General features: G+C 64.0%; 53 protein-coding genes (2 of these 53 running past the window's edge). 15 read left to right on the forward strand and 38 right to left on the reverse strand.

Features of this window, described 5'->3' with window-relative positions:
* On the forward strand, positions 1-687 hold the 3' portion of the coding sequence (locus F3J17_RS08495) for a Bax inhibitor-1/YccA family protein (protein ID WP_027814910.1). Its footprint begins 12 nt before the window's first position; 687 of the gene's 699 nt are visible here — the last part of the coding sequence; the start codon falls outside the window, past its left edge; the stop codon is at positions 685-687.
* Positions 688-786: 99 nt separating this feature from the next.
* Here the strand turns inward: F3J17_RS08495 and F3J17_RS08500 are convergent, their stop codons facing one another.
* From F3J17_RS08500 to F3J17_RS08545, 10 genes are all read right to left on the reverse strand, one after another.
* Positions 787-1563 carry an MBL fold metallo-hydrolase gene (locus tag F3J17_RS08500; protein WP_167056072.1) on the reverse strand — a complete coding sequence of 259 codons (777 nt, stop codon included), beginning with the start codon at positions 1561-1563 and terminating at the stop codon, positions 787-789.
* Positions 1564-1570: 7 nt separating this feature from the next.
* Entirely contained in the window at positions 1571-2713 is a 1143-nt protein-coding gene (gene bamC / locus F3J17_RS08505; RefSeq protein WP_167056075.1) for an outer membrane protein assembly factor BamC, read from the reverse strand.
* Positions 2714-2810: 97 nt separating this feature from the next.
* A complete protein-coding gene (dapA, locus tag F3J17_RS08510) occupies positions 2811-3716 on the reverse strand; it encodes a 4-hydroxy-tetrahydrodipicolinate synthase (RefSeq protein WP_167056078.1) in 906 nt (301 codons plus the stop codon).
* A gap of 44 nt (positions 3717-3760) precedes the next feature.
* Positions 3761-4426 (reverse strand): methyltransferase domain-containing protein, encoded by a 666-nt coding sequence (locus F3J17_RS08515; protein WP_240160866.1) that lies wholly within the window; start codon positions 4424-4426, stop codon positions 3761-3763.
* A 9-nt stretch (positions 4427-4435) separates the two neighbouring features.
* Positions 4436-5638, reverse strand: a complete 1203-nt coding sequence (locus F3J17_RS08520; protein WP_167056080.1) for a tryptophan--tRNA ligase — start codon at positions 5636-5638, stop codon at positions 4436-4438.
* Positions 5639-5642: 4 nt separating this feature from the next.
* Entirely contained in the window at positions 5643-6308 is a 666-nt protein-coding gene (locus F3J17_RS08525) for a site-2 protease family protein (RefSeq protein WP_167056083.1), read from the reverse strand.
* Between the two features lie 94 nt (positions 6309-6402).
* Positions 6403-7038 carry an L-threonylcarbamoyladenylate synthase gene (locus tag F3J17_RS08530; protein WP_167056092.1) on the reverse strand — a complete coding sequence of 212 codons (636 nt, stop codon included), beginning with the start codon at positions 7036-7038 and terminating at the stop codon, positions 6403-6405.
* 133 nt (positions 7039-7171) lie between these two features.
* The gene (locus F3J17_RS08535) at positions 7172-8002 is read right to left on the reverse strand and encodes a 3',5'-nucleoside bisphosphate phosphatase (RefSeq protein WP_167056095.1); all 831 of its coding nucleotides are present in this window, start codon (positions 8000-8002) and stop codon (positions 7172-7174) included.
* Between the two features lie 94 nt (positions 8003-8096).
* The gene (locus tag F3J17_RS08540) at positions 8097-9005 is read right to left on the reverse strand and encodes an alpha/beta fold hydrolase (RefSeq protein WP_167056097.1); all 909 of its coding nucleotides are present in this window, start codon (positions 9003-9005) and stop codon (positions 8097-8099) included.
* Positions 9006-9074: 69 nt separating this feature from the next.
* Positions 9075-9950 carry a ferritin-like domain-containing protein gene (locus tag F3J17_RS08545; RefSeq protein ID WP_167056099.1) on the reverse strand — a complete coding sequence of 292 codons (876 nt, stop codon included), beginning with the start codon at positions 9948-9950 and terminating at the stop codon, positions 9075-9077.
* Positions 9951-10135: 185 nt separating this feature from the next.
* Between F3J17_RS08545 and F3J17_RS08550 the strand changes: the two genes are divergently transcribed.
* The 3 genes from F3J17_RS08550 (at position 10136) to F3J17_RS08560 (ending at position 12150) form a co-directional block, all read left to right on the forward strand.
* Positions 10136-10660 carry a gamma carbonic anhydrase family protein gene (locus tag F3J17_RS08550; RefSeq protein WP_167056102.1) on the forward strand — a complete coding sequence of 175 codons (525 nt, stop codon included), beginning with the start codon at positions 10136-10138 and terminating at the stop codon, positions 10658-10660.
* A 65-nt stretch (positions 10661-10725) separates the two neighbouring features.
* A complete protein-coding gene (gene hslO, locus F3J17_RS08555; protein WP_167056104.1) occupies positions 10726-11688 on the forward strand; it encodes an Hsp33 family molecular chaperone HslO in 963 nt (320 codons plus the stop codon).
* Positions 11689-11838: 150 nt separating this feature from the next.
* Complete coding sequence (locus tag F3J17_RS08560) at positions 11839-12150, forward strand: hypothetical protein (protein ID WP_240160877.1); 312 nt, start codon at positions 11839-11841, stop codon at positions 12148-12150.
* Positions 12151-12254: 104 nt separating this feature from the next.
* Here F3J17_RS08560 and ftsB read toward each other — a convergent pair whose 3' ends face one another.
* From ftsB to F3J17_RS08605, 9 genes are all read right to left on the reverse strand, one after another.
* Entirely contained in the window at positions 12255-12674 is a 420-nt protein-coding gene (ftsB, locus tag F3J17_RS08565) for a cell division protein FtsB (RefSeq protein ID WP_167056106.1), read from the reverse strand.
* 100 nt (positions 12675-12774) lie between these two features.
* Complete coding sequence (gene eno / locus F3J17_RS08570; RefSeq protein ID WP_167056108.1) at positions 12775-14058, reverse strand: phosphopyruvate hydratase; 1284 nt, start codon at positions 14056-14058, stop codon at positions 12775-12777.
* A 391-nt stretch (positions 14059-14449) separates the two neighbouring features.
* Positions 14450-15304: a 3-deoxy-8-phosphooctulonate synthase gene (gene kdsA / locus F3J17_RS08575; RefSeq protein WP_167056110.1), complete on the reverse strand. Its 855-nt coding sequence runs from the start codon at positions 15302-15304 to the stop codon at positions 14450-14452.
* Positions 15301-16962, reverse strand: coding sequence for a CTP synthase (locus tag F3J17_RS08580; protein WP_167056112.1), 1662 nt, complete (start codon positions 16960-16962; stop codon positions 15301-15303). The genes kdsA and F3J17_RS08580 overlap by 4 nt, the downstream gene beginning before the upstream one ends.
* 196 nt (positions 16963-17158) lie before the next feature.
* Entirely contained in the window at positions 17159-17962 is an 804-nt protein-coding gene (locus F3J17_RS08585; RefSeq protein ID WP_167056114.1) for an alpha/beta hydrolase, read from the reverse strand.
* Positions 17963-18063: 101 nt separating this feature from the next.
* Positions 18064-20637 carry a ComEC/Rec2 family competence protein gene (locus F3J17_RS08590; RefSeq protein ID WP_167056116.1) on the reverse strand — a complete coding sequence of 858 codons (2574 nt, stop codon included), beginning with the start codon at positions 20635-20637 and terminating at the stop codon, positions 18064-18066.
* 102 nt (positions 20638-20739) lie between these two features.
* Positions 20740-21528, reverse strand: coding sequence for a TatD family hydrolase (locus tag F3J17_RS08595; protein ID WP_167056119.1), 789 nt, complete (start codon positions 21526-21528; stop codon positions 20740-20742).
* 30 nt (positions 21529-21558) lie between these two features.
* Positions 21559-22290 carry a lipoprotein-releasing ABC transporter ATP-binding protein LolD gene (gene lolD / locus F3J17_RS08600; RefSeq protein ID WP_167056122.1) on the reverse strand — a complete coding sequence of 244 codons (732 nt, stop codon included), beginning with the start codon at positions 22288-22290 and terminating at the stop codon, positions 21559-21561.
* Positions 22283-23536, reverse strand: coding sequence for a lipoprotein-releasing ABC transporter permease subunit (locus F3J17_RS08605; protein ID WP_167056125.1), 1254 nt, complete (start codon positions 23534-23536; stop codon positions 22283-22285). The genes lolD and F3J17_RS08605 overlap by 8 nt, the downstream gene beginning before the upstream one ends.
* A 343-nt stretch (positions 23537-23879) precedes the next feature.
* On the opposite strand from F3J17_RS08605, the gene F3J17_RS08610 reads away from it, so the two are divergent.
* The 5 genes from F3J17_RS08610 (at position 23880) to F3J17_RS08630 (ending at position 30733) form a co-directional block, all read left to right on the forward strand.
* On the forward strand, positions 23880-24995 hold the full coding sequence (locus F3J17_RS08610; protein WP_167056128.1) for a regulator: 1116 nt from the start codon (positions 23880-23882) through the stop codon (positions 24993-24995).
* Positions 24996-25013: 18 nt separating this feature from the next.
* Positions 25014-26720 carry a single-stranded-DNA-specific exonuclease RecJ gene (gene recJ, locus F3J17_RS08615; protein WP_167056131.1) on the forward strand — a complete coding sequence of 569 codons (1707 nt, stop codon included), beginning with the start codon at positions 25014-25016 and terminating at the stop codon, positions 26718-26720.
* 140 nt (positions 26721-26860) lie between these two features.
* Positions 26861-27965 (forward strand): peptide chain release factor 2 gene (gene prfB, locus F3J17_RS08620; protein ID WP_167056134.1). Its coding sequence is split into 2 segments (ribosomal slippage): positions 26861-26941 and positions 26943-27965, totalling 1104 coding nucleotides; the frame shifts between segments, so codons are not numbered across the junction.
* 132 nt (positions 27966-28097) lie between these two features.
* The gene (gene lysS, locus F3J17_RS08625; RefSeq protein WP_167056137.1) at positions 28098-29642 is read left to right on the forward strand and encodes a lysine--tRNA ligase; all 1545 of its coding nucleotides are present in this window, start codon (positions 28098-28100) and stop codon (positions 29640-29642) included.
* A gap of 356 nt (positions 29643-29998) precedes the next feature.
* Positions 29999-30733 carry a glycine zipper 2TM domain-containing protein gene (locus tag F3J17_RS08630; protein WP_167056140.1) on the forward strand — a complete coding sequence of 245 codons (735 nt, stop codon included), beginning with the start codon at positions 29999-30001 and terminating at the stop codon, positions 30731-30733.
* A gap of 95 nt (positions 30734-30828) precedes the next feature.
* Here F3J17_RS08630 and iscX read toward each other — a convergent pair whose 3' ends face one another.
* The 13 genes from iscX to F3J17_RS08695 form a co-directional block, all read right to left on the reverse strand.
* Positions 30829-31026, reverse strand: coding sequence for a Fe-S cluster assembly protein IscX (gene iscX / locus F3J17_RS08635; protein WP_167056143.1), 198 nt, complete (start codon positions 31024-31026; stop codon positions 30829-30831).
* A gap of 26 nt (positions 31027-31052) precedes the next feature.
* Entirely contained in the window at positions 31053-31394 is a 342-nt protein-coding gene (fdx, locus tag F3J17_RS08640; RefSeq protein ID WP_167056146.1) for an ISC system 2Fe-2S type ferredoxin, read from the reverse strand.
* A 156-nt stretch (positions 31395-31550) separates the two neighbouring features.
* The gene (gene hscA, locus F3J17_RS08645) at positions 31551-33422 is read right to left on the reverse strand and encodes a Fe-S protein assembly chaperone HscA (RefSeq protein ID WP_167056151.1); all 1872 of its coding nucleotides are present in this window, start codon (positions 33420-33422) and stop codon (positions 31551-31553) included.
* 81 nt (positions 33423-33503) lie between these two features.
* Positions 33504-34049, reverse strand: a complete 546-nt coding sequence (gene hscB, locus F3J17_RS08650) for a Fe-S protein assembly co-chaperone HscB (RefSeq protein WP_167056154.1) — start codon at positions 34047-34049, stop codon at positions 33504-33506.
* 77 nt (positions 34050-34126) lie between these two features.
* Positions 34127-34450: an iron-sulfur cluster assembly protein IscA gene (gene iscA / locus F3J17_RS08655; protein ID WP_167056156.1), complete on the reverse strand. Its 324-nt coding sequence runs from the start codon at positions 34448-34450 to the stop codon at positions 34127-34129.
* Positions 34431-34571, reverse strand: coding sequence for a hypothetical protein (locus tag F3J17_RS08660; protein ID WP_167056159.1), 141 nt, complete (start codon positions 34569-34571; stop codon positions 34431-34433). The genes iscA and F3J17_RS08660 overlap by 20 nt, the downstream gene beginning before the upstream one ends.
* Before the next feature lie 72 nt (positions 34572-34643).
* Positions 34644-35048, reverse strand: coding sequence for a Fe-S cluster assembly scaffold IscU (gene iscU / locus F3J17_RS08665; protein ID WP_167056162.1), 405 nt, complete (start codon positions 35046-35048; stop codon positions 34644-34646).
* Between the two features lie 89 nt (positions 35049-35137).
* On the reverse strand, positions 35138-36361 hold the full coding sequence (locus F3J17_RS08670) for an IscS subfamily cysteine desulfurase (RefSeq protein WP_167056165.1): 1224 nt from the start codon (positions 36359-36361) through the stop codon (positions 35138-35140).
* Between the two features lie 79 nt (positions 36362-36440).
* Complete coding sequence (gene iscR / locus F3J17_RS08675; RefSeq protein ID WP_167056168.1) at positions 36441-36974, reverse strand: Fe-S cluster assembly transcriptional regulator IscR; 534 nt, start codon at positions 36972-36974, stop codon at positions 36441-36443.
* 165 nt (positions 36975-37139) lie between these two features.
* Positions 37140-37622, reverse strand: coding sequence for a low molecular weight protein-tyrosine-phosphatase (locus F3J17_RS08680; protein WP_167056171.1), 483 nt, complete (start codon positions 37620-37622; stop codon positions 37140-37142).
* Positions 37623-37713: 91 nt separating this feature from the next.
* A complete protein-coding gene (locus F3J17_RS08685; protein WP_167056174.1) occupies positions 37714-37950 on the reverse strand; it encodes a hypothetical protein in 237 nt (78 codons plus the stop codon).
* 179 nt (positions 37951-38129) lie between these two features.
* Positions 38130-39572, reverse strand: a complete 1443-nt coding sequence (locus F3J17_RS08690) for a lactate utilization protein B (protein WP_167056177.1) — start codon at positions 39570-39572, stop codon at positions 38130-38132.
* Positions 39573-39617: 45 nt separating this feature from the next.
* On the reverse strand, positions 39618-40340 hold the full coding sequence (locus F3J17_RS08695) for a (Fe-S)-binding protein (protein WP_167056181.1): 723 nt from the start codon (positions 40338-40340) through the stop codon (positions 39618-39620).
* A 202-nt stretch (positions 40341-40542) separates the two neighbouring features.
* Between F3J17_RS08695 and F3J17_RS08700 the strand changes: the two genes are divergently transcribed.
* Entirely contained in the window at positions 40543-41343 is an 801-nt protein-coding gene (locus F3J17_RS08700) for an IclR family transcriptional regulator (protein ID WP_027814948.1), read from the forward strand.
* A gap of 60 nt (positions 41344-41403) precedes the next feature.
* On the opposite strand, the gene F3J17_RS08705 is transcribed toward F3J17_RS08700, so the two are convergent.
* From F3J17_RS08705 to pbpG, 3 genes are all read right to left on the reverse strand, one after another.
* The gene (locus tag F3J17_RS08705) at positions 41404-41928 is read right to left on the reverse strand and encodes a DNA-binding protein (protein ID WP_167056184.1); all 525 of its coding nucleotides are present in this window, start codon (positions 41926-41928) and stop codon (positions 41404-41406) included.
* Positions 41925-42218, reverse strand: coding sequence for a hypothetical protein (locus F3J17_RS36200; RefSeq protein WP_167056186.1), 294 nt, complete (start codon positions 42216-42218; stop codon positions 41925-41927). Before F3J17_RS36200 ends, F3J17_RS08705 begins: the two co-directional genes overlap by 4 nt.
* Positions 42219-42477: 259 nt before the next feature.
* Complete coding sequence (gene pbpG / locus F3J17_RS08715) at positions 42478-43653, reverse strand: D-alanyl-D-alanine endopeptidase (protein WP_167056189.1); 1176 nt, start codon at positions 43651-43653, stop codon at positions 42478-42480.
* Positions 43654-44419: 766 nt separating this feature from the next.
* Between pbpG and F3J17_RS08720 the strand changes: the two genes are divergently transcribed.
* Entirely contained in the window at positions 44420-45001 is a 582-nt protein-coding gene (locus F3J17_RS08720; protein WP_167056192.1) for a phasin family protein, read from the forward strand.
* 281 nt (positions 45002-45282) lie between these two features.
* Here the strand turns inward: F3J17_RS08720 and lpdA are convergent, their stop codons facing one another.
* The 3 genes from lpdA to aceE all read right to left on the reverse strand — a co-directional run bounded on the left by lpdA (position 45283) and on the right by aceE (position 51588).
* Positions 45283-47046, reverse strand: a complete 1764-nt coding sequence (gene lpdA / locus F3J17_RS08725; RefSeq protein WP_167056195.1) for a dihydrolipoyl dehydrogenase — start codon at positions 47044-47046, stop codon at positions 45283-45285.
* Between the two features lie 87 nt (positions 47047-47133).
* Complete coding sequence (gene aceF / locus F3J17_RS08730; RefSeq protein ID WP_167056198.1) at positions 47134-48813, reverse strand: dihydrolipoyllysine-residue acetyltransferase; 1680 nt, start codon at positions 48811-48813, stop codon at positions 47134-47136.
* A gap of 78 nt (positions 48814-48891) precedes the next feature.
* Positions 48892-51588: a pyruvate dehydrogenase (acetyl-transferring), homodimeric type gene (gene aceE, locus F3J17_RS08735; protein ID WP_167056201.1), complete on the reverse strand. Its 2697-nt coding sequence runs from the start codon at positions 51586-51588 to the stop codon at positions 48892-48894.
* A gap of 298 nt (positions 51589-51886) precedes the next feature.
* Here aceE and fixL point away from each other — a divergent pair, with 298 nt between their 5' ends.
* The 4 genes from fixL to F3J17_RS08755 all read left to right on the forward strand — a co-directional run.
* Entirely contained in the window at positions 51887-54403 is a 2517-nt protein-coding gene (fixL, locus tag F3J17_RS08740) for an oxygen sensor histidine kinase FixL (RefSeq protein ID WP_167056204.1), read from the forward strand.
* Positions 54400-55059, forward strand: a complete 660-nt coding sequence (fixJ, locus tag F3J17_RS08745; protein WP_167056207.1) for an oxygen response regulator transcription factor FixJ — start codon at positions 54400-54402, stop codon at positions 55057-55059. Before fixL ends, fixJ begins: the two co-directional genes overlap by 4 nt.
* Before the next feature lie 279 nt (positions 55060-55338).
* Positions 55339-56193: a bifunctional methylenetetrahydrofolate dehydrogenase/methenyltetrahydrofolate cyclohydrolase FolD gene (folD, locus tag F3J17_RS08750; protein ID WP_167056210.1), complete on the forward strand. Its 855-nt coding sequence runs from the start codon at positions 55339-55341 to the stop codon at positions 56191-56193.
* Positions 56194-56472: 279 nt separating this feature from the next.
* Positions 56473-57671: the 5' portion of a M3 family metallopeptidase gene (locus F3J17_RS08755; RefSeq protein WP_167056212.1), read on the forward strand. It continues 898 nt past the right edge of the window; 1199 of the gene's 2097 nt are visible here — the first part of the coding sequence; its start codon is at positions 56473-56475; its stop codon lies off the right edge, out of view.

The raw sequence follows: 57671 nt of genomic DNA on the forward strand, positions 1-57671 counted from the left end.
CCCTACAACTTCGGCCGCGGCGGCAGCGTCACCTCGGCGGAGACCCGCAACCGCGTACTGCGTAACACCTACTGGCTGCTCGCGCTGTCGATGGTGCCGACCGTGCTCGGCGCGTGGGTAGGCGTCACCACGGGCTTCTCGCTTTTCGCCGCCACCAGCCCCGCCATGAGCCTGCTCGCGTTTTTCGCGATCGCTTTCGGCTTCATGTTCGCCATCGAGCGCACCAAGAACAGCTCCGTCGGCGTGTTCGTGCTGCTGGGCTTCACGTTCTTCATGGGCCTGATGCTCTCGCGCCTGCTGTCGTTCATCCTCGGTTTCTCGAACGGCCCGTCGCTCATCATGCTCGCCTTCGGTGGCACCGGCGTGATTTTCGCCGCGATGGCCACCATCGCCACGGTCAGCAAGCGCGACTTCTCGGGTCTCGGCAAGTGGCTGTTCATGGGCGTGATCGTGATCCTGCTCGCCAGCGTCGCGAACATCTTCCTGCACCTGCCCGCGCTGATGCTCACAGTGTCCGTGATGGCCATCGTGATCTTCTCGGCTTACATGCTGTTCGACGTGCAGCGCGTCGTGAACGGCGGCGAGACCAACTACATCTCGGCCACGCTCGCGATCTATCTGGATCTGTACAACGTGTTCACGAATCTGCTGGCGATCCTCGGCATTTTCGGCGGCAACCGCAATTAAGCCCTGAAGGGTCGAATCGCTCCTTCCAGGCAAACAAAAAGCCCATGATTTTCGTCATGGGCTTTTTTTCGTCCTGTGAGTGGCAAGCCTTGCCGAAGGTTACAGCGCCAGCCAGTCGAATCCCTCAGCCTGCGTTGCCACCCCGATTTCCGTAGCCGCGTTGCCCAGCACCGCCGCCATCGCCGCATGCGCCAGTTCCGGCGTGTTGTTCTGCTGGCTCAGATGCGCGGCAATCAGATGACGCAGCTTCGAACGGTCGAGCGCCGCGAGAATCTCACCCGCTGCGTCGTTGTTCAGATGCCCATAGGCGCCACTGATCCGCGCTTTGAGCGACGCCGGGTAGCGGCTCGTCGACAGCATATCGAGATCGTGATTGCATTCGAGCACCAGCGCATCGCAACCGCTCAGCACGGCGTTGATATGCGGCGTCGATTCGCCCACGTCCGTCAATACGCCTAGCCGGCTCGCACCATCGCTGAACACGAACTGCAGCGGCTCGCGCGCATCGTGCGGCACCGTGTAAGGCAACACACCCAGTTCGCCGATTTCGACGCTTTCGTCGCCCCACAGCACATTGAGTTCGACGCCCGCAGCATCGTCGGCGCCGACCGCGCGGGCCGTGCCCCAGCTCATGTAGAGCGGAATCGACCAGCGGCGCGCCAGCGTCAGCGCGCTGCCAATATGGTCGCTGTGTTCGTGGGTAATGAGGATCGCGCTCAGGGTGTCGGCGGCGAGGCCCGCTCGCACGAGCCGCCGCTCCACTTCCTTCGCGGAAAAACCGCAGTCGAGCAGCACGCGCGTGGGCGTCGCGCCGCCGCCTGCTTCTACCACCAGTGCGTTGCCTTCGCTACCGCTACCAAGGCTCGCAAACCGCACGGCCGGATCAGTTCAGTTGCGCGTGCAGCGCGGTCACGATGCGCTGCGCGTCCGACGAGGTATCGACCTGGCCGTTCTGGTCGAGCACCGCGACCTGGGTTTGGGTATCGCCCTTCGCGCGCACGGCGACGAGGAATTCCGGACCCTGCTTCGTGCTGTCCTTCTTCGGGTTGTAGAACAGCTTGCCGAACAGGCCGTCACCCTTGAGTTCCTGCATCGAATCCGCGTAGCGCACGTAGTAGATGCCCTTCGAGCGGTCGCGGTTGTCCACCGTGAAGTTGGTGCGGTCGAGCGCGAGACCCACACGCAGCCAGGCGCTGTCGAACGATTCCGGCAGATCGAGCGTCGTACCGTCCGAACCGGCCGCCACCTTCGCCGCCACCGACGACGGACGTGCATCCGTCAGCAGTTGCTTCGACTGCGCGTCGGTCAGGCCGAACTTCTGCATGATTTTCGCCAGGAACGCGGCTTCGAGGGCCGGATCGCGCGGACGCTCGACCCACTTCGAACCGGTCTTGTCCTGGCCCGTCAGCACTTCTTCCATCGCGCTATGCGTGACGGAAATATCGGTCTGGCCGTCCGGACCGCGCGACACCAGCGTGCGGAAGCGGTCGCGCGTGCCCGACGAGTACGCGAAATCGATCACGCGGCCGATCGTGCGGCGGAACCAGTCGTCCGGAATGTTGGCGCGGTTTTCGGCCCAGTCCGTCGTCATGATGCCGGTGGCCGGCGAATTGGTCGTGAGCGTGAAACCGCTTTCCGACCAGAATTCCGTCAGCTGCGGCCAGACGTCGTCCGGCGTGCGGCCGTCGACCACCAGCCAGCGGTGATCGCCGTCACGCTCGACGTGCATGCCCAGCGGATCCTGCGCGCCCGGCACGCCCAGCGTGGCGTTGCCCGCGCTCGTGACGGTGCGCTGCGCGGCGCCGCCCAGCGTGAGCGTCGGGGCCGGCGCGACGTACTTCTGGCCGCCAGGCGCCGACGACAGATCCTGCGGCACGGCCAGCGGCGGTGCGCTCGGCGTGTCCTTGTAGTTGACGCGATCCGACGCGAACATGTCGTTCAGCGACTCGCAGCCAGCGAGCGAACCGATTGCGAGCGCCAGCACCGCCATGCGGGTTGCGTGGAGGGAAAGAGCGGAACGTTTCATGTGGACCTTCGTAATACGGGAACGCTAAGCCTTGAACTGCCGAAGTCTGTCAGCGGTTGGGCGATGGCGACGTCGATTGAAAATGCGGCGCGTCGGCTTAGCCGATCAGGCCGGCCTCGCGCAGCGCCGAGCGCACCACGTCGTGGTAACGCGCGTCGAGCGGCGTGAGCGGCAGACGGATACCGCCTTCGATGCGGCCGAGTTCCTGCAGCGCCCACTTCACCGGAATCGGGTTCGATTCGATGAACAGGTTCTTGTGCAGCGACAGGAGATTCAGGTGAATCTCGCGCGCCGTCTTCACGTCACCGGCGATGGCGGCCTTGCACAGGTCGCTCATCTGACGCGGCGCGACGTTGGCGGTCACCGAAATATTGCCGTGGCCGCCCAGCAGCATCAGCGCGATCGCGGTGGGATCGTCGCCGCTGAAAATCTTGAAGCCTTCCGGCGCGTGCTTGATGAGGTGCGCGGCGCGGTCGATATTGCCCGTCGCTTCCTTCACGCCGACGATGCCCGGTACCTGCGCCAGACGCAGGATCGTTTCGTTCGCCATATCGGCGACGGTGCGGCCTGGCACGTTGTACAGGATCACCGGCAGATCGACCGATTCGGCGATCTTCTTGAAGTGCAGGTACTGGCCCTCTTGCGTGGGCTTGTTGTAGTACGGCACCACCTGCAGCGAAGCCTGCGCGCCAACTTCCTTCGCGTGCTTCGTGAGTTCGATGGCTTCGGCGGTGGAGTTGCCACCCGCGCCCGCGATGATCGGCATGCGGCCGGCGGCGTGCTCGACCGCCGTTTTGACCATCAGGATGTGTTCTTCGACGTCCAGCGTAGCGGATTCACCGCTCGTGCCGACCACGACGAGGGCATCCGTCCCCTCTTCGACGTGCCAGTCGATCAGTTTGCGGAAGGCCGGCAGATCGAGACTGCCGTCTTCGTGCATGGGGGTGACGATCGCGGGAATGCTGCCGCCAAGCTTGATGCCGTCCTGAGTGCCGTTAGCCATGAAACGTCAAGAAAATGAGTACGTTAAACCGCGATTGTAGCGGATTAGGCGGTCAGAACGTAACGCGATACGGGTAGTACCTTAGACGTCTGTGTATGACCGGGTATTTCCGATTCGGCTTCCGACCCTGCGATCGCCGTTCGGGCAGGAGGATTTGCCGCTGCGGCGGGCGTTTCGCGCACGGCGCAGATGCGCTGCACGAAGGCTTCGCGCGGATGGGCGATAAAGCCGTCCTGATAGGCGATCACGCGCAGCGCGGGCGCGCAGACCGCCAGCAACTCACCCGGCGCCAGCAGGAACGCGGGGTTCGACGGCTTGCCCACCGTCTCGTTGCCTTGCGCGAAAGTTTCGTAAATAAGCACGCCGCCTGGCGCGAGTGCATCGAGCAGGCGCGGCATCAACGGACGATGCAGATAATTTGTGACAACGATAGCGGCGAAGCGCGCGTCGTCGGGCAACGGCCAGGGTGCGCCTTCGAGGTCGCACTCTAATACGCCGATTCCCGGTATGCCGTTCAGCGTGGCGAGCGCGGCGGCGTCGCGATCGAGCGCGGCCACCGGATGACCGCGCTGCGCCAGCCAGCGCGCGTGGCGGCCCGCGCCCGACGCGAGGTCGAGCACCGTGCCGCCCGGCGCGATCAGGTGCGCCCACTGGCGCACCCATTCCGACGGCTCACCCACTCCATGCATTGCGTGCGTGGCCTGGTCCATCGACATGCCTTAGTTGTACGAGAGGCCCATCGCCTCGCGCACGTCGCGCATCGTTTCCGTGGCGTACTTGCGGGCGCGGTCGCAACCATCGGCGACGATGGCGCGCAGCAGCGACGGATCGTCCATGTACTTCTGCGCACGCTCGAGCATCGGTTGCTGCTCGCGCAGGATGCCTTCGATCACCGGCTGCTTGCACTCCAGACAGCCGATACCCGCCGAGCGGCAGCCCTTCTCGACCCACGCGTGCGTGTCGGCATCCGTGTAGACCTGGTGCAGTTGCCACACCGGGCACTTGTCCGGATCGCCCGGATCGGTGCGACGCACGCGCGCAGGGTCGGTCGGCATGGTGCGGACCTTCTTTTCGATCGATTGCGCGTCTTCGCGCAGCGCGATCGTGTTGCCGTACGACTTCGACATCTTCTGGCCGTCGAGACCCGGCATGCGCGAGGCTTCGGTCAGCAGCACCTGCGGCTCCGGCAGGATGATCTTGCGCGAGCCTTCGAGGTAGCCGAACAAGCGCTCGCGGTCGCTCATCGACAGGCTTTGCGACTCCGACAACATCGCCCGCGCCTGTTCGAGCGCTTCGTCATTACCTTCCTGCTGATAGGCGTTGCGCAGCTCGTGATAGAGCTTCGAACGCTTGCCGCCCAGCTTCTTGGCGGCTTCGTTGGCCTTCTCCTCGAAGCCCGGCTCGCGGCCGTACATGTAGTTGAAGCGGCGCGCCATTTCGCGCGCCATTTCGACGTGCGGCACCTGATCTTCGCCAACCGGCACGAGCGAAGCGCGGTACAGCAGGATGTCCGCCGCCATCAGCACCGGATAGCCCAGGAAGCCGTAGGTGCCCAGATCCTTGTCGCGCAGCTTTTCGATCTGTTCCTTGTAGGTCGGCACGCGTTCGAGCCAGGACAGCGGCGTGCTCATGCCCAGCAGCAGCGCGAGTTCCGCATGCTCGGGCACGCGGCTCTGGATGAACAGCGTGGCCTGGTTCGGGTCGATGCCCGATGCGAGCCAGTCGATCAGCACGTCCCAGACGTTCTTCTCGATCACATCCGGCGTCTCGTAGTGCGTCGTGAGCGCGTGCCAGTCGACTACGCAGAAGAAACACGGGTATTCGGACTGAAGCCGGACCCAGTTTTTCAGCACGCCGTGATAGTGGCCGAGGTGCAGCGACCCGGTGGGCCTCATGCCGGAGAAAATACGGTCTGGGAACATGATCTTATGAGAATAGCGATACAAGGGGAGTAAGCACTGCCGTCACCACGTCGTAGCCGATCGACACGAGCGGGTGCAGCCAGAATCGCGTGAAGACGCCGGAGACCAGCAGCGCCATCACGATGATGAAACCATAGGGCTCGAGGCGCGAGAGCGCAATGCTCGCGCGCGTGGGCAGCAGCGCCGCGAGCACCCGGCCGCCGTCCATCGGCGGCAGCGGAAAGAGATTGAGCACGCCGAGCACCAGATTCACGCCCACACCGGCCGCGGCCATGCGCGTGAAGAATGCTTCGTCCACGCCCATCACCGCGAGCGCTACGCCGAACACGCCCCACACCAGCGCCTGCACGAAATTGCAGGCCGGGCCCGCCGCCGCGACCCACAGCGTGCCCCAGCGCGGATTGCGCAGATTACCGAATGCAATCGGCACCGGCTTGGCGTAGCCGAACACGAAAGCGCCGCTCGTAAGGAAATAGAGGATCAGCGGCATGGCGATGGTGCCGACCGGATCGATATGGCGCATCGGGTTGAGCGAGACGCGCCCGAGCACGTAGGCGGTGTTGTCGCCGAGCATGCGCGCGACATAGCCGTGCGCGGCTTCGTGCAACGTAATCGCGAAGATGACGGGCAAGGCGTAGACGACGAGCGTCTGAATGATCGTGGCTTCCATGGCGGCGTATTGTAACAACGCGCTGGCGCTGCGCTGCTTCGTGGACGTTTGTGGGTTGGCTTGGACGCTTGACGCTCGTAGCGTCAGGCGCGCGTCACGCCTGCTCTTCGAGCCCGAACGGCGCGAGCGAGCCGCGCCCGGCGCGTACCAGCACGGGCTCCGGACCGCTCAGATCGACGATCGTCGACGGCTCCCAGGGACAGGCGCCGCCGTCGATCACCAGATCGAGCTGTTTTTCCAGGCGTTCGCGGATCTCTTCGGGATCGTTGAGCGGATCGGTGTCGGGCGGCAGGATCAGCGTCGAGGCGAGCAGCGGCTCGCCCAGTTCTTCGAGGATCGCCAGCGGAATCGGATGCCCCGGCACGCGCAGGCCGATCGTTTTGCGCGACGGATGCGAAAGACGGCGCGGCACTTCCTTGGTGGCTTCGAGGACGAACACATACGGCCCCGGCGTGACCGATTTGATCAGCCGGTACTGGCGGTTATCCACCATCGCGAAATTCGCCAGCTCCGACAGATCGCGCACCATGAGCGAGAGCAGCGCTTTTTCGTCGAGATGGCGGATACGGCGCAGACGCTCGGCGGCCTGTTTATCGTCGATGCGCGCGGCCAGCGCGTAGCTCGAATCGGTGGGCAGCGCGATCACGCCGCCATCGCGGATGATCTGCACCGCCTGCTTGATGAGGCGCGGCTGCGGATTCTCTGGGTGAAGCCGAAAAAACTGTGACATATCAGTAATCAGGCAACCAAGGCGTAGCGGATGGGGAAGCGAGCCGGACTCTTTATACCGCGCAGCGGCGGCAGGCGCTCAATGAAACGCCGGTCCCGCGAGTGAGGCTCGAAAATGACGACGATGGCCCGGCCTACAGCCAGCGTTCCCAGACAGGCGTGAGATCTGACGGCAGCGGCGGCAGCGTGCCCGGCTCGATCGAGTCCGGACCTTTGGCATGGAAATCGGACCCGCGCGACGCCTCGAAGCCGAAGCGGCGCGCCACCGCAGCATACTCGCCGTATTGATCGGGCGTATGGCTGCCGGTGACGACTTCAATGGCCTTGCCGCCCAGATCGATGAACTCGCCGAAGAAGGCGTCGAGTTCGAGCTGCGTGTAGTTGTAGCGTCCGGGATGCGCGACTACGGCTTCGCCGCCGGCCGCCTTGATCCAGCCCAGCGCATCGGCGAGCTTGGCCCAGCGGTGCGAGACGTAGCCGGGTTTGCCGTCGCCGAGCCAGCGCGTGAAGGCGTCCTGGGTGTTCTGCGCGCGACCCGATTCCACCAGGAAACGGGCGAAATGCGTACGCGAGATCAGATCGGGATTCGAGACGTACTGGAGCGCGCCCTCGTAGGCGTTCGGGATACCGAGTTCGTCCAGGCGTTCGCCAATCGCTTCGGCGCGCGTCGCACGACCGTCGCGGGTGCGCGCGAGACCATCGACCAGCGCTGGACATTCGGGATCGACATTCAGGCCGACGATATGCACCGTGCGCGACGCCCACGTCACCGAGATTTCGACGCCGCTCAGGTAACGCATGCCGAGCGCTTCAGCCGCCTCGCGCGCTTCGCGCTCGCCGCCGAGTTCATCGTGATCGGTGAGCGCCCACAGCCCCACACCGCCCGCCTTCGCCAGCTGCGCGACGGCAGCCGGGGCCATCTGGCCGTCGGAAACAGTGGAGTGACAGTGGAGATCGGCGTTCATTGCGGGCGTCTTGAGAGTAAACATCCATTTTACTGCAACGCGGCGAAGCCGTCCCGGCGCGCCCTGCCGGCCTGGCCTCGCCTTGCGGTTCGCATCAGGCGGCGCAGAACGCCTCGATCAGGCGCGCCACGGCTTCGGGCTGATCGTGATGGACCATATGCCCGGCGTCCTCGATCAGGCGCTCGCGCCAGTCGGGAAAGGCCTCGAAACGCTTCTTGAATTCGTCGATGGGCACCTTGCCCGCGATGCGCGCCAGCGTCTCGGAATTCGTGGCTTCGACGTGCAGCACTTTCGCGCTCACGCAGGCCCACACGGCCATGATCTCTTCGAGCCGGTACAGCACCGGATTGACCATCTTGTGCGCCGGATCGCCGAGCAGCATGTAGCCGCCCTCTCCGCTTGCCTGGTTTGCTGCGGTCACCGGCTTCGACCAGTGCTGCGCCAGAAAACGCGCCCGCGCGGGCAGCAGGCGCGGATTGGTCTTCGTGAGGCGCGCGGCCACGTCGTCAAGCGTCGCGTAGGGGCGCAATTGCGGCGGCGAGCGCATTTCGTCGAGCCAGTCGCGCACGCGCTTCGGTGCTTGCGCCGGCACGGCGGCCGGCAGACCGAAGCCTTCCAGGTCGACCACGCGCCGCACGCGTTCGGGCCGCACCCCCGCGTAGAAGCACACCACGTTCGCGCCCAGGCTATGGCCGACGAGGTTGACCTCGCCCTCAGGCGCGTAATGATCGAGCAACGCGTCGAGATCGGCGACGTAATCGTGGAACCAGTAGCTGCCGCCGCCCTGCTGCGCCGCCGGCCAGTCCGACAGGCCGAAGCCGCGCATGTCCGGCGCGATCACCTGCCAGTCGCCGCCCAGCGCATCGACGACGAACTGGAACGAGGCCGCCACGTCCATCCAGCCATGCAGCATGAAGAGCACGGGCGCGTCTTCGGCACCCCAGCGGCGCACGTGCAGGCGGATGCCGTTCACGGCGACGAATTCGGATCGGGAAAGGTTCATTGCGCTCGCGAAAAAACGAATGGTCGTTCGATTATATCGACACAATCTGTCAGACGGGCCACCGCAACGTCATTTTTCGGCGGCGTCCTGGGCGATCAGCGCGTCGAGTTCGGCTTCGTCGAAACCCGCCGAGCGCCTGGCCTCGACGTTGAACGGGCCGCGCATCTTCGGCGCGTGGTAACGCGCGGCAAGGTCGAGCCACGCCGCGTGCGGGTCCAGCCCGCGCTGATCGCACAGGAAGCGGAACCAGTGATTGCCGATGCGCACATGCCCGACCTCGTCGCGCAGGATGATGTCGAGAATGGCCGCCGATTCGTGGTCTCCCGCCTGCGTCAGACGCGCGCGGATGGGCGGCGAGGCGTCCAGACCGCGCGCTTCGAGCACGCGCGGCACCAGCGCCATGCGCGCGAGCACGTCGTCGCAGGTGCGCTCGCACATCTCCCAGAGGCCGTTGTGGGCCGGGAAATCGCCGTAATCGTGGCCGTAGTCGGCCAGCCGCTGACGCACCAGCGAAAAGTGATACGCCTCCTCGGCGGCGACCCGGAGCCAGTCGGCGTAGAAGGCATCCGGCATGCCGGTAAAGCGCCAGACCGCGTCGAGCGCGAGGTTGATCGCGTTGAATTCGATATGCGCGAGCGCGTGCATGAGCACAACGCGCCCTTGCGGCGTGCTCATGCTGCGGCGCTGCAGGCTGCGCGGCTCGACCAGTTCGGGCCGCTCGGGACGACCGGGCAGATCGGCGGGAGCGTCCAGCGGGCGGGCGGCGTCCCAGTACGCCTCACTGCGGCTCGCCGCATCGAGCGTGCGGACACGCAGCGCGGCGACAGCTTCGGTTTTGGCGAGCGGATCGCGCTCGCGCAGCGCGGCGAGCGCGTCGGCGCGCCAGCTAGCGTGGGCTGGCAAGGGATCGGTGGAGTCGGCGGCGGCGGAAAACACGGAACTCATCGGCAAACGGGTGGAAAGCGGAAAAATGCGTCCCCGGAAGCATTGGGCGCAACCGTTTACAATACGCGATTCACCCGCACTGCGCCGCCCGCACCTTTTTGCCCGAATCAAGCCGGAAACGTGCCGGAATCGTGCCGAAAGCGCGCGGAGCGCAGCCAACGCAAGAAAACAGGAGACGCAACACCGTGGCCATCTACAAGCTTGGCGAAGCAGCGCCCACCATTCACGAAAGCGTGTTCGTGGCGGACAACGCCACCATCGTCGGCAAGGTCGAACTGGCCGAAGACGCAAGCGTCTGGTTCGGCGCGACGCTGCGTGGCGATAACGAGCTGATCTCGGTCGGCCCGCGCAGCAACGTCCAGGAAGGCGCGGTGTTGCATACCGACCCCGGCTATCCGCTCACGCTGGAAGCCAACGTGACGATCGGCCATCAGGCCATGTTGCATGGCTGCACCGTCAAGGAAGGCGCGCTGATCGGGATTCAGGCGGTGGTCTTGAATGGCGCGGTAATCGGCCGCAACTGTCTGGTTGGTGCGGGCGCGGTGGTCACCGAAGGCAAGGTATTCCCCGACAACTCGCTGATTCTCGGTGCGCCCGCCAAGGTGGTGCGCGAGCTGACCGAGGCGGACATCGCCGGCCTCAAGCGCAATGCGGATGTCTACACCGAGCGCCGGCGGTATTTCAAGGCGCAGCTCGTGCGCATCGGCTAAGCCCTGGGCTTGAGCCGCTGTGCGTCGCGGGCCGCGCCGCCAGGAACGAAACGAAGGAAAAGATTGTGAACGACCAGTTGCAAAAATTCATGTTCAGCGCCGCGCCGGTGCGGGGCGAGATCGTCTCGCTGCGCAACACGTGGCAAGAGGTGCTCACGCGCCGGCAGTACCCGGCGCCCGTGCGCACCGTGCTCGGCGAGATGATGGCGGCCTGCGCCCTGCTCTCGGCCAACCTGAAGTTCGACGGCACGCTGATCATGCAGATCCTGGGCGACGGCCCGGTGCGGATGCTGGTCGTGCAGTGCAGCTCGGATCTCTCGATGCGCGCTACCGCGCGTCTGTCGGACGGCATCGACGCTAACGATGCCTCGGTGTTCACCGACGATCTCACGCTCGACCAGCTCGTCAACGCCAGCGGCCAGGGCCGCTGCGTGATCACGCTCGATCCGGCCAACAAGCAGCCCGGCCAGCAGCCCTATCAGGGCATCGTGCCGATGAACGGCGAAGACGGCCCGCTCACCACGATCGCCGAAGTGCTCGAACACTACATGCATCACTCGGAGCAGCTCGATACGCGTCTGTGGCTGGGCGCGAACGAGGACCGCGCGGTCGGCATGCTGCTGCAGAAGCTGCCTGGCGACGGCGGCATCGTGCCGCATCCGCACGAACTCGATGCCGATACGTGGGAACGCGTGTGCATGCTCGGCGGCACGCTCAAGCGCGAGGAACTGCTCGAACAGGAGCCGGAAACGCTGTTCCGTCGCCTCTTCTGGCAAGAGAACGTGCAGCATTTCGAGCCCACCGGCACGCGTTTCTCGTGCAGCTGCACGCGCGAGAAAGTCGGCGCGATGCTCAAGATGCTGGGCCGCGAAGAAGCCGAAAGCGTGATCGAAGAACGCGGCCATATCGAGGTGCATTGCGACTACTGCAACCAGCGCTACGAGTTCGATCCCGTCGATGTGGCGCAACTTTTCTCCACGCCGGGGCTCTCAGAAGGTGTATCCCCCGCTGCGGACCAGCGTCACTGATGCTGGCTTCCCCGGAGCGGACGGGATGCAACGTCTGACTCGGGAAGAAAAAACATGAACAAGCGTTTCGGGCCTGATTTACCCAACTCGCCGACACCCTCGCGGCTCTCCACGCTGATCGCCGTCGTGGCGCTCGGCGCGGGCGTCGCCATGACGAGCGGCTGCACCATGGATCCGCCCGGTCCGTCGCCGATCTACAGCCGCCTGCCCGCCAATCAATCGGGTGTGGCCGCTGCGGCGCCGCGATTGTCGCCGGAAGAACTCAAGCGTTACGACGCCATCGACCAGCAGGCGCTCAACGAGCAATCGCAGGCGATGGCGGCCGAAGCCGCGGCGCAGGCCTGGTCGCGCGCTTACGCACCGCCCGTGAGCGTCTACGGCAGCTACTCGAGCGGCGGCTGGGGCCGTGGCTGGGGCGGCGGCGTTGGCTACGGTTATCCGGGCTGGGGTTGGGGCTGGTAAGCAGCGCCCCGGTTCTTCAGGTTTTCGCAGCAAAGAAAAAGCGCGTCATCCTTGCGGATGCCGCGCTTTTTTATCGTCCATCGCTTGTCCACCATCCAGGTGGATCAGCCCGCCTTCTTCGCTTCCTTGCTGTGCCCATGCCGCTTTTCCGGCACGCGCGAGACGGGATTCGGCACCACCTTGACCGGCGTCGACATCTCGCCGCGCGTCGAGGTGTTCGACGAACCCGCGGGTGTCGCCGGCAAAGGCTGGTTCGGCGAAACGAACTGCACGAACACCTCGCTGTCCTTCACCATGCCCATCTCATACCGCGCGCGTTCTTCGACCGCTGCGGTGCCGTTCTGCAGATCCTGCACTTCGCCCGCAATGCGTTCGTTGCGCAGTTTCTCGTCGTCGTTCTGCTTCTGCTGTTTCGCGAGCTCACCTTGCAGTTCGTGAACGCGCAGCCAGCCGCCATGGCCCCACCAGAGCGGATACTGGATCAGCGCAAGCAGGATGATCAGGACGACAGTGACAAGCCGCATGAGTAGTGCCGGATAAATACACGCCGCCCTGCGCTTAACGCAGGGCGGCGGAAAGGATAACGAAGTGGGACAGCAAGGCCGCTGCCGGGCTCAGTTCTGCTTAACGCAGGTTATAGAACGCCGACTTGCCCGGGTAGCTGGCGATATCACCGAGGTCTTCCTCGATGCGCAGCAGCTGGTTGTACTTCGAGATACGGTCGCTGCGCGAGAGCGAACCGGTCTTGATCTGACCAGCGTTCAGGCCGACAGCGATGTCCGCGATGGTCGAATCTTCGGTTTCGCCCGAACGGTGCGAAATGACGGCCGTGTAACCGGCGCGCTTGGCCATTTCGATTGCTGCGAAGGTTTCCGTCAGCGTGCCGATCTGGTTGATCTTGATCAGGATCGAGTTGGCGATGCCCTTGTCGATGCCTTCCTTCAGGATGCGCGTGTTGGTGACGAACAGGTCGTCGCCCACCAGCTGGACCTTCTTGCCGAGCTTGTCGGTCAGCAGCTTCCAGCCTGCCCAGTCGCTTTCGTGCATGCCGTCTTCGATCGAGACGATCGGGAACTTGTCTGCCAGCGTGGCCAGGTAGTCGGCGAATTCAGCCGACGACAGCTGCAGGCCTTCGCCCGCCAGCTGGTACTTGCCGTCGTGGTAGAACTCGCTGGCTGCGCAGTCGAGCGCGAGCAGCACGTCTTCACCGGCGCGGTAGCCCGCCTTTTCGATCGCTTGCAGGATGGTCGAGAGGCATTCGTCGTTGCTGCCGAAGTTCGGTGCGAAGCCGCCTTCGTCGCCCACGGCCGTGCTCATGCCGCGATCCGAGAGGATCTTCTTGAGCGCGTGGAAAATTTCCGCGCCGCAACGCAGTGCTTCGCGGAACGTCGGCTGGCTCACCGGCACGATCATGAATTCCTGGATGTCCAGGCTGTTGTTGGCGTGCGCGCCGCCGTTGACGATGTTCATCATCGGCACCGGCAGTTGCATCGCGCCCGAACCGCCGAAGTAGCGGTACAGCGGCAGGCCGGCTTCTTCGGCGGCAGCCTTCGCAACGGCCATCGAGACAGCCAGCATCGCGTTCGCACCGAGGCGCGACTTGTTGTCGGTGCCGTCGAGTTCGAGCAGGGTCTTGTCGAGGAAGGCCTGTTCCGATGCGTCGAGGCCCATGATTGCCTCGGAGATTTCGGTGTTGATGTGCTCGACGGCCTTCAGCACGCCCTTGCCGTTGTAGCGGCCGGCTTCGCCGTCGCGCAGTTCGATCGCTTCGCGCGAGCCGGTGGATGCGCCCGACGGCACTGCCGCGCGGCCCATCGTGCCCGATTCGAGCAGCACGTCGCATTCGACGGTGGGATTGCCGCGCGAATCCAGAATCTCGCGACCGATGATATCTACGATTGCACTCATGGTTTCCTCAGGAAATGACAGTAATTCTTGCGAGACAACACGCCTTCTGCATCGTCACGCGCGGCGCAGCTTCTGCGCACGGGCGGGACACACCGTCGGGTTACAGCACCCAAGGGACAGGCGGCGCGGTCGTCGGATTCAACTTGTTGCGGCGCGAAGGTTACGCAATGCCGTAACCGCCGGGCCGCCACGCTGCCTTGTACATCTGGCGCGGCGCGCTTGCCCTCCTGCGCAGCATGGCATCGCTTCATGACACCTGCTGCTGCGGCGGGCCGCTCGCCGCGGCTCCTCCATCGCGCCGCTCATGCAATCGAAGCGGCGCGTAAAAACACAAAGCGAAACATCAAAGCACACGACGCACATGAAGTGCGTCGCGGCGTTACTGCGTGAATCAGTTGAAGTCGTTCTCGAGGAACGGCGTGCGCTTGACTGCCTGGTCGAGCGTCACGAGCGTTTCGAGCAGGTCGGCCATGCGGTTCAACGGCACCGCGTTCGGACCATCGGACTTCGCTTGCGCCGGGTTCGGGTGCGTCTCCATGAAGAGACCCGCCACGCCCGTCGCGACAGCCGCGCGTGCGAGCACCGGCACGAATTCGCGCTGGCCGCCCGAGCTGGTGCCCTGGCCGCCCGGCAATTGCACCGAGTGCGTGACGTCCATCACGACCGGCGCTGCCGTCTCGCGCATGATCGCGAGCGAGCGCATGTCCGAAACGAGGTTGTTGTAACCGAACGAGACACCGCGTTCGCAGGCCATGAAACGGTCTTCGGAAAGACCCGCTTCACGCGCTGCGTCGCGCGCCTTGTCGATCACGTTCTTCATATCGTGCGGCGCGAGGAACTGGCCTTTCTTGATGTTCACCGGCTTGCCCGAACGTGCGCAAGCGTGGATGAAATCCGTCTGACGGCACAGGAACGCGGGCGTCTGCAGGACGTCCACGACCGATGCCACCGGACCCACTTCCTCTTCCGTGTGAATGTCCGTCAGCACGGGCAGGCCGAGCTGGCGCTTCACTTCGGACAGGATGCGCAGACCCTCGTCCATCCCCAGACCGCGGAACGACTTGCCGCTCGAACGATTGGCCTTGTCGAACGACGACTTGTAGATGAACGGGATGCCGAGCTTCGCGGTGATTTCCTTCAGGCGGCCCGCCGTGTCGATCGTCATCTGTTCCGATTCGATCACACAGGTGCCTGCAATCAGGAAGAACGGCTTGTCTAGACCGACCTCGAAACCGCACAGATTCATGCTTTCTCCTCAGCGCGCGCCTGCTGGTGCGCGACTGCCGCTTCGACATACGCCTTGAACAGCGGATGGCCGTCGCGCGGCGTGGACGTGAATTCCGGGTGGAACTGGACGCCGACGAACCACGGGTGCATCTCGCGCGGCAGTTCCATCATTTCCGGCAGATCTTCGCTCGGAGTACGGGCGCTGATGATAAGGCCGCCAGCCTCAAGCTTGGGCACGTAGCCGTTATTGACTTCATAACGGTGACGGTGACGTTCGTTCACGTCCTTGCCATAGATTTCCGATGCGAGCGTGCCGGGCTTGATCGGGCAGCGCTGCGAGCCCAGGCGCATCGTGCCGCCGAGGTCCGAATCTTCGCTGCGCTTTTCAACCTTGCCTTCGCGGTCGGCCCATTCGGTGATGAGCGCGACCACGCGGTCCGGCGTGTCTGCGTCGAATTCCGTGCTGTTGGCGTGCTTCAGGCCCACCACGTCACGTGCGAATTCGATCACGGCGAGCTGCATACCCAGGCAGATGCCCAGGTACGGCACCTTCGCTTCACGGGCGTACTGGATCGCCTTGATCTTGCCTTCGGTGCCACGACGGCCAAAGCCGCCCGGCACGAGGATCGCGTCGAGGTGCTTGAGGCTGTCGACGCCCTGCTCGTCGATCACTTCCGAATCGATGTACTCGATGTTGACCTTGGTCGAGGTCTTGATCGAGGCATGGCGCAGCGCTTCGATCAGCGACTTGTACGACTCGGTCAGATCGACATACTTGCCGACCATGCCGATGGTGACTTCGTGCTGCGGGTTCTCGAGCTTCTCGACCATTTCCGACCAGATCGACAGATCGGCGGGCTTGGCGGAGAGCTTCAGTTCGTCGCAGACGATCGAGTCGAGGCCTTGATCGTGCAGCATCTGCGGAATCTTGTAGATGCTGTCGGCGTCCCACACCGAAATCACGGAGTCTTCCGGCACGTTGGAGAACATCGAGATTTTCGAGCGCTCGTCGTCCGGAATGCGGCGGTCGGCACGGCACAGCAGCACGTTCGGATAGATACCGATTTCGCGCAGCTTCTGCACGCTATGCTGCGTGGGCTTGGTCTTCAGCTCGCCAGCGGTGGCGATGAACGGCACCAGCGTCAGGTGCACGAAACAGCAGCTGTTGCGACCGAGGCGCAGGCTCATCTGACGCGCGGCTTCGAGGAACGGCAGCGACTCAATGTCGCCGACCGTGCCGCCGACTTCGACGATGGCCACATCCGGCTCGCCGCACGTCGCGGAAGCCGCGCCGCGTTCGACGAACGCCTGGATTTCATTGGTGATGTGCGGGATGACCTGCACCGTCTTGCCAAGATAGTCGCCGCGGCGTTCCTTGCGGATCACCGATTCGTAAATCTGGCCCGTGGTGAAGTTGTTGGCCTTGCGCATCTTCGTGGTGATGAAGCGCTCATAGTGGCCGAGGTCGAGGTCGGTCTCCGCTCCGTCTTCCGTCACGAACACTTCGCCGTGCTGGAACGGGCTCATCGTGCCGGGGTCGACGTTGATGTAAGGATCGAGCTTGAGGAGGGTGACTTTCAGACCGCGCGATTCGAGGATCGCGGCGAGGGAAGCGGCGGCAATACCCTTGCCGAGGGAAGAAACTACGCCGCCGGTGACGAATACATATTTGGTCATCGCTGGATGCTCGCGGGAAAAACGGATTATACCGTAAAGCAAGGGCTAACCCTGAATTTTGCTTGGGCGCTGTGCACAAATGCTGTGCGCCGCCGCCATGCGTCTTGCGACCATCTTGTCAAGCGCTCGTCGGCCAGTCGCTCCTTGTTCGCTCCCTGTTCCCGCCCTTTGAGCGCACGCGCGCCCTGCCCGATTTTCAGCTGCCGTTCTCCATCGCGTAGAGCATACGCTGCACGGCGCGGGCGGTCTCGATCGGACGCTCCATCGGATACAGATGACTGCCCTCGATCCACTCCAGCCGCTCACCCGCCAGCCGCTGCGTCGCCGCGATGCCGACCTGGCGCATCTCCTTCGATTGCGTACCGGCGATGAAGCTGATCGGCACCGGCGATCCATGGGCGAGACGCGTGCCGAAGGTATGCGGCAAGGTGCGATAGATCAGATATTCGGTGCGACGGTCGAAGGCGAGCGTGCGCGTGCCATCGGCTGAAGTCTGAGGAATGCCGTGGTCGATATAGTCGGACAGCACGCGCTCGTCCCAGCGCGCGAACGCCGGCTTCGAATGGAAGTGTCGCCATGCCTCGTCGCGGCTCGCCCATTGGGTGCGGCGCGTGCGTGTGGCCGCCGCGGGCGACAGACGCTCGTCCAGGCCGGTCCATTGCGACACCTTGAGCATGCTGCTGCGCCAGCCCGCGATCACCGGCGAGTCGAGCATCACCACGCCCCTCACCCACTGCGGTTTCTTGAGCGCGGCCATCAGCGACAAATAGCCGCCCAGCGAATGCCCGACCAGCCAGACCGGCTGCTCGTAAAGGCGGCCGATGTCCTCCAGCAATTGATCGACGAGGTGCGGCCAGTCGCGCGTGACTGGAAACCGCACGTCATGGCCGATGCGCTCGATGTAGCGCAGCTCGTAGGTGTCGCCGAGTTCGGCGAAGAGCGTGCCGTAGGTCGAGGCTGGAAAGCCGTTGGCGTGAGAAAAGTGGATGACGTTCTTCAATGTCTTGTTGTCTCCGTTCCAGATGGCGGGTGCGCCGTGGCTTGCCGCGGCGCGACGCCTGCTCCCTTTGTCTGTCTTGTTGATTGTGTTGCGGCGCGATCTTATTCGTCGCTCGCCGTATCCATCCAGTAACGCCGCTGCGTGTCGCGAAAGCGTTCGACGGCGAGCGTGCCGGGCGCGGCCTCGATCCGCACCGCACCATCGGCGTCGCTACGCGCGAGCACGATATGGCGCGAGGCGTAGCGCGCATACACGCCCGGATGCGGATGATGAAAACGGTTCAGGTAGCCTACCTGAAATATTGCGACGAGCGGCCAGACAGAATCGAGGAACGGTTCAGTCGACGATGTGCGGCTGCCGTGATGCGGCACCACGAGCACCTGCGAGCGCAGGCGGGCGGCGTCGCGGGCGACCAGTGTGCGCTCCGCGCTGGCTTCGATATCGGCGGCAAGCAGTGCGGACACCGCGCCCGCGCCGCCTTGCGCCGTGGAAACACGCAGCACGCAGCAATGCGCGTTCGGTTTGCCGGTGAGCGGCCCAGGATCGGGCCAAAGGACTTCGAAGTCCACGCCGTCCCATTGCCAGCGCTGCCCCGCCGCGCATTGCACGGTTTGCGCGCCCAGCTTGCGCGCGCTAGTCCAGAGCCGATGGGCGGGCAGGATACCCGCCACGAACTCACGCACCGGCACGGCGTCGAGCACGGCGGGCGCGCCGCCCGAATGATCGGAATCGTCGTGGCTGATCATGAGAGTGTCGAGGCGCATCACACCGTGCGTCTGCAGATACGGCGCGACGATGCGCTCGCCCGCGTGGGTCGACTCGGGCCCCGGGCCGGCGTCGAACAGCAACGCGTGACGCGAAGTCTCCACCAGCACCGAAGTACCCTGCCCGATATCCAGCGCCGTCAGCCGGAACGCACCCTGCGGCGGCCCATTCGGTGACGGCACGAGTAGCGGCAACCACGTAAAAGGCGCGAGCCAGCGCAACGGCCAGCCACGCGGCGCAAGCAGCCAGACAACGCCGACGCCCGCGCAGCACAACGCGAACACGCCCGGTTGTGGCAGGCGCAGCAGCGCCCACGGCCAGCCTTCAAGCATGCCGAGCGCGTCCAGAAGCCAGTTCAGCATCGTATGCGCCGACTGCCACGCGTAGCCGTCCAGCGGCGCGGGCAGCGCCACTCCGGCTAGCACCATCGGCGTGACGAACATGCTCACCCAGGGAATCGCGCCCGCATTGGCGAGCGGGCCGATCAGCGGAATCTGCATGAACCAATAGGCGGTGAGCGGCGCAAGCGCGAGTGTGACGGCCCATTGAACGCGCGCGCTATCGGCCAGCCTTCCTGTCCAGCGCTGGAAGAACGCGCGCGAACGTGTAGCGATGCGGATGCGAAGCGCGCGCAGACGCCCCACACGCTGCGGCGATGCTTCGTGCTCGCGCATCGGATCGAGTTCGTCGGGCGACAGCGCGGTATCGGCATCGTTATCGCGACGCACGCGTGGCACGCCGCTCGCGGCAAACAGAATCGCTCCGACCGCGCCGAACGACAGCCAGAAGCCCGCCGCCGTCACCGCCCACGGATCGCGCAGCAAGACCAGCCCGAGCGCCCACGCCAGCACATGACTTCGCGACACTTCCCGCGAGCGCCACAACGCTATCGCGGTCACCGCGAGCATCCACAACGCGCGCTGCACCGGCACGTTGAAGCCCGCGAGCGCCGCATACGCCGCCGCTGCAATCATCGCGCCCGCCACCGCCACCTGTTGCGCGGGGACGATTAATGGTGCTTCGACGCCGCGCCAGCGCGCCCGTCGCCAGAACGCACCCGCAGCCCAGCCCGCCAGCCCGGCGACAAAGGCAAGATGCAGACCCGAGATCGCGACGATGTGGCTCGTACCCGTGTTACGCAGGCGCCGCCAGTCGTCGTCGCTGACGGCGTCCTGTGCACCCGTCGCGAGCGCGATGACGATGCCGCGATGCGGCGCATCGGCAAGCACACGATCGATGCGAGCGCGCACAGCGGCCCGCGTGCGCTCGATGCGTACGCCCAGGCCTTGCGCATCGGGAAACAAGCGCGTGGCGTGCTGTTCATCGCTTACGTAACCGCTTGCGCGCACACCGCGCGAAAGCAGCGTCGCCTCGCCATCGCGCAGGCCGAAGTTGCCTTCCGCATGCGGGCGCTTCAGGCGCACATCGAGCCGCCAGCGCGCGCCGGGCACGAGCACGGGCAAGGCCGCATCGCGCGCCACCCAGCTTAGTTGAAGCAGCTCGGGCAGCGCGTGCGCGTCAACGGGCGCACGCCCCCACGACTCGACCGCGAAAAGAAAACTTGCCGCGCCCGCATCCTGGGAAAGCATGCGGGCGATATGGCCAGTTACTTCGATATCGCGCTTTTGCCACTCCGCGGGAAGCTCAGACGCGAGCCGCAGTTCCGCGCGCCATGCCGCGTAACCCAGACCGAGACAAGCCGCAGCGACGCCGATCGCCAGCCACCCACAAGCGCGTCGAGCCGCCTGCCAGCCGCTCGCGCTCCCGGGCTCGCGCAATGCCCAGACCGCCCACATCGCGGCAAGCACGGCGCACAGCAGCAACCCGAACCACGCGCCCCACCCCGGCAACCTGGCCTGACGCTGCAGCACGATCACACCCAGCGCAAATCCGCACCATACAACCCGCATCGCCCCTCCCGAAAAGAGGCAAAACGCAGCCCGCGCGACATCGCTCATGCAACGTCACGTCGCCGATTTCGGGCGCACAACACGCCTCACCTCATGCGGAAATTATGCAGATGAAAGCGCGAGCCGCGGCAGCGCCGCCGCAGCGTTGGCCGTTGTGCCAAGGGCGATTTCCTCGGGCGTCAGGCCACGCAAGGCCGCCAGTACGGCGCCGATGCGCGGCACCTGATCCGGCGTGTTGCGCTGCTTGTAAAGCCAGGACGGCGAGATATCGGGCGCATCGGTTTCCATCACGATCGCCTCCAGCGGCAATTCCTGCGCAAGCCGCCGGATCTGCAACGCGCGCTCGAACGTTGTATTGCCGCCAAAGCCCAGATGCATGCCGTGATCGATGAAAGCCTTCGCCTGCTGGAAGCTGCCGTTGAACGCATGCGCGATGCCGCTGCGCACGCCGTTGCGGCGCAAACCCGCCAGCACCTTGTCCTGCGACTTGCGCACATGACAGATAGCGGGCAGATCGAACTCGCGCGCAAGCTTCAGTTGCGCGTCATAGAAGTGCTGCTGGCGCGACTCGTCGAGTCCCGGCACGAAAAAATCGAGGCCGATTTCGCCGATACCCACGAACTTCGGATCGTCGAGACTCGCCTCGATCTGCGCCCGCAACTCAGCGATGTCCTCGTCGCGCGCGTCCGGTGTGTAGAGCGGATGAATCCCCAGCGCGTAGACCGCGCCGGGCGTGCGGTGGGCGAGCCCGCGCACCGTGTCGAAATTCCAGCGCGCAACGGCCGGAATCACGATGCGCGAGACGCCCGCCTCAAGCGCGTTCGATGCCACCGCATCGCGGTCCGCATCGAACTCACCGGCATCCAGATGGCAATGCGTGTCGATCCACATGCAGCGCGCTCCGCGGCAATAAACGAAGCGTTAAACCGGTACGACCGGCTCTTCGTGCAGCATGCCGTCGCGCAGACGCACGGTGCGGTCGCAGCGCGCCGCCAGTTCGGGATCGTGCGTGACGATCACAAAGCTCGTCTGGAACTGGTCGGACAGTTCCATCATCAGGTTGAAGACGTTGTCCGCCGTGCTGCCGTCGAGGTTGCCGGTCGGTTCGTCGGCGAGCACGCAGGCCGGCTTGGTCACCAGCGCGCGCGCAATCGCCACGCGTTGACGCTCGCCGCCCGACAGTTCGCCCGGACGATGCTTCGCGCGATGCGCGAGACCTACGCGATCGAGAATCGCCATGGCTTCGGCGCGCGCGGCTTCCTGCGGCATGCGGCGAATGCGCAGCGGCATCGCCACATTGTCGAGCGCCGTGAATTCCGGCAGCAGATGGTGGAACTGATAGACGAAGCCCAGCGCGCGATTGCGCAGATCGTTGCGGTCGCGCTCGGAAAGCTCGGTAAACGGCTTGCCGAGCAGCTTGACGTTGCCGGTGCCCGGCTCGTCGAGCCCGCCCAGCACGTGCAGCAGCGTGCTCTTGCCCGAACCCGACGCGCCCACGATCGCCAGCTTTTCGCCGCGCTTGACCGTGATATCGGTGTCGTGCAGCACCTGCACCGAAAGCGCGCCCTGACCGAACACCTTCGAGATGCCATGGGCTTCGATCACGTAGGGGTAATCGCCCGCCGCGGCTTGAATCGATTGACGCTCATTCATAACGCAGTGCCTCCGCGGGACGTACCTTGGCCGCGCGCCAGCTGGGATAAAGCGTCGCCAGCGCGGACAGCACGAACGCAATCAAGCCGATGCGGATCACGTCGCCAGCGACGAGTTCCGAAGGCAATTCACTGATGAAATAGACCGAAGGCGGCAGGAACTGCACGCCGAGCAGATGCTCGATCATCGGCACGAGCCACGGAATGCTCCACGCAATCAGGCACCCGAGCGCCACGCCGATGCCCGTGCCCACGAAGCCGATCGTCACGCCCTGCACCACGAAGATCTTCATGATCGAGCCAGGCTGCGCGCCGAGCGTGCGCAGAATCGCGATATCGGCCTGCTTGTTGGTGACCGTCATCACCAGCGACGACACCAGATTGAACGCGGCCACCGCAATGATCAGCGTGAGGATGATGAACATCATGCGCTTTTCGATCTGCACGGCCGAGAACCAGGTCTTGTTCTGCTGGGTCCAGTCGCGGATATAGAGATCGCCGGACAGCGTATGCACGAGCTGGCGCGCAACCTGCGGCGCGCGCTGCATATCCTTCAGACGCAGGCGCACGCCGCTTGGCGCGGCAAGTCGATAGAGCACTTCGGCATCGCGGATATTGACGAGCGCGAGCGTACTGTCGTACTCGTAATGCCCCGATTCGAACACGCCCACCACCGTGAACTGCTTCAGGCGCGGCAGCATGCCGGCCGGCGTGATGGTGCCTTCAGGCGCGACCAGCGTGACCTTGTCGCCCTTCGTGACGCCCAGGCTCACGGCCAGATCCGCGCCCAGCACGATATTGAAGCTGCCCGGCGTCAGGTCGTTCATGCTGCCGAGCTTCATTTCCTTGTCGATATCCGACACCTGCGGCTCTTCGGACGGCTCGATGCCGCGCAAGGCCACGCCGCTTACGCTATCGCCGCGCGTGAGCAGCGCCTGGGCGTCCACGTAGGGCGCCGCGCCGATCACTTCGGTATTGGTTTTGGCTTCCTTGGCGGTGAGCTGCCAGTCGGGCATCGAACCCGTCGGCGAGAAGATTTCGACGTGGGCGAGCACGGAAAGCATGCGGTCGCGCACATCGCGCTGGAAGCCGTTCATCACGGACAGCACGACGATCAGCGCCGCGACGCCGAGCGCGATGCCCGACATCGAAATCAGCGCGATGAACGAGATGAAACCGTTGCCGGTCGTGCGCTTGCCGGCGCGCGTATAGCGCCAGCCTATCTGCCATTCGTAGGGAAGTTTCAAGCGAATCCTTTTGTGCTTCGTTGCTTCTGCTTCGTTTCCGCTCCGCCATGCGCAGTGAATACGCAGTATTACGTGCCGGAGCAGATCGGCGATCAAGCGCGAAGTTTGCCACACTACCGCCCCCGGAAGGACTTTGCGGCGTCGCTCGCGGCCACTTGCGCTTTGAGGGTTGGACGCGCAAAGCGCGCGCAGGTGCCGCGCAGATTTGTATCTGTGCGCCGGCAACCCGCGGGCAACTGCATCGTAAGTGGCTGATTTATATGGACGACGGCCCGCGCCCACCAATCCGCCCAGGCACAAACACCCCGAGTCCCCGGCCTCCCGCACCCGGCGCCGAAGTACAATGCGCTCCATCATGCCTGCTGACCGTCTCCATCTTCTCGTTCCGTTCGCGCTGCCCTCGGCGGCCGTGGCGTCCACCGCCCTTGCCGGCCTGCAATACCCCGCGTTGTCGAAGCTGGTTTCGCGCGCGCGCGTCGGCGACCAGGTGATCGGCGAGGACTTCCAGCGCACACTCCCGCACGAACGCTGGGTTGCGCGCGCGTTTGGCGCAGCCGCGCCGGGTGCGAACAACGCAGCGAACGGCGCAGCCGACGACGAAGCGCCGCTCGCCCCGTGGATGCTGCTCGCCGATGGCGGCACGCCCGGCGACGCCACGTGGGCCTGTATCCAGCCCGTGCACGTGCGCATCGCCCACGACCATCTGGTGCTGATCGACCCCGCCTCGCTCGAATTGACCGACGCTGACGCCGCCTCGCTCTACGCGGTCGCCAGGCCGTTGATCGAAGAGCTGGGCATCCGCGTCGAAGCGCCCACGCCGCAACGCTGGTATCTGTCGAGCGATCAGTTCGGCACGCTCGCGGGCGCGTCGCCGTTGCGCGCGAGCGGCCGCAATATCGAAATCTGGCTGCCGCACGAAGCCCATTCGGGCCAGCGCTCGCGCGCCTGGATGAAGGTGCAGAACGAAGTGCAGATGGCGTGGTTCGAACATCCCGTGAACGAAGCGCGCGAGGCGCGCGGCCTGCCCGCCGTCAACTCGATCTGGTTCCATGCGCAGGGCGCGTTGCGGCCGGTGCAGCGCGCTTTCGCGCGTGTGCGCTCGGACGCGGCTGCCACGCGCGGTCTCGCGCTGGCCAGCGGCGCTGAATTGGGCGCGGTACCGCCTACGTTCAACGCACAAAGCGCCGCGAACGGCAGCGCTTCCGGCGCCACGCTGATCGAGCTCGATCCGTTTTCCGCCGCCTATATCCAGCAGGACTGGGGCCGCTGGAACGCCGCCTTCGCGCAGCTTGAGCGCGACTGGTTCGCGCCCGCGCTGGCCGCGCTCGAAAACGGCGAACTGGCCGAACTGGGCGTCACGCTGTGCGGCGACACCGGCTCCGTAACGCTCAACGCCACGCGCGGCGACCTGCGCAAATTCTGGCGACGCCGCGAATTCGCGTCGCTTTTCATCGAATAAATTCTGAAGCCGCAAAGCATGACCCGAATCGTCACCCGCGCCTGTTCCCCCGCCGATACCGAAGCGCTGATCCGTCACGGCCTGCATCCGGTGCTCGCGCGGCTCTATGCCTCGCGCGGCGTCTGCCAGCCCGACGACATCGAAACCGGCCTCGCCCGCCTGATCCCGCCCGCCGGCATGAAGGGCCTCGACGAAGCCGCCATGCTGCTCGCCGACGCGCTCGAAGCCGATTGCCGCATGCTGGTGGTCGCCGACTACGACTGCGACGGCGCGACCGCCTGCGCCGTGGCCGTGCGCGGCCTGCGCATGATGGGCGCGCAGATCGACTATCTGGTGCCGAACCGCTTCGAGTACGGCTACGGCCTCACGCCCGAAATCGTCGCGCTCGCCGCGCAGCGCAAGGGCGGGCCGCCCGACGTGCTGATTACCGTCGATAACGGCATCGCCAGCGTGGAAGGTGTGGAAGCGGCCAACGAACTCGGCATCGAAGTGCTGGTCACCGATCACCACTTGCCCGGCGACACGCTCCCGGACGCGCGCGCGATCGTCAATCCGAACCAGCCTGGCTGCGAGTTTCCGAGCAAGTGCATCGCCGGCGTGGGCGTGATGTTCTACACGCTGCTCGCGCTGCGCGCCGAAATGCGCCGTCGCGGCGCGTTCAACGACGAACGCCCGGAACCGCGCCTGGACGGCCTGCTCGATCTGGTCGCGCTCGGCACCGTGGCCGACGTCGTCAAGCTCGACGCCAATAACCGCGTGCTGGTCGCGCAAGGCCTGCAGCGCATCCGCAACGGCCGCATGCAGCCGGGCATCGCGGCCCTCTTCCGCGCCTCGGGCCGCGAAGCGAAGAGCGCGTCGGGTTTCGATATGGGCTTCGCGCTCGGGCCGCGTCTGAATGCGGCGGGACGGCTTTCGGACATGTCGCTCGGCATCGAATTGCTGACCACCGACGACGCCGGCCGCGCCTGGGAACTCGCGCAGCAGCTCGACGGGATGAACCGCGAACGCCGCGAAATCGAAGCGGGCATGCAGCAGCAGGCACTGGCCGATCTCGCCGATGTCGATCCGCAGGGCAACGCCACGATCACGCTGTTCAACGAGGGCTGGCATCAGGGCGTGATCGGCATCGTCGCGGGTCGGCTGAAGGAGAAGTTCCACCGCCCCGCCTTCACTTTCGCGCCCGCCGACGACAACGGCGAACTGGTCAAGGGCTCGGGCCGCTCGATTCCCGGCTTCCATCTGCGCGACGCCATCGACCTGATTTCCAAGCGCGAGCCTGGCCTGATCCACAAGTTCGGCGGCCACGCGATGGCCGCCGGCATGACGCTCGCCGCCGCCGACGTGCCGCGTTTCGCCGAAGCGTTCGAGCGCGTGGGCCGCGAGTGGCTGAGCGCCGAGGCGCTCGCCCGCACGGTGGAAACCGACGGCGATCTGGAAGACGCCTATTTCACGCCCGATTTCGTCGAGATGCTCGACGCCGCGGTGTGGGGCCAGGGCTTCCCGGCGCCGGTGTTTTCAGGCGAATTCGAAGTTGCTTCGCAGGCGCTCGTGAAAGACAAGCACCTCAAGCTGCAACTGCTGCGCGGCCGTCAGCGCTTCAACGCAATCTGGTTCAACCACACCGAAACCCTGCCGCAGCACACCACCGTCGCTTACCGGCTGGTGCGCGATACGTGGAACGGCGTGTCGCGCGTGCAACTGGTCGTTGAGCACGCGGCGCTCTGACCCTGTCACAAGCGCTTCCGTTCTGATCCGTTTCAGTGCCCAAACCCGCGCGCGCCCTGCGCGGCGCGGGCCTTTGGGCAGGGCCAAGCCATGCCCGATCGGCTATAATTGCGTGTTTTACACGCCGGATCACGACAAAAATGGAAGCGGAACGTCTCAACGCGATCGAAGCCCTTTTGGCGGACCTGCGCTCACGCGCAGGCGAGCTACGGGGGTATCTTTGACTACGACGTAAAAGCCCGACGGCTCGTCGAAGTCAATAGCGAACTCGAAGACCCCAACGTCTGGAACGACTCCAAGCACGCACAGGGTCTCGGCAAGGAAAAGAAGCTGCTCGAAGGCGTCGTGCATGTGCTCGACGGTCTCGAGAACGACACGCGCGACACCCAGGATCTCTTCGAGATGGCCCGCGAAGAAGGCGATGAGGACACCCTCGTCTCCATCGAAAGCGATGCCCAGGAGATCGAAAAGCGCGTCGCCGACGTCGAGTTCCGCCGCATGTTCGCGAACCCGGCCGACCCGAATAACGCCTTTATCGACATCCAGGCTGGCGCCGGCGGCACCGAAGCGTGCGACTGGGCGTCCATGCTGCTGCGCCAGTACGTGCGTTACTGCGAGCGCAAGGGCTTCAAGATCGAAGTGCTGGAAGAATCGGAAGGCGACGTCGCCGGCATCAAGAGCGCGACCATCAAGGTCGAAGGCGAATATGCCTACGGCTTCCTGCGCACCGAAACCGGCATTCACCGTCTGGTGCGCAAGTCGCCGTTCGACTCGTCGGGCGGCCGTCATACGTCGTTCTCGTCGGTGTTCGTGTACCCGGAAATCGACGATTCGTTCGAGATCGAAGTCAATCCGGCCGATCTGCGTATCGACACCTACCGCGCTTCGGGCGCGGGCGGTCAGCACATCAACAAGACCGACTCCGCTGTGCGTATTACGCACGTGCCGTCGGGCATCGTCGTGCAGTGCCAGAACGACCGCTCGCAGCACCGTAACCGCGCCGAAGCCATGGCCATGCTCAAATCGCGCCTCTATGAAGCCGAAATGCGCAAGCGCCAGTCGGAGCAGGACAAGCTCGAAGCGGGCAAGTCGGATGTGGGCTGGGGTCACCAGATCCGCTCCTACGTGCTCGACAACAGCCGTATCAAGGATCTGCGCACCAACGTCGAAATCAGCAACACCAAGGCCGTGCTCGACGGCGATCTCGACGCCTTCATCAGCGCAAGCCTGAAACAAGGCGTGTAATTTATCTCGCGCCACGGCGGCGCTGCCGCGCAGTAGTCGCCCAGCCGCCGCCCTCTCCCGCAGCCCCGCATCGTCATCATTGCCCGCGATGCGCGGCGCTGCCGGAACCGAACTCCAAGAACCCGAGCCATCATGACCGAACCGACCCAGCAGAACGCGCAGAATACGCCCAGCGCCGCGCCCGATATCGACGACAACCAGATCATCGCCGAGCGCCGCGAGAAACTGCGCGCGCTGCGCGAGGCGGGTGTCGCCTTCCCGAACGACTTCCGCCCCACCCACCACGCCGCCGACCTGCAACGCGATCACGCCGAAACGGATAAAGACGCACTCGAAGCGAATCCGCTCGAAGTGAAGATCGCCGGCCGCATGATGCTCAAGCGCGTGATGGGCAAGGCGAGCTTCGCCACGGTGCGCGACGGCTCGGGCCAGATCCAGTTCTTCATTACGCCCGCCGATGTGGGCGAAGCCACTTACGACGCGTTCAAGAAGTGGGACCTGGGCGATATCGTCGCGGCAACCGGCGTGCTGTTCCGCACCAACAAGGGCGAGCTTTCGGTGCGTTGCACGGAACTGCGCCTGCTGTCGAAGTCGCTGCGCCCGCTGCCGGACAAGTTCCACGGTCTCGCCGACCAGGAAATGCGCTATCGCCAGCGTTATGTCGACCTGATCGTCACGCCGGAATCGCGCGACACGTTCGTGGCGCGTACCAAGGCGATCTCGTCGGTGCGCCGCTTCATGTCGGACGCGAACTTCATGGAAGTCGAAACGCCGATGCTGCACCCGATCCCGGGCGGCGCGGCGGCCAAGCCGTTCATCACGCACCACAACGCGCTCGATATGCAGATGTACATGCGTATCGCGCCTGAGCTGTACCTGAAGCGCCTGATCGTGGGCGGCTTCGAGCGCGTGTTCGAAATCAACCGGAATTTCCGTAACGAAGGCGTGTCGCCGCGTCACAATCCGGAATTCACGATGATGGAGTTCTACGCCGCGTACACCGATTACCGCTGGCTGATGGACTTCACGGAACAACTGATCCGTCAGGCCGCCGTCGACGCGAGCGGCACCGCTACGCTCGAATACCAGGGCCGCGAACTCGATCTGTCGAAGCCGTTCCATCGTCTGACGATCGTGCAGGCGATCCAGAAGTACGCGCCGCAGTACACGACCGAACAACTCGCCGATGCCGCCTTCCTGCGCACGGAACTGAAGAAGTTCGGCGTGGATGCCAACCAGCCGCAGTTCCTGAACGCCGGCGTGGGCGCGCTGCAACTGGCGCTGTTCGAAGAAACGGCTGAATCGCAGCTGTGGGAACCCACCTTCATCATCGATTACCCGGTGGAAGTGTCGCCGCTGGCGCGCGCATCGGACACGATGCCGGGCATCACGGAGCGTTTCGAACTGTTCATCACGGGCCGCGAAATCGCCAATGGTTTCTCGGAGCTGAACGATCCGGAAGATCAGGCCGCGCGCTTCAAGAAGCAGGTCGAGCAGAAGGACGCGGGCGACGAAGAAGCCATGTTCTACGACGCCGACTACATTCGCGCGCTTGAATACGGCATGCCCCCGACAGGCGGTTGCGGTATCGGCATCGACCGTCTGGTCATGCTGCTGACCAACAGCGCGACCATCCGCGACGTGCTGCTCTTCCCGCACCTGCGCCGCGAAGACTAAGTCGCTGACGGATTCAGCCCGAACGGGGCGCATGCGGTTCTCGCCGCATGCGCCCCGTTTCTTTTGGCCCGCCACCTGAGGCGCAGCCGCGAAAAAGTGTCAATTATTTGTAACCTTCGGTAAAAGCTGCCGCGCATCGACGGGCGCGCCGCGGGCATGTGCTTTGCGCATTGACGGAAAACCACGCCATGCAAGGCTGCACCATGGAGCCGATCAGCACTGGGATCTTTCTGATGCGCCACCTTGCAGAAGAGGTTACACATTGAAACGCCCGGGTCGCAGGATTGGCTCACACTGATCTGACTAGATTGACCGAATTTTCTTACGAGCCAACTCTGCAAAAGACGGAGCCTGTCATGAACAATCCTGATCCGAAACTGACCACACAGACCACGCCGGCAACGAATCGCCGGATTCATCCGCTCATCGCTACGGCGGCGGGCGCTGTGATCGTCGCGAGCCTTGCGGCGACCGCAGCCATTACCGGCGTGTTCCCGAAAGCCTCCAGCAACGCCGAACAAAGCGCGCAAAGCCAGACCGGCCAGACGACCGTGATGGCGTCGCAGCCGGTGGTTGACTCCACGCGCGCCGCCGCGCCAGCGCCGAGCGCGCAATACGCGCAGAACACTGCGCCTGCGCAGCCCACGCCTGCGCAGCAGCAACAGGCACAGGCAGCGCAAGCGCCCGCGGCCCCGCCGCCGCAATACGCTCAGCAACCGCAGCAGTACGCCCAGGAAGCGCAGCCGCAACAGCCCGCGTGCGCGTCGTGCGGCGTCGTCGAAGGGATTTCCGCCACGCGTCAGGAAGGGCACGGCACCGGCATTGGCGCAGTGGGCGGCGCTGTGGCGGGCGGCGTGGTCGGCAACCAGTTCGGCGCGGGTGGCGGCCGCACGGCCATGACGCTGCTGGGCGCGCTGGGTGGCGGTCTCGCCGGTAACTCGGTCGAGAAGCATCTGCGCAGCACCACCGCTTATTCGGTGCGCGTGCGCATGGATAACGGCAAGACGCGTTACTTCACGTATCACGAAGCGCCGCCGTTCCAGCAAGGCCAGCGCGTGCGGATCGAACACGGCACGCTCGCCGCGGCTTAACCCGTTTAGAGCGCCAAAACAAAAGGCGATTCACCGTGAAGGTGAATCGCCTTTTTCATTGTGTCTACACGCGGAATCGACGTGAATCCGGTCGATCAATACGCCGCGTCGTCAATCCATGCCGCCTGAATCGCTTCGAGGATTTTCTCGTTCGAACGCTCGGGATCGTCGTCAAAGCCTTCGAGTTCGGTGATCCAGCGATGCAGATCGGTGAAGCGCACATATTGTGGGTCGACATCCGGATGGGTATCCGTCAACGCCACTGCGATGTCCTGCGTATCGGTCCATTTCATGGCTGCGCGCTCCTCTTTGGGATGGATCAGTGGTTTTCCTTCGCGTGATTGATCGAGTAACGCGGAATCTCGACCACGAGGTCGTCCTCGGCCGGCACGAGCGCCTGACACGAGAGTCGCGAAGTGGGCTCCAGACCCCATGCCTTGTCGAGCAGGTCGTCTTCGAGCTCTTCCGACGGTTCGAGCGCGTTAAAACCTTCGCGCACGATCACGTGACAGGTCGTGCAGGCACACGACTTTTCGCAGGCGTGTTCGATTGCGATGCCGTGTTCCAGCAGCGCGTCGCACACGCTCTCACCCGGCTTGGCGTCGATCACCGCGCCATCCGGGCACAGTTCGACATGGGGCAGCACCACGATTTGAGGCATTCTGATTTCCGTAATCCAAAACTTGTCATATCGGGCGCGCCCCGTCAGCCGACGGCGGCACACCCATTCTACTAACGTCGCGCACTTCGCTGCATCGGGAAAGCACGCAGAGCGCGTGCCCTTCCCATGCGCATTCACGTGCGCTCAGTCACACATTCAGCCGATCTCGTCGAGCTTCTTGCCCGCCAGCGCGCGCTTGATGCCCTTGTTCATGCGGCGGGCCGCGAACTCGTCGGTACCTTCGGCGAGCGACTTGGAGGCCGCTTCGATGCCGCCGGTGTCTTCGCTTTGCGCAATCTGCGCGAGCGCCGCCACCAGCTTGTCGAGTTCCACGCGCTCGTCGTCGTCGAGCAGTTCGCCGTCGGCGGCCAGCGCCGATTGCGTCGCTTCGATCACGCGTTGCGCTTCGACCTGCGCTTCGCGCAGTGCACGCGCGCGCATGTCGATATCGGCGGTCTTGAAGCTGTCTTCGAGCATCTTCGCGATGTCGTCATCGGCGAGACCGTAGGACGGCTTGACCACCACGGACGCTTCCACGCCCGACAACTGCTCGCGCGCAAACACCGACAGCAGGCCGTCCGCGTCCACCTGGTACGTCACGCGGATGCGCGCCGCGCCTGCCGCCATCGGCGGAATGCCGCGCAGTTCGAAACGCGCCAGCGAACGGCAGTCGGACACCAGCTCGCGCTCGCCCTGCACCACGTGGATCGCCATGGCCGTCTGGCCATCCTTGAAGGTCGTGAAGTCCTGCGCGCGCGCGACCGGAATGGTCGAGTTGCGCGGGATGATCTTCTCGACCAGACCGCCCATCGTTTCCACGCCCAGCGACAGCGGAATCACGTCGAGCAGCAGCCAGTCGTCGTCGCCGCCACGGTTGCCTGCGAGCAGGTCGGCCTGGATTGCCGCGCCAAGCGCCACCACCTGGTCCGGATCGAGATTGATCAGCGGCGGCTGGCCGAAGAACTGTTCGACCGCACGACGGATCACCGGCATGCGCGTCGCGCCGCCCACCAGCACCACGCCCTTGACGTCCTTCGAACCGACCTTGGCGTCGCGCAGGGCCTTCTTCGTGGGCGTGAGCGTGCGCTGAACCAGCGCCTGCGTAAGCGCTTCAAAGCGCGCTTCGTCGATCGTCACGGCAAGCGCCGCGCCATTCGAGAGCGTGACTTCGATACGCGCTTCGGGCGCGGAAGACAGCGCTTCCTTGGCGTCGCGTGCGCGATCGAGCAACAGACGCACGTCTTCGGGCGCGAGCGCCGCGCGCTCGATACCCGCCTGCTCCAGCACATAGGCAAACACCGCGTGATCGAAATCGTCGCCGCCGAGCGCCGAATCGCCGCCCGCTGCCAGCACCTCGAACACACCCTTGGTGAGCTTGAGGATCGACAGGTCGAAGGTGCCGCCGCCGAGGTCATAGACCGCGTAGAGGCCTTCCGAACCGTTGTCGAGGCCGTAGGCAATCGCCGCTGCGGTCGGCTCGTTGAGCAGACGCAGCACGTTCAGCCCGGCCAGACGCGCCGCGTCCTTGGTGGCCTGGCGCTGCGCTTCGTCGAAATACGCGGGCACGGTGATGACCGCGCCAACCAGATCGTCGCCGAGCGAGTCTTCGGCACGCTGACGCAGCGTCGCGAGAATTTCCGCCGAGACTTCGACCGGGCTTTTCACGCCGTCGATGGTCTGGATCTGCACCATGCCCGGCGCGTCGACAAAGTCGTACGGCGCGTTGGCCGCGCCTTCGACGTCCGCCTTGCCGCGGCCCATGAAGCGCTTGACCGAAACGATGGTGTTGCGCGGATCGGTAGCGGCTTCGGCCTTGGCGGTGCGGCCGATGCGACGGCCGCCATTCGCCAGATAGCGCACGACGGACGGCAGCAGCACGTGGCCGTCTTCGTCGGGCAGGACGTCGGGCACGCCGCTGCGCACCGCGGCGACCAGCGAGTTCGTGGTGCCCAGGTCGATGCCGACAGCCAGCCGCCGCTGATGCGGCGCCGGCGCCATGCCGGGTTCGGAGATTTGCAGTAGTGCCATCTGAGTATTCTGTTAGCGGCCGCCTGGCGTCGCGCGAAGCGCGCCACCCGTGGCCCTGTCCTGTATCCGGGGTTCTACGCTTTAGCCTTCCAGCCGCTCGATCTGCGTATCGACTTCGGCCGCCACGCGCTCTATGAACATCAGCTGGCGCACCGCTTCCGCCGCCGGCTGGTTCGAGCCGCTGTCGAGCAGCGCGCCGAGCTTCGTCAGGCGCACGCGTTCGTCGTCGCGCAGGTCGCTGGCGAGCGCATCGAGTGCATCGACGTTCTTCGCGCCGACCGCGTCTTCGATGGCTTCGCGCCATTCCATCTGCTGCATCAGAAAGGCCGGTTCCATCGCCGTGTTGTTCTCGGCGCCGACGTCGATGCCGCGCAGGTGCAGCAGGTACTTCGCGCGCTTGAGCGGGTCGCGCAGCGTCTGATACGCCTCATTGGCGCGCGTGGCCCATTGCATCGCTACGCGCTTTTGCGCTTCGCCCGCCGCCGCAAAGCGGTCGGGGTGCACCTGCGCCTGCACGGTGCGGTAGGCGTGATCGAGCGCGTCGGCGTCGAGCGCGAACTGCTCGTTCAGGCCGAACAGCACGAAGTGGCTGTCGGTGAGCGAGGAAAGCGAAGAGAGCGAGGCCATCGGATCGAACGTATTGTGTGGGGCTTTGAAAAATCAAAAAGGCGGCACAGGCCGCCTTTTCACCGCAACGCGCGGGCTTACACGCGGAAGGACTCGCCGCAACCGCACTCGTCCTTCACGTTCGGGTTGTTGAACTTGAAGCCTTCGTTCAGGCCTTCGCGCACGAAGTCGAGCTGCGTGCCGTCGATATACGAGAGACTCTTCGGATCGACGATCACCTTCACGCCGTGGCTCTCGAACACGTTGTCTTCGGGCGCGAGCTCGTCGACGTATTCGAGCTTGTATGCCAGACCCGAGCAGCCCGTGGTACGCACGCCCAGGCGCAAGCCCACGCCCTTGCCGCGACGGACCAGGTACTTCTGCACGTGCTGTGCCGCTTTTTCAGTCAACGAGATTGCCATAACGTTTTCGCCCTACTCCATGTCGTGCGTCGCAGTGCGCCTTCAACTGCCAGATTTCCTGCCAGATTCGCGCCGCTTCTTCACGCCGTGGCGCAGGCTTGCCTGCATCCAGATCGTTCATTCCACAGCGGCGCTCCTTTTACTTTTCAAGGTGCGCCGCCGTCCCGCCCGCTTGCGCGGTGCCTTACGGTGCTTAGACCGCGTCGGCCTTAGCGTCCGCCGAGTGGCGTTGCTTGTAGTCGGCGACCGCTGCCTTGATCGCGTCTTCCGCGAGGATCGAGCAGTGGATCTTCACCGGCGGCAGCGCCAGTTCTTCGGCGATCTGCGTGTTCTTGATGTCGAGGGCCTGATCGAGCGTCTTGCCCTTGACCCATTCCGTGACCAGCGAGCTCGAAGCGATTGCCGAGCCGCAGCCATAGGTCTTGAACTTCGCGTCTTCGATCACGCCGTCCGCGCCCACGCGGATCTGCAGCTTCATCACGTCGCCGCAAGCCGGTGCGCCGACCATTCCGGTGCCGACTGCATCGTCGTCCTTCGAGAACGAGCCAACGTTACGCGGGTTTTCGTAGTGGTCCAGAACCTTGTCGCTATATGCCATGATCACACTCCTTCAATTCGTTGGCCGCGCTGCATTTCAATGTGCGCTGCGGCCGGGTCGAGATTCGCTTTCTGCGCGCTACGTAATGCTTAGTGCGCTGCCCACTGGATGGTCGACAGGTCGATACCGTCCTGGTGCATCTCCCACAGCGGCGACAGTTCGCGCAGCTTGGCGATCTTCGTCTTCAGCAGGTTGATGACGTAGTCCACGTCCTGTTCGGTCGTGAAACGGCCCACCGTGAAGCGGATCGAGCTGTGCGCCAGTTCGTCGTTACGGCCAAGCGCGCGCAGGACGTACGACGGTTCCAGCGAAGCCGACGTACAGGCCGAGCCCGACGACACCGCCACGTCCTTCACCGCCATGATCAGCGATTCGCCTTCGACGAAGTTGAAGCTGATGTTCAGGTTGTGCGGGACACGCTTTTCCATGTCGCCATTCACGTAGGTTTCTTCGATTTCCGAGAGGCCCTTGAGCAGACGGTCGCGCAGCGCGCCAACACGCGCGTTTTCCGCTTCCATCTCTTCACGCGCGATGCGGAACGCTTCGCCCATGCCGACGATCTGGTGCGTCGCCAGCGTGCCCGAACGCATGCCGCGCTCGTGACCGCCGCCGTGCATCTGCGCTTCGATACGGATACGCGGCTTGCGACGCACGTACAGCGCGCCGATGCCCTTCGGGCCATACGTCTTGTGCGCCGAGAACGACATCAGGTCGACCTTGAGCTTTTGCAGGTCGATGGGCGTCTTGCCCGTCGATTGAGCCGCGTCCACGTGGAACACGATGCCCTTTTCGCGGCAGATCTCACCGATCGTTTCGATGTCCTGGATCACGCCGATCTCGTTATTCACGTGCATCACGGAAACGAGGATCGTGTCGGGGCGGATTGCGGCCTTGAGGGCGTCCAGGTCGATCAGACCATCGTCCTTCACCGACAGATACGTGACTTCATAGCCTTCGCGCTCAAGCTCGCGGCAGGTGTCGAGCACAGCCTTGTGCTCGGTCTTCACCGTGATGATGTGCTTGCCCTTGCTCTTGTAGAAGTGCGCGGCACCCTTGATCGCGAGGTTGTCCGATTCGGTGGCGCCGGAGGTCCAGATGATTTCGCGCGGGTCGGCGTTGACGAGCGCAGCGACCTGCTCGCGCGCTTCCTCGACCGCACGTTCCGCGTCCCAGCCGTAAGCGTGGCTGCGCGACGCCGGATTGCCGAACTGCTCGCGCAGGTACGGAATCATCTTGTCCACCACGCGCGGGTCGATCGGCGTCGTCGCGCTGTAGTCCATGTAGATGGGCAGGTGGGGAATATCGTTATTCATCTATCGCTCCGGGGAATCTGGGTGCTGCGCGTGTACTGTGTATTGCGTTCGTGCGTTGGCGGGGTGCGGCGCTATGCGCTCACGAACTCGCCATGTTGAAGATCGAGTTCGGCCCGAGCGGCACCGTCCTCACGGGCTCCACCGTCGGCGACTCGGTGCGGCGGTCGCGCAGGACGGCGGGCGCTGCGCCTTCGCGGGCGCGCTGCTTGTCCACCAGGTCCTTGAGCGACACCGAATCGAGGTACTCGACCATCTTCTGGTTCAGCGTCGACCAGAGTTCGTGCGTCATACAGTGGCCGTCGTGCTGCTTGGTGCCTTCGCAGGCGCCCTTGCCGCCGCACTGGGTGGCGTCAAGCGGCTCGTCCACGGCAATGATGATGTCCGCGACCGTGACGTCCTCCGCGCGGCGCGCGAGGTTGTAGCCGCCGCCCGGCCCACGGACCGATTCGACGATTTCATGACGGCGCAGCTTGCCGAACAGCTGTTCGAGGTACGACAGCGAAATGTGCTGGCGCTGACTGATACCCGCAAGCGTCACCGGGCCCTGCTCCTGGCGCAGGGCCAGGTCGATCATCGCCGTGACGGCGAAACGGCCTTTAGTGGTGAGTCTCATGATGTAGGGGAACCGCAATTCTCGACAATTTTCGTCAAGTATAAATACATGACTAGTTTAGTCAAGTATCCGCGCCGCGATGCGGGTTATTACGCGTCTGACGAAAAGGGAAAACGACGCAAAAGAACCATCAGGGTGCGCCGTCACGTTCACTTCACGACCGCTTCAGTCCATCAGCTGCGGGCGCAGCGCCGCCAGCAACCCGCTGCAGGCGGCTTCACACTGATCCAGCACGGCTTCAAAACCTGCTTCGCCGCCAAAATAAGGGTCGGTTACTACACGTTCCGTCGCATTCGGCGCGAACTCCATCAGCAGCCGGATCTTGTCGCGCCCGGACGCCGGAGCGACCTGCTGGAGCGCGGTCACGTTGGCGTCGTCCATCGCGACGATCAGATCGAATGCGTCGAAGTCCCGAGCGGAGATCTGACGGGCGCGAAGCACCGCGAGTTCGTAACCACGCTTGCTGCCCGCACGCTGCGCGCGTTCATCGGGCGCTTCGCCGATATGCCAGTTGCCCGTGCCCGCCGAATCGACGCTCACGCGGCCCGCCAGCCCGGCGTCGTCGACAAGCTGCCGCATCACGGCCTCAGCCGTAGGCGAGCGACAGATGTTGCCGAGACACACGAAACAGACGGAAACCTTTTTCATCACCAAAAACCGGGGATTGGGCGAGCGGCGAGTCCGCAATTATACAAAGCGCACGATTTGCGCGCTTGGCATGACTCGACGCCGGGCATCGTCAAATTGCGCTCGTCTGCGGCAGGGGCGTTGCGCTACGCAGCGCCTTGACCGGCGCTTTCATTTCGGCGCTATCGTCAACCAGACCATATGACACGGCGCGCGCCAGTTCGGCGCTCACCTGGTCGGCGGCGAGGGGAAACTGCTGCTCGGCGGTATTCCACGCATGCATCCATGCGATTGCGGCAAGGGGCACGATCAGTGCCAGCGGCCAATACACCACTATTTTCTTTTTCATGATGCGACTCTCTATCGACTGTGGGGCGATGAGTTTGGGACGCACTATCGCCAGTCGAAATGATATAGAGGATCGCAATCAGGAAAAACCCGGGAAAGTCGAACACACTGTTGTCACAGATTAAACAGTGGCTCCAACGGGGTTGACGACGCCTGCGCGGAGGCGTCGCTTCGGGTCGATCAAGACGGCTTGCGCTTTTGAACGTTGTTGGCGTCCAGATGGGTGTGGCGCGCGGCGTAGAGCTCACGGAAGGTTCGGCCAACGGGCGCGGGCATATCGCGCCCATCGGTCCAGCCGCGCGCGAACGGCATCTTGCGGATCAGCCGCCCCGAGCCACCCATGCGCTCCAGTACGCGCACGCCGAGTTTAGTGAGCAGCGCGTACGCCGTGGGATGCAGCACCAGCCAGCCCCACGCAGCGAGCGCCGCGCGTTCGCGCCACGGGCGCAGGCGGCGCTCCGTCTGCTTTTCGCGCAATTTGCGCAGCAGGTCGGAAAGCGGAATGCCCACCGGGCACACGCTATTGCACTCGCCACACAGCGTGGCCGCCTGCGGCAGGTCGAGCGCCTTGTCGATACCGACGTAGCTTGGCGTGAGGACGGAACCCATCGGCCCGGGATAGACCCAGCCGTACGCGTGACCGCCCACCTTCTGATAGACCGGGCAGTGGTTCATGCACGCGCCGCAGCGTATACAGCGCAGCATCTCCTGGAACTCGCCGCCAATCAGACCGGTGCGCCCGCCATCGACGAGCACGACGTACATATGCTCGGGGCCGTCCTGGTCGCCTGCACCGCGCGGGCCGGTGAGCATCGAGAAATAGTTCGAAGTGGCCTGCCCCGTTGCCGAGCGCGGCAGCAGGCGCATGGCCGTGGCGAGGTCTTCGAGCGTCGGCAGGACTTTTTCGATTCCGGTGACGGCCACATGCACACGCGGCATCACGGTACACATGCCTTCGTTGCCCTCGTTCGTGACCAGCACGACCGAGCCGGTTTCCGCGACGAGGAAATTGCCGCCCGTCACACCCATATCCGCCGACAGAAAATGGGGTCGCAATACTTCGCGCGCCTCGCGCGTCATGTCGGGAATCTCTGTCAGACGCGGCTTGTCATGAGTGCGGGCGAAGAGATCGGCGATCTCATCCTTATCCTTGTGAACGACGGGCGCGATGATGTGGCTAGGCGGCTCGTTGTTGTTGATCTGCAGGATGTACTCGCCCAGATCGGTTTCGATGGACTGCACGCCCATCTCCGCGAGCACGCTGTTGAGCTGCATCTCCTCGGACACCATCGACTTGGTCTTGATGACCTTCCGGACGTCGTGGCGGCGGGCAATGTCGGCCACGAGTTTTGCCGCGTCGCGCGCGGTTTCGGCAAACAGCACCGTCACGCCACGCCGGGTGGCTTCGGCCTCGAATTGCTCGATCCAGACGTCGAGATTCTCGAGCGCGCGATTGCGGCGCTCCTTGAGCGCGGCGCGCGTGGCCTCGAAGTCGATCGCCGTGATCGCCTCGGCGCGCGCGCTCACGAACTTGGTCGAGAGCTTCTTGAGGTTGTGCTGAAGACGTTGGTCAGCCAGCTTCTGGCCGGCGCGCGCCTTGAACTGCATCGAGGTGACTTGCATGGCGGATGGGCTTGGGTTTCGTGGACGTTGGCTTGAACGAAGACGTTAAACGTCCCCGGCGAGCACCTGCGCGATGTGCAGCACGCGCGTGCTGTGATCACCGGTACGGCGCAAGCGCCCTTCGATGTTCAGCATGCAGCCCAGGTCGCCAAGCACCACCGTGCCTGCCCCGCTCGCCTGCACGTTCATGCATTTTTCATCGGCGATGGCGGTGGAGATCGCGCCGTATTTGACCGCGAACGTGCCGCCAAACCCACAGCAATGCTCGCAGTCTTTCATCTCCTGGACCTGCACGCCGCGCTGCGCCAGAAGCTCGCGGGGCTGCGCCTTGACGCCCAGTTCGCGCAAGCCCGAGCAGGAATCGTGATACGTGACCGGCCCCCGAAATTCGCCTTCAGGCAACGTCACCTGCGCGACGTTGAGGAGGAAATCCGTGAGTTCGTACACGCGTTCGCGCAACTTGCCGTAACGCGCCATGAGTTCGGGATCGTCGCGGAACAGATCGCCGAAATGCACGCGGATCATGCCGCCGCACGAGCCCGACGGCACCACCACGTAGTCGAACTGCTCGAATTCGCGCAGCGTCTTTTCCGCGAGATCGCGCGCCAGCGCGCGCTCGCCCGAGTTGTAGGCCGGCTGACCGCAGCAGGTTTGCGCGGGCGGCACGATCACTTCGTAGCCGGCCTCTTCCAGCAGCTTGAGCGTGGAAAAGCCGACTTCCGGACGCATCGTATCGATGAGACAGGTGACGAACAGACCGACTCGCATGGGAAATCCTCCTGAAAACCGTCCCCGATTATCCGACGTTTCGCCTTCCCGACCAATGGCGGACTGACCCGGGCGGGGCTTGCCGCAATGCAACAACCGCTTTCCGCTAGACGCTTACTTTTTTCACAATACGAGATACAATGAATTTCTGCTTGCCGCACCCACCCCGCGTCACACGAATCTGTATCCGGAATACGCCCCCATGACCGACACCAATCCAGATCCGAAGACCTCGATTCAGGTGATCGAGCGCATGATGCGCCTCCTCGATGCGCTCGCCGCACATACCGACCCGGTCAGCCTGAAAGAACTTGCGCAGCGCACGGAACTGCATCCGTCCACCGCGCACCGCATCCTCAACGACATGGTGAGCTGCCGCCTGGTCGACCGCTCGGACCCCGGCACCTATCGCCTGGGCATGCGGCTGCTGGAACTTGGCAACCTTGTGAAGGCGCGCCTTTCGGTGCGCGACGCGGCGCTCTCGCCCATGCGTGAACTACACCGCCTTACGGGTCAAACGGTGAATCTCTCCGTACGCCAGGGCGACGAGATCGTGTATATCGAGCGCGCGTATTCGGAGCGCTCGGGCATGCAGGTGGTGCGCGCCATTGGTGGTCGCGCGCCGCTGCATCTGACCTCCGTTGGCAAGCTCTTTCTGGCCGCCGACGAAGCAACGCGCGTGCGTGCCTACGCCACACGTACCGGCCTGTCTGGCCATACGCGCAACAGCATTACCGATCTCAGCCGCCTTGAGCGCGAACTCGCGCACGTGCGCCAGGAGTCCTGCGCGCGCGATAACGAAGAGCTCGAACTGGGCGTGCGCTGTATCGCAGCGGGTATCTATGACGATACCGGCAAGCTGGTGGCAGGCCTCTCGCTCTCGGCTCCCGCGGACCGCCTGCAGGATTCGTGGCTGGGGCAACTGAGCAAGACCGCCCTCACGATTTCCGAATCGCTCGGCTATCACGCCGAACCGGCTGAAGGTCACGTGCAGCCGGCCTGAAGCGTTTTGCACCAACCTCGCGCCAACCTCGCGTCACGCCGCAGTCAACCTCAAGCCCCCTCAAGTAACCAGCTCCGCCAACTGACGCTTGACGCGCGCATCGACCTCGCGCGCGTCTTTCGCCAGATTGACCTGCTTCGCGGTGCAAGCCGTATCGAGTAAAGCCGTGTCGATGCTGTAGCCCTCGCGCGCACTCAGCCACGTGAGGATATCGCCGAGATGCCAGAGCGACGGGCTACCCTCATGCACCGGCTGCGGGAAATCGGCAAAGTGCGCGAGCATCAGCTTGCGCATGTTCTGCCGCGACATGCCGGTCAGATCCGCCACGTCAGTCAACCCAACGAAATCCGGCGCCGCTTCAACGAGGCGCGCCGACGGCACCGCCTCCTTTACATTCTGCAACGCTGTGTAGATCGCGGCCCACGCGCTTTCGCTTTCACGCGCGAATGCCAGTGCGATGCGCCCCGGCATCCCTACGCCGATGGTTGCGTCGTCGCAGCCGGCCTGCGCAAGCCGCTCGATCAGTTGTTCCTCGTCGCAGTCGTCAGGTGCAAGTTGATACTTGAGCGTGAATACGTAATTCATGTGTCACTCCTGCTGTATTGCGGCTGTGGTGCGGCCGGCGTAGTGATGCGCGACGCCGTGCAGTTGTCGACCACGCGCGTCAACAGATGCGCGTGATTGCCTGCATTGCGCGGGGTGCTCCAGATGCTCGTGATACAGAATTCCCCGCACCGGCAATCGGTCTGGTTCGCCGGACAGTACATCCTTCCCCATGCATGTCCGTGACCTTTACCTGGTCGTACTAACCAACCTTTGGATTCGGCGTAAATCAGCGCAGCCTCGATCTCTTTCTTTGAATGCGATCGTCTCATTGGCAAACCCAGTGTATGCGTCGCCCCATAGGTTGTCAATTGACAACCATCAAACCGCGATTGAGTTCTGGGCGAACGATTCGCGGCACCCGGTCGGGCGTCGCGTAGCAAACCACTGGAAAGTCTGCCGATACGATCACGCTTCAAACAGCTAGCCGAATGGCCAGGCAGCCGCACTTTTCGACCGCGGAAAAACAAACGCCCCGCAAGAGCGGGGCGTTCGAAAACCAGATAATGACGGCTGGCGCGGCCGGGTGGATCAGGTGCCTGCGCCGCCCGCGTCCGCGCTCGTAATGTGCGGCTGCTGGTCTGCGCCGCCGTTGTCGAGCCACGTGCGCACACGGGTCGCATCGGCGAAGCGCGAGTATTTGCCACTCGAATCCAGCAGCACCATGATGACCGGACGGCCATGGATGGTCGACTGCATGACGAGGCATTCGCCCGCTTCGTTGATGAAGCCGGTCTTTTGCAGGCCGATGTCCCACGACGAATTGCGCACCAGCGCATTCGTGCTGTTGTAGGCGAGCGTGCGCTTGCCGGTGTACACGTCGTAGCTATGATCGGTCGAGAACTGGCGGATCATCGGGTACTGGTACGCCGCATTCACCATCTTCACGAGATCGCGCGCGGTCGACACGTTATGGCTCGTCAGACCCGTCGAATTCTCGAAGTGCGTATCGCTCATGCCGAGCTGCTTGGCCTTCGCGTTCATCGCCGCGATAAAGGCCGGACGACCGCCCGGGTAGTAACGCGAGAGCGCGGCGGCAGCACGGTTTTCCGATGCCATCAACGCGATGTGCAGCATGTCTTCACGCGAGAGCACCGAGCCGACCGACAGGCGCGAGCCCGTGTTCTTCTCGTAGTCGCGGTCTTCGTCGGTGACTTCGATCTGCTCGGTGAGCGGCGCCTTCGAGTCGAGCACGACCATCGCGGTCATGAGTTTCGAGATCGAGGCGATCGGCACCACGGCATGCGAATTTTTATCGAAGAGCGGTTCGAGCGAGTTCTGGTCGACCACATAGGCCACGCCCGAGCGCAGCATCAGCGAATCCGGCGTCTCGTGCAGGCCGAACGCCTGACCGACGGTCGGCTGACGCGGCTCGAACGCGACACGGCGCACGGCCGTGTGGTGACGGCCATTCATCGTGTAGCTGACGCGGCGTTTTTTCGCCGTCGGACGCGCATCGTCGTCCTTTGCCGCGACGGTACGGGTGGCACCCGCCTTCTTCGCGACCTTCGCAGGCGCGGCGTCGACTTTCTTGGTGGCCTTCTTGGCCTTCGCCGTTTTAGCGGCGGCAGTGTTCTGCGACGCAGCAAAAGCGCCTTCGGGCGCTAGCAGCGTCGCACTGATGGCCACGGAAACAGCCACCGACAGCGCGGTGCTGACAACCGATGAGGGCACCAGTTTGAACGACAGGAGCTTGTCGGATTTCATTGGTGTTCTGGATGAAGCGGCGGGATCGTTCGCCAAGTGTAGTAAAACCACGAAAAATTCGCAAATTGAAGCACTTATGGCTACTCCTTAAACCGAAATCTGGTTTCTGATTGAGCAGACCAATGTACTTCACGCATTCGATGGAGTCAGACAATCGACCGGACGGCCCCACCCTGCCGCGCCATGTGCCAACAACTGACAGACAACGTTTGCTGCCTGCGCTGATGTTGCCTACACATTAACGGCGCGCGTCATGGATAACTTTATGTGGGATAAATACCGAGGTCTTGCTCTGACATCCGTGCCGCCGAACTGCGCGACGCGCGGTTCGACTGCAATAACGCCTTAACGTTCCATGTAGGAATCCGGTGGACGCACCTCAGTGCATTCCCTGATAGACCTGCATCGGAACCGCCCGGCACATGCAAAATAACGCCACATTGCGCCGTCAGACTCAATCTTGCCAGAACCAGCGCGCATATGCGCATCCTTATCAGGCAAGGGATCGCGGAAATCCGTCGATGGACGCTATGCCGCAGCTCAGCGCAAATAGTCTTCGCACCCCCATGCCCCTCGCATAAGTGTTTGTTTAACAATACTTTAATGAGATTGTGCGCCGCATCAAAAGTCCTTGACATTCGTTTCAGCCGACCTAAAATCAGGTTCAATGTTGCGACGCACAAAGCGTCGGGCAGATCACCAGCGTCTTGCCACTTACTCCAGGCGACCCACCCTACGAGGCCGCCAACCATCCAGGAGCGTAAACATGAGTCTGCTGACCCCTGAGCAATTCGTCGCCGCACACAAAGCCAACCTCGAAACCCTGTTCGGTCTGACCGGCAAGGCTTTCGAAGGCGTGGAAAAGCTCGTCGAATTGAACCTTCAGGCCGTTCGCTCGAATCTGGCGGAATCGCAGGAACAGGCGCAGCGTGCACTGTCGGCGAAGGATGCGCAGGAATTCTTCGCGCTGCAGTCGAGCTACGCCCAGCCGCTCGCCGAAAAGGTCCTCTCGTACGGCCGCCACGTTTATGAAATCGCTTCGGCTACGCAAGCCGAATTCGCGAAGGTTGCCGAAGCCCACTACCAGGAACAGAACCTCAAGGTGCAATCGCTCGTCGACAACGTCGCGAAGAACGCACCGGCCGGTTCGGAAACCGCTGTCGCCGTGATCAAGTCGGCCATCAACGCCGCCAACACCACGTACGAAACGGTTCACAAGGCCACGAAGCAAGCCGTCGAAATGGCCGAAAGCAACTTCAACGCCGCTACGGCCGCTGCCAGCAAGGCTGCTGCCCAGGCATCGCGTTCGGCCTCGGCTGCCGCTGCTGCCGCCAAGAAGCCGGCCTGAGTTTTCGGCTGTAAAGCATTGCGCTAAAGGGGCGCATCGCGAAGTTCCGGGCCTGCCTTGAACCTCGCCCGCGCCTCGCGCCGGATCTGACGCTCCGACATGCCGCCCGGCATGTCGCTTGCCCGGTCGCCGGCGACCGGGAATCTTTTTTACGCTCCGGCGCCTCTCGCACTCTCCCGGTCCGCACGGCATACCGTGTGAACCAAAAGAAAACGGCGCACTCCTCGCGGAGTGCGCCGTTTTTACATTCACACGCGCCGCCGGAGCGGCGCGAGGCGAATTTACTTCTTCTTTTGCGGCGGCAGGTCGGTACACACGCCTTCGTACAGCTCGGCGGCCATACCCACCGATTCGCCCAGCGTCGGGTGCGGGTGAATCGTCTTGCCGATGTCGGTCGCGTCCGCGCCCATTTCCACGGCCAGGCACACTTCGCTGATCAGATCGCCAGCGTTCAGACCGACGATACCGCCGCCGATCACGCGATGCGTCTCTTCGTCGAAGATCAGCTTGGTGAAGCCTTCGTCGCGGCCATTGGCGATCGCGCGGCCCGAAGCGGCCCACGGGAACACGGCCTTGCCGTACTTGATGCCTTCGGCCTTGCACTGCTCTTCAGTCTTGCCGGCCCAGGCCACTTCCGGATCGGTGTAGGCCACCGACGGAATCTGCAGCGCGTCGAAGTACGCCTTCTCGCCGTGCGCCGCTTCTGCTGCCACGTGGCCTTCATGCACGGCCTTGTGCGCGAGCATCGGCTGGCCGACCACATCGCCGATTGCGAAGATGTGCGGCACATTGGTGCGCAGCTGCTTGTCGACTTCGATGAAGCCGCGATCCGTCACCGCCACGCCAGCCTTGTCCGCGCCGATCTTCTTGCCGTTGGGCGAGCGGCCCACGGCGACCAGCACGAGGTCGTAGCGCTGCGCTTCGGCCGGAGCCTTTTCGCCTTCGAACGTGACGTAGATGCCGTCTTCCTTCGCTTCGGCCTTGGTGGTCTTGGTCTTGAGCATGACGTTCGCGAAGCGCTTCGCGTTGTACTTTTCCCAGACCTTGACCAGATCGCGGTCAGCGCCGGCCATCAGGCCGTCGAGCATTTCCACGACATCGATCTGCGCGCCGAGCGTCGAATAGACCGTCGCCATTTCCAGGCCGATAATGCCGCCGCCGATCACCAGCATCTTCTGCGGGATCTGACGCAGTTCAAGCGCGCCGGTCGAATCGACCACACGCGGATCTTCCGGCATGAACGGCAGCTTCACGGCCTGCGAACCGGCCGCGATGATCGCCTGCTTGAACTTGACGATCTTCTTGCCGTTTTCGCCCACCACTTCCATGTGGTGCGGGTCGATGAACGAACCGAGGCCCGTCACGACTTCGACCTTGCGCGCCTTGGCCATGCCAGCGAGACCGCCGGTGAGCTTCTTGACGACGCCCGACTTGAAGTCGCGCAGCTTGTCGAGATCGATCTGCGGCTTGCCGAACGAGATGCCGTGCGATTCGAGCGCAGCGGCTTCGTCGATCACCAGCGCCGTGTGCAGCAGCGCCTTCGACGGGATGCAGCCCACGTTCAGACACACGCCGCCGAGCGTCGCATAACGCTCGACCAGCACGGTCTTCATGCCGAGGTCGGCGGAACGGAACGCCGCCGAGTAGCCGCCAGGGCCTGCGCCGAGCACGAGCATGTCGCATTCGACGTCGGCGCTGCCGCTGAAGCTGCCGGCTTGCGGTGCGGGTGCTGCGGCCTTCGGTGCTTCGGCAGCCTTGGGCGCTTCGGCCTTCGGTGCAGCAGCGGGAGCCGGCGCAGCCGCGCCTTCCGACACTTCGACGATCGCAACGACCGTGCCTTGCGACGCCTTGTCGCCAGCCTTGATCTTCACTTCCTTGACCGTGCCCGCGACTTCGCTGGGCACTTCCATCGTGGCCTTGTCCGACTCGAGCGAGAGCAGCGACTGCTCTTTCTCGATCACGTCGCCCGGCTTGATGTTGACTTCGATGACGTCGATGTCCTTGAAGTCGCCGATATCCGGCACTTTCACTTCGACGAGACTCATGGTGTCCCCTTCAGGAACGACCGGCCGCGCCCGCCGCAGCGCACTCCCGAAGGAGCGGTGCGGCAAGGCGAGCCGGTCGAAGCGGTTTTACAGGATCACGCGGCGGAAGTCGCCGAGGATCGAGCCGAGGTACGCGTTGAAGCGCGCGGCAGCGGCGCCGTCGATCACGCGGTGGTCGTACGAGAGCGAGAGCGGCAGCGTGAGGCGCGGCACGAACTGCTTGCCGTCCCACACCGGCTTCATGGCGCTCTTCGACAGGCCGAGAATCGCCACTTCCGGAGCGTTGATGATCGGCGTGAAATGCGTGCCGCCGATACCGCCGAGCGACGAGATCGAGAAGCAGCCGCCTTGCATCTGGTCCGGCTTGAGCTTGCCGTCGCGGGCGAGCTTCGACAGTTCGGCCATTTCCTTGGCGATGTCGACGAGACCCTTCTTGTCGGCGTCGCGGATCACCGGAACGACCAGGCCGTTAGGCGTGTCGGCAGCAAAACCGATGTGGTAGTACTGCTTGAACACGAGGTTGTCGCCGTCCAGGCTCGCGTTGAACGCCGGGAACTTCTTGAGCGCGGCGACGCAGGCCTTGATGACGAACGCGAGCATCGTGAACTTGACGCCGGCCTTCTCGTTTTCCTTGTTCAGCTGCACGCGCAGCGCTTCGAGGTCGGTGATGTCCGCTTCATCGTTGTTCGTGACGTGCGGGATCATGACCCAGTTGCGATGCAGGTTCGCGCCCGAAATCTTCTTGATGCGCGACAGCGGTTGCGTGTCGATCGGACCGAACTTCGTGAAGTCGACCTTCGGCCACGGCAGCAGGTTCAGACCCGCGCCACCGCCGGCAGCCGGTGCGGCAGCAGCAGCCGGAGCGGCCAGCGCGCCCGTCATCACGCCCTTCACGAACGCGGTGATGTCGTCTTGCGTAATGCGGCCCTTCGGACCCGTACCCGAAACGCGACCCACGTCGACGCCCAGATCGCGTGCGAACTTGCGCACCGACGGCGAAGCGTGGCTCGGACGGCGCGAACCGCCTTCGCCTGCCGGGATGATCGGCGCTTGCGCCAGTGCCGACGGAGCGGCCGGTGCGGCCTTGGCGGGTGCAGCCTGCGGTGCGTCGGACGGCTGTTCGGCCGGTGCCTTCGCAGCCGGAGCGGGCGCGGCAGCAGGAGCGCCTTCGGCTTCCACGACGATGATTTCCGCGCCTTCCGACACGTTGTCACCGACCTTGACGAGGATCGACTTGACGATACCCGCGACCGGGCTCGGCACATCCATCGTGGCCTTGTCCGATTCGAGCGTGACGAGCGACTGTTCCTTCTCGACACGGTCGCCCACCTTCACGCCGATTTCGATAACCGGAACGTCCTTGTAGTCGCCGATATCCGGGACCTTGACGGTCTGCACGCCACCCGAGGCAGATGCGGCAGCGGGAGCGGCAGCCGCCGGTGCAGGCGCAGCCGCTTGTGCGGGCGCAGCAGCCGGAGCGGCCTTCTCTTCCTTCGCGGCCGGTGCGGCAGCCGGTGCAGCGGCCGCGCCGCCTTCCAGCACGAGGACGAGCACGCCTTCCGAGACGTTGTCGCCGACCTTGACCTTCACTTCCTTGACCGTACCCGCTGCCGGGCTCGGCACGTCCATCGTCGCCTTGTCCGACTCCAGCGTGATGAGCGATTGCTCTTTCTCGACGGTGTCACCCGCCTTCACCAGCACCTCGATCACAGGAATGTCCGTGTAATCGCCGATGTCCGGCACCTTGACTTCGATCGCTTGACTCATTGTTAGTGTCTCCGGGGCCGCATAAGAACGCCTCCCCGCTTCGGGGAGGCGTTCTTGCGATGCACAGGGGGTGATGCGTTAGACGGTCATCGGGTTGGGTTTCGACGGATCGAGGTTGTACTTGGCGAGTGCTTCGCCGACAACCTTGCGATCGATCTTGCCTTCGTCAGCGAGCGCGTTGAGCGCTGCAACCGTCGTCCAGTAACGATCGACTTCGAAGAAGTGACGCAGCTTTTCACGCGTGTCCGAACGGCCGAAACCGTCGGTGCCCAGCACCACGAACTTGCGCGGCACCAGACCGCGGATCTGGTCGACCAGTGCGCGGATGTAGTCGGTCGATGCAATGATCGGACCTTCCGTGCCCTTGAGCAGCTTCTCGACGTGCGATTCGCGGCGCGGCTCGCTCGGGTGCAGCAGGTTCCAGCGCTCGACTTCGTGGCCTTCGCGGGCCAGTTCGGTGAAGCTCGGCACGCTCCAGAGGTCGGACTCGACGCCCCAGTCGTTTTTGAGCAGGTCGGCGGCAGCGATGACTTCGTTGAAGATCGTGCCGGCGCCCAGCAGCTGAACGCGCGGGCCCTTGGCCTTGGCGTCGCCCTTACGGAACGCGTACATGCCCTTGATGATGTCGGCGGCAACTGCGTCACCCTGCGGAATCGCCGGGTGCTCGTAGTTCTCGTTCATCACGGTGATGTAATAGAACACGTCTTCCTGGTCCTGCACCATACGGCGCAGACCGTCCTGCATGATGACGGCGAGTTCGTAACCGAACGTCGGGTCATAGCTCACGCAGTTCGGCACCGATGCGGCCCACAGGAGCGAGTGACCGTCTTCGTGCTGCAGGCCTTCGCCGTTCAGCGTCGTACGACCGGCCGTGCCGCCCAGCAGGAAGCCGCGCGAACGCATGTCGCCAGCGGCCCACACCAGGTCGCCGATACGCTGCATGCCGAACATCGAATAGAAGATGTAGAACGGGATCATCGTCTCGCCGTGCGTCGAGTACGACGTCGCGGCGGCGATCCAGTCCGACATACCGCCGGCTTCGTTGATGCCTTCCTGCAGGATCTGACCGCTTTCCGATTCCTTGTAGAACATCAGCTGGTCGGAATCTTCCGGCACGTACTTCTGGCCTTGCTGATTCCAGATACCGATCTGGCGGAACAGACCTTCCATACCGAAGGTACGCGATTCGTCCGGCACGATCGGCACGACGCGCTTGCCGATTGCCTTGTCCTTCAACAGGATGTTGAGGATACGCACGAACGCCATCGTCGTGGAGATCTCGCGGCCTTCGCCCGTGCCCTTGAGCAGCGGCTCGAATGCGTCGAGCGCCGGCACCGGCAGCGACTCGGCCTTCTGGCGGCGAGCCGGCAGGTAACCGCCGAGGTCCATGCGCTTCTGGCGCATGTATTCGAGTTCCTTCGAGCCTTCCTCGAACTTCAGGTACGGCACGTCGACGATCTGCTCGTCCGTGATCGGCAGGCGGAACTGGTCGCGGAACTTCTTGAGCTGATCCACCTGCATCTTCTTCTGCTGGTGGGTGATGTTCATGGCCTGGCCGGCTTCGCCCATGCCATAGCCCTTGATCGTCTTCGCGAGGATGACGGTCGGCTGGCCCTTCGAGTTCGATGCTTCGTGGAACGCCGCGTAGATCTTGTGCGGATCGTGACCGCCGCGGTTCAGGTTCCAGATGTCGTCATCGGACCAGTCGGCGACCAGCGCCTTGAGTTCCGGCGTATTGAAGAAGTGTTCGCGAACATACGCGCCCGACTCCGACTTGTACGTCTGGTACTCGCCGTCGACGACTTCCATCATGCGGCGCATCAGTGCGCCCGACTTGTCGCGTGCGAACAGCGCGTCCCAGCGCGAACCCCAGATGACCTTGATGACGTTCCAGCCGGCGCCACGGAACTCGCTTTCGAGTTCCTGGATGATCTTGCCGTTGCCGCGCACCGGGCCGTCCAGACGCTGCAGATTGCAGTTGATGACGAACACGAGGTTGTCCAGACGCTCGCGGCCGGCCATGCCGATCGCGCCGAGCGATTCCGGCTCATCCGTTTCGCCGTCGCCGAGGAAGGCCCAGACCTTGCGGCCTTCGGTCTTCACGATGCCGCGCGCCTGCATGTACTTCATGAAGCGGGCCTGGTAGATCGCCATGATCGGGCCGAGACCCATCGAGACGGTCGGGAACTGCCAGAAGTCCGGCATCAGCCACGGGTGCGGATACGACGAGATGCCCTCGCCGCCCACTTCCTGACGGAAGTTGTCGAGCTGGTTTTCCGACAGACGGCCGAGCAGGAACGCGCGCGAGTAGACGCCCGGCGACGAGTGGCCCTGCACGAAAATCAGGTCGCCACCGTGTTCCGGCGACGGTGCGTGCCAGAAGTGGTTGTAGCCGACGTCATACAGCGTAGCCGCCGACGCGAACGACGCGATATGGCCGCCCACGTTGGTGTGCTTGCCCGCGCGCAGGACCATCGCCATGGCGTTCCAGCGCGTGTACGAGCGGATGCGGTGTTCGATGTCCTGGTCGCCCGGGTTCTTCGCCTGGGCCACGACCGGAATCGTGTTGATGTACGGGGTGTTGGCCGAGAACGGCAGATGTTCGCCATGCACGCGGGCGAATTCGATCTGCTTCTCGATCAGGTAGTGAGCGCGGTCGGGGCCAACGGTCGAGATGACGCCGTCGAGCGCCTCCAGCCATTCGGCGGTTTCCTGGGGATCTTCGTCCTTGTCAGCGGCAACGTACTTCAGGACTTCGTCGGGTACAGCGGACATGCTCGTCTCCTGGATGTAAGGGGAACGCTGTTGATCGGACCATGCGGGCAGCGACGCTTGTAGACGTGACCAGGCCGACCGCAGCAGCTTTGCGGGCGATTGTAATGACGGCCTCCGCCATCGCGCAAGGAAATTTTCGAATTGCGGGATGACATTTTATAATGCGAAAAATTGTTGCAGCGCACGCTGAATCGTTCGCGCCCTTGTGCCGATGTCGGCCAGTTTGAACCCGTTTATCGGCGATTTATCGCTTTTTTCGCGGCATTTCCGTGTCTTACGCTGAGCTACAATCCTTGCCATGTTGACCGAACGGCTTTTCGCACGCTCGGCGCGGCCGCCCGGTTCGCCCGGCGACACGTCGCCGTCCCGCTGGCACCACGGACCGTGGTGGTCGAATTCCTATTTGCTGACGCCTCTCCTGTCGATCCTGGTGTTCCTGATCGTCATGAGCCTGATCTTGTGGAGCCTGAACCGCCGCGAGCAGCAACAGCAGGAAGACACGCTCTACCGCAACGTCGCGTGGGCCCAGCAACAGATCCGCCTCTCCATGACAGGCGCGCAGGAGCAATTGCAGGCGCTCTCGCGCGATCTGGCCACCGGCCATTCCGACCCGCAGTATTTCCAGACGTCCACCACGGACATCATGCAGGGTCATCCGGAAATCCTTTACCTGAACTGGTACACCAGCCAGCAGGAGCCGCGCTGGCCCAATACGGCCATGCCGGTGTTCGGCCAGCGCCTGGCCAAGCCCAACGACTCGCAGATGGACGAGGCCGTGAAAGCCGCCTTCGCCGAAGCCCGCTCGTCGCGCCGCCAGGTGTATTCGCCGCTCATTTACGACGACGTCGGCAACGGCTACATCACGCTCCAGACGCCGGTATACCGCGATCGGGAATTTCTTGGCACGATCGCGGCCGTCTTCTCGGTCGAAGGCATCCTGAAGCACGACATCCCGCCCGAGCTGTCGGCCAAGTACAAGATTTCGATCCTCGACGCGAACAACCGCGAACTCGCCACCACCTCGACGCGCCCGCGCCTGCCGCGCGACGTCTACTACGACCTGCCGCTCGATCCCCCGGGCCAGGGCGTATCGGTGCGCGTGTATTCGTATCCGCAGATGACCAACTTCACGAACAACACGCTCGTGTGGCTGGTCGCGGGGCTGTCGTGCTTCGTGCTGTGGAGCCTCTGGAGTCTGTGGAAACACACGCGCCAGCGCTTCGAGGCGCAGCAGGCGCTGTATGCGGAAGCGTTCTTCCGCCGCGCGATGGAAAACTCGGTTTTGATCGGCATGCGCGTGCTCGACATGCATGGCCGGATTACGCACGTCAACCCGGCGTTTTGTCGCATGACGGGCTGGGATGAAAGCGATCTGGTGGGCAAGAACGCGCCCTTCCCGTACTGGCCGCGCGACGCCTATCCGGAAATGCAGCGCCAGCTCGACATGACGCTGCGCGGCAAGGCGCCCTCGTCCGGATTCGAGCTGCGCGTGCGCCGCAAGGACGGCTCGCAGTTCCATGCGCGCCTGTACGTGTCGCCGCTGATCGACAGTTCGGGCCGCCAGACTGGCTGGATGTCGTCGATGACCGACATCACGGAACCCAAGCGCGCACGCGAGGAACTCGCCGCCGCGCACGAGCGCTTCACCACCGTGCTGGAAAGCCTGGACGCCGCCGTGTCCGTGCTGGCCGCCGACGAAGCCGAGCTGCTGTTCGCCAACCGCTACTACCGCCACCTGTTCGGCATCCGTCCGGACGGCCATCTGGAACTGGCGGGCGGCGGCGGTTTCGATTCGGCCAGCGCCTCGTCGGATTCCATCGACATGGTGGACGCCTTCGCCGGCCTGCCCGCCACTGCACTCACGGAAAGCACGGCGGACGCGCAGGAAATCTACGTCGAAAGCATCCAGAAGTGGTTCGAAGTGCGCCGCCAGTACATCCAGTGGGTGGACGGCCATCTGGCGCAGATGCAGATCGCCACCGATATCACCACGCGCAAGCAGGCCCAGGAACTCGCCCGCCAGCAGGACGAAAAGCTGCAGTTCACCAGCCGCCTGATGACGATGGGCGAAATGGCCTCGTCGCTCGCGCATGAGCTGAACCAGCCGCTCGCCGCGATCAACAACTACGCTTCGGGTACGGTCGCACTGGTTAAATCGGGCCGCGGCGCGCCGGAAAACCTGTTGCCCGCGCTCGAAAAAACCGCGCAGCAGGCCGTGCGCGCAGGCATGATCATCAAGCGCATCCGCGAATTCGTGAAGCGCTCCGAACCCAAGCGCCAGGCCGCGCGTGTCGCCGACATCGTCGCCGACGCCGTGGGTCTGGCCGAAATCGAAGCGCGCAAGCGCCGCATCCGCATCGTGACCGACATGCGCTCGCGCATGCCCGTGATCTATGTCGATCCGGTGCTGATCGAGCAGGTGCTGGTCAATCTGCTGAAAAACGGCGCCGAGGCCATGGCCGAAGCGCGTCCGAATGCCGTTGATCCGGTGATCCGCGTGATCGTGAAGCGGGAAGGCGGCAACGTCTGCATCAGCGTGGTGGACCAGGGCCCGGGCGTGGACGAAGCCACGGCCGAGCGCCTGTTCGAACCGTTCTACAGCACCAAGTCCGACGGTATGGGCATGGGGCTGAATATTTGCCGCTCGATTATCGAATCGCATCGCGGGCGTCTCTGGGTGGTCAATAACATTGAAGCTGACGGCCACATCAGCGGCGCCACGTTCCATTGCAGTCTGCCAATCGGACAGTCGGATAATCCTTCGAGGGATGGAACCGACGAACCGACTCCACAAACCGTTACGGGAGAGCCATGAACAGCCCAGTCACCACCCAGGAAACTGTCTTTGTCGTCGACGACGATGAGGCCGTACGAGACTCCCTGCGCTGGCTGCTCGAAGCGAACGGCTACCGCGTTCAGTGCTTCACGAGCGCCGAGGAATTCCTCGACGCTTACCAGCCTGCGCAGCAAGCCGGCCAGATCGCCTGTCTGATTCTGGACGTGCGTATGCAGGGCATGAGCGGGCTTGAACTGCAGGAACGCCTGATCGCCGAAAACGCCTCGCTGCCGATCATCTTCGTGACCGGCCACGGCGACGTGCCGATGGCCGTGTCGACCATGAAGAAGGGCGCGATGGACTTCATCGAAAAGCCGTTCGACGAAGCCGAACTGCGCAAGCTGGTCGAGCGCATGCTGGAAAAGGCGCGCAGCGAAAGCACCAACGTGCAGCAGCAGCGTGCCGCCGCCGAGCGTCTGGGCAAGCTCACGGCGCGCGAGCATCAGGTGCTGGAGCGCATCATCGCGGGCCGCCTGAACAAGCAGATCGCCGACGACCTGGGCATCAGCATCAAGACCGTGGAAGCGCACCGCGCCAACATCATGGAAAAGCTCAACGTGAACACGGTCGCCGACCTGCTCCGTCTCGCGCTGTCCAACAAGCCGCAGCAGGCGCAACAGCCGCAGCAGCAGTAACTCTCCAGTACCGAGGTTCGCGGCGGCTTCAGCCAGACCGCGACCCCGTCCCCTGCATCGCGGCGCGCTCCGTTTCAAGCGGAGCGGCCGCGCTAGCGACTTCCCGCCTCGCATTCCTGTCCCATCCGGCCACCGATCGGTCCAGCCGCGACAAGTCACGCCCGTCTGACAGGTATAATGTCGGCCTTCGCAGCAGCGCCCGCTGCGCGCCGCATGCGCGCAAACGCCCCCTGCCGGGCGCGCTCCCCCCGCTTTGCCACACTCGATTCTCGACCGACCATGACTGCCACTATCATCGACGGCAACGCCCTCTCCAAGAAACTGCGCGCCGATGTCGCCACGCGCGCCGCCGCCCTCACCGCTCGCGGCCATCAGCCGGGCCTCGCGGTCGTGCTGGTCGGCGACAATCCGGCCAGCGAAGTCTACGTGCGCAACAAGATCAAGGCGTGCGAGGACAACGGCCTGCATTCGTCTTACGACCGCTATCCGGCCGAACTGTCGGAAGCCGATCTGCTCAAGCGCATCGACGAACTGAACAACGACCCGAAGATCAATGGCATCCTCGTGCAGTTGCCGCTGCCCAAGCACATCGACAGCCACAAGGTGATCGAAGCCATCGCGCCCGAAAAGGACGTGGACGGCTTCCACGTCGCCAACGCTGGCGCGCTGATGACCGGCCAGGCGCTGTTCCGCCCCTGCACGCCCTACGGCGTGATGAAGATGTTCGAGGAGTACAACATTCCCCTCGAAGGCGCGAACGCCGTGGTGATCGGCCGCTCGAACATCGTCGGCAAGCCGATGGCGCTGCTGCTGCTCGAAAAGGGCGCGACGGTCACGATCTGCCACAGCAAGACCGTCGATCTCGCGAAGCACACGCGTGACGCCGACATCGTCGTGGCCGCCGTAGGCAAGCGCAACGTGCTGACCGCCGACATGATCAAGCCGGGCGCCACTGTGATCGACGTGGGCATGAACCGCGACGACAACGGCAAGCTGTGCGGCGACGTCGATTTCGCGGGCCTGAAGGACAAGGCTGGCTTCATTACGCCGGTGCCGGGCGGCGTCGGTCCGATGACGATCACCATGCTGCTCGTCAACACCATCGAAGCGGCGGAGCGTGCGGCTGGCGTGTAAGCCTGGCGCTTCACACCTCCGCAGTCACGAAGCGGCCCCATGCGGGCCGCTTTGCTTTTTGGGGCGCGTGAAGCGAAGCACGCTTGAGCGTCGATTGCGCCGCCTGGCCCCGACTTCTGTTAATTTGCTCGGATGACCCGGTTGGAAAGTGCGCACCGCGCCCCAATAACCGATCTATCGGGGCGTGAGTTTCACGAGTTTCACCCTCGCGCCGCCCCGGCCCCACACAGTGCGACACTCGCATGCGAATCAACCGCGACAGAAGGAACAGGACGCATCATGGCAATTACTTCCTCCGATAATCCGCTGCTCGATTTTTCCGGCCTGCCGCGCTTTGGCGAGATCCGTCCCGAACACGTGACGCCCGCGCTCGACGTGCTGCTCGCCAACGCCAGCGCCGCCGTCGAACGCGCTGCGCAGCCGATGACGCCCGCGCAATGGAGCGACGTGGTCGAACCGGTCGAGCGCGTCACCGAACCGCTCTCGCGCGCCTGGGGCGTGATCGGCCACCTGAACGCCGTCGCCGATACACCCGAACTGCGCGCCGTCTATGGCGAAAACCTGCCGCGCGTGACCGAATTCTGGTCGAGCGTCGGCCAGAATCTGGCGCTGTACGAGAAGTACAAGGCCATCACGAATCACAACTCGTTCCAGCTGCTCACGAGCGAGCGCAAGAAGATTCTCGATAACGCCCTGCGCGACTTCCGCCTCTCGGGCGCGGAACTGCCCGAAGACCAGAAGCCGCGTTTCGCCGAACTGCAGGAGCGCCAGGCCGCGCTCTCGAAGGCGTTCTCGGATCACGTGCTGGACGCGACCAACGCCTACGCGTTCTACGCCAAGGACGAAAGCGAACTGGCCGGCCTGCCCGAAGACGTGATCGCCGCCGCGCGCGAAGCCGCCGAGCGCGAGAACAAGGAAGGCTACAAGTTCACGCTGCACTTCCCGTCGTATTTCCCGGTGCTGCAGTACTCGGAAAACCGCGCGATGCGCGAGACGATGTACCGCGCCTATGTTACGCGCGCGTCCGAACTCGGCCCGGTCTATGGCGGCGGCAAGCCCGAATGGGACAACACCGCAATCGTCGACGAGCAACTGAAGCTGCGAACCGAAGAAGCGAAGATGCTCGGCTACAACAACTTCGCCGAAGTCTCGCTCACGCCGAAGATGGCCGAAACGCCCGCGCAGGTCATGAGCTTCCTCGAAGACCTGGCTACGCGCGCGCGTCCGCATGCGGAAAAGGACTGGCAGGAACTGAAGGACTTTGCCGCCAGCGAACTGGGCCTCACGCAGCTCGAACCGTGGGACATGGCTTTCGCGGCTGAGCGCCTGCGCCAGAAGCGCTATTCGTTCTCGGAAAACGAGGTCAAGCAATACTTCCCCGAAGACTTCGTGCTCAAGGGCCTGTTCAAGGTTACGGAAACGCTCTTCGGCGTGCGTATCCGCGATGACAGCGCGCCGGTCTGGAACGACGACGTGCG

It is taken from the genome of Burkholderia sp. Ax-1719 (assembly GCF_011753055.1).
Taxonomy (GTDB): domain Bacteria; phylum Pseudomonadota; class Gammaproteobacteria; order Burkholderiales; family Burkholderiaceae; genus Paraburkholderia.

Excerpts from the sequence above, each read along its gene's own strand:
- bamC (WP_167056075.1), bottom strand. The coding sequence starts at position 2,713 with ATGAAACGTTCCGCTCTTTCCCTCCACGCAACCCGCATGGCGGTGCTG.
- dapA (WP_167056078.1), bottom strand. The coding sequence starts at position 3,716 with ATGGCTAACGGCACTCAGGACGGCATCAAGCTTGGCGGCAGCATTCCC.
- F3J17_RS08515 (WP_240160866.1), bottom strand. The coding sequence starts at position 4,426 with ATGGACCAGGCCACGCACGCAATGCATGGAGTGGGTGAGCCGTCGGAA.
- F3J17_RS08520 (WP_167056080.1), bottom strand. The coding sequence starts at position 5,638 with ATGTTCCCAGACCGTATTTTCTCCGGCATGAGGCCCACCGGGTCGCTG.
- F3J17_RS08525 (WP_167056083.1), bottom strand. The coding sequence starts at position 6,308 with ATGGAAGCCACGATCATTCAGACGCTCGTCGTCTACGCCTTGCCCGTC.
- F3J17_RS08530 (WP_167056092.1), bottom strand. The coding sequence starts at position 7,038 with ATGTCACAGTTTTTTCGGCTTCACCCAGAGAATCCGCAGCCGCGCCTC.
- F3J17_RS08535 (WP_167056095.1), bottom strand. The coding sequence starts at position 8,002 with ATGAACGCCGATCTCCACTGTCACTCCACTGTTTCCGACGGCCAGATG.
- F3J17_RS08540 (WP_167056097.1), bottom strand. The coding sequence starts at position 9,005 with ATGAACCTTTCCCGATCCGAATTCGTCGCCGTGAACGGCATCCGCCTG.
- F3J17_RS08545 (WP_167056099.1), bottom strand. The coding sequence starts at position 9,950 with ATGAGTTCCGTGTTTTCCGCCGCCGCCGACTCCACCGATCCCTTGCCA.
- F3J17_RS08560 (WP_240160877.1), top strand. The coding sequence starts at position 11,839 with ATGACGAGCGGCTGCACCATGGATCCGCCCGGTCCGTCGCCGATCTAC.
- ftsB (WP_167056106.1), bottom strand. The coding sequence starts at position 12,674 with ATGCGGCTTGTCACTGTCGTCCTGATCATCCTGCTTGCGCTGATCCAG.
- eno (WP_167056108.1), bottom strand. The coding sequence starts at position 14,058 with ATGAGTGCAATCGTAGATATCATCGGTCGCGAGATTCTGGATTCGCGC.
- kdsA (WP_167056110.1), bottom strand. The coding sequence starts at position 15,304 with ATGAATCTGTGCGGTTTCGAGGTCGGTCTAGACAAGCCGTTCTTCCTG.
- F3J17_RS08580 (WP_167056112.1), bottom strand. The coding sequence starts at position 16,962 with ATGACCAAATATGTATTCGTCACCGGCGGCGTAGTTTCTTCCCTCGGC.
- F3J17_RS08590 (WP_167056116.1), bottom strand. The coding sequence starts at position 20,637 with ATGCGGGTTGTATGGTGCGGATTTGCGCTGGGTGTGATCGTGCTGCAG.
- F3J17_RS08595 (WP_167056119.1), bottom strand. The coding sequence starts at position 21,528 with ATGTGGATCGACACGCATTGCCATCTGGATGCCGGTGAGTTCGATGCG.
- lolD (WP_167056122.1), bottom strand. The coding sequence starts at position 22,290 with ATGAATGAGCGTCAATCGATTCAAGCCGCGGCGGGCGATTACCCCTAC.
- F3J17_RS08610 (WP_167056128.1), top strand. The coding sequence starts at position 23,880 with ATGCGCTCCATCATGCCTGCTGACCGTCTCCATCTTCTCGTTCCGTTC.
- recJ (WP_167056131.1), top strand. The coding sequence starts at position 25,014 with ATGACCCGAATCGTCACCCGCGCCTGTTCCCCCGCCGATACCGAAGCG.
- lysS (WP_167056137.1), top strand. The coding sequence starts at position 28,098 with ATGACCGAACCGACCCAGCAGAACGCGCAGAATACGCCCAGCGCCGCG.
- F3J17_RS08630 (WP_167056140.1), top strand. The coding sequence starts at position 29,999 with ATGAACAATCCTGATCCGAAACTGACCACACAGACCACGCCGGCAACG.
- iscX (WP_167056143.1), bottom strand. The coding sequence starts at position 31,026 with ATGAAATGGACCGATACGCAGGACATCGCAGTGGCGTTGACGGATACC.
- fdx (WP_167056146.1), bottom strand. The coding sequence starts at position 31,394 with ATGCCTCAAATCGTGGTGCTGCCCCATGTCGAACTGTGCCCGGATGGC.
- hscA (WP_167056151.1), bottom strand. The coding sequence starts at position 33,422 with ATGGCACTACTGCAAATCTCCGAACCCGGCATGGCGCCGGCGCCGCAT.
- hscB (WP_167056154.1), bottom strand. The coding sequence starts at position 34,049 with ATGGCCTCGCTCTCTTCGCTTTCCTCGCTCACCGACAGCCACTTCGTG.
- iscA (WP_167056156.1), bottom strand. The coding sequence starts at position 34,450 with ATGGCAATCTCGTTGACTGAAAAAGCGGCACAGCACGTGCAGAAGTAC.
- F3J17_RS08660 (WP_167056159.1), bottom strand. The coding sequence starts at position 34,571 with ATGAACGATCTGGATGCAGGCAAGCCTGCGCCACGGCGTGAAGAAGCG.
- iscU (WP_167056162.1), bottom strand. The coding sequence starts at position 35,048 with ATGGCATATAGCGACAAGGTTCTGGACCACTACGAAAACCCGCGTAAC.
- F3J17_RS08670 (WP_167056165.1), bottom strand. The coding sequence starts at position 36,361 with ATGAATAACGATATTCCCCACCTGCCCATCTACATGGACTACAGCGCG.
- iscR (WP_167056168.1), bottom strand. The coding sequence starts at position 36,974 with ATGAGACTCACCACTAAAGGCCGTTTCGCCGTCACGGCGATGATCGAC.
- F3J17_RS08680 (WP_167056171.1), bottom strand. The coding sequence starts at position 37,622 with ATGAAAAAGGTTTCCGTCTGTTTCGTGTGTCTCGGCAACATCTGTCGC.
- F3J17_RS08685 (WP_167056174.1), bottom strand. The coding sequence starts at position 37,950 with ATGAAAAAGAAAATAGTGGTGTATTGGCCGCTGGCACTGATCGTGCCC.
- F3J17_RS08690 (WP_167056177.1), bottom strand. The coding sequence starts at position 39,572 with ATGCAAGTCACCTCGATGCAGTTCAAGGCGCGCGCCGGCCAGAAGCTG.
- F3J17_RS08695 (WP_167056181.1), bottom strand. The coding sequence starts at position 40,340 with ATGCGAGTCGGTCTGTTCGTCACCTGTCTCATCGATACGATGCGTCCG.
- F3J17_RS08700 (WP_027814948.1), top strand. The coding sequence starts at position 40,543 with ATGACCGACACCAATCCAGATCCGAAGACCTCGATTCAGGTGATCGAG.
- F3J17_RS08705 (WP_167056184.1), bottom strand. The coding sequence starts at position 41,928 with ATGAATTACGTATTCACGCTCAAGTATCAACTTGCACCTGACGACTGC.
- F3J17_RS36200 (WP_167056186.1), bottom strand. The coding sequence starts at position 42,218 with ATGAGACGATCGCATTCAAAGAAAGAGATCGAGGCTGCGCTGATTTAC.
- pbpG (WP_167056189.1), bottom strand. The coding sequence starts at position 43,653 with ATGAAATCCGACAAGCTCCTGTCGTTCAAACTGGTGCCCTCATCGGTT.
- F3J17_RS08720 (WP_167056192.1), top strand. The coding sequence starts at position 44,420 with ATGAGTCTGCTGACCCCTGAGCAATTCGTCGCCGCACACAAAGCCAAC.
- lpdA (WP_167056195.1), bottom strand. The coding sequence starts at position 47,046 with ATGAGTCTCGTCGAAGTGAAAGTGCCGGATATCGGCGACTTCAAGGAC.
- aceF (WP_167056198.1), bottom strand. The coding sequence starts at position 48,813 with ATGAGTCAAGCGATCGAAGTCAAGGTGCCGGACATCGGCGATTACACG.
- aceE (WP_167056201.1), bottom strand. The coding sequence starts at position 51,588 with ATGTCCGCTGTACCCGACGAAGTCCTGAAGTACGTTGCCGCTGACAAG.
- fixL (WP_167056204.1), top strand. The coding sequence starts at position 51,887 with ATGTTGACCGAACGGCTTTTCGCACGCTCGGCGCGGCCGCCCGGTTCG.
- fixJ (WP_167056207.1), top strand. The coding sequence starts at position 54,400 with ATGAACAGCCCAGTCACCACCCAGGAAACTGTCTTTGTCGTCGACGAC.
- folD (WP_167056210.1), top strand. The coding sequence starts at position 55,339 with ATGACTGCCACTATCATCGACGGCAACGCCCTCTCCAAGAAACTGCGC.